This is a genomic window from Methylobacterium radiodurans (assembly GCF_003173735.1).
Classification (GTDB): domain Bacteria; phylum Pseudomonadota; class Alphaproteobacteria; order Rhizobiales; family Beijerinckiaceae; genus Methylobacterium; species Methylobacterium radiodurans.
Genome location: NZ_CP029551.1, coordinates 5,223,910 through 5,281,176, shown reverse-complemented (window position 1 = coordinate 5,281,176; position 57,267 = coordinate 5,223,910). Strand labels below are relative to the sequence as shown.

Here is a 57,267-nt window from a genome sequence, read left to right as displayed (position 1 = left end):
GGTAAACTTCGCGGCGTTGCTGAGCAGATTGATCAGGCATTGCCGGAGCTTCGTCACGTCCGTGTGGGCGCTGCCGAGGTCCGGGGCGAGGTCGAGAGCGAGGGTGTTGCCCTTCTTCGCGATCAGGCCCTCGACGGTCGAGGCGACCTCCTCGACCACCTGGGGGACCGAGAAAGTCTCTGCGTAGATCTCGACCCGGTCGGCCTCGATCTTCGAGATGTCGAGCACGTCGTTGATCAGGCCGAGCAGGTGGCGGGCGTTCGCCTCGATCTTGCGCATGTCGGCGATCAGGTCCGGCTCGCCGAGATCCTCCAGTTCCTCCTGCAGCATCTCGGAATAGCCGATGACCGCCGAGAGCGGCGTGCGCAGCTCGTGGCTCATGTTGGCCAGGAACTGGCTCTTGGCGCGGTTGGCCTCCTCGGCGGCCTCGCGGGCGGCGAGGATCGCGGCCTCGGCGGCCTTGGCCTCGGTGACGTCCGTGTGGGTGCCGACCCATTCGCGGATCGAGCCGTCCGCCTCCAGGATCGGCATCGCCCGCACGCTCATCGCCCGGTAGGCGCCGTCGCGTCGGCGGATGCGGTGCTCCACCTCGTAGGGCGCGAGCGTCGTGACGGCGCGGTTCCAGGCCGTGCGGGTGTGCTCGCGGTCCTCCGGATGGACCACGTCGAGGAAGCCGAGGCCCGCATAGGCTGCGTCGTCCTGGCCGGTGAAACGGGTCCACTCGGTCTGGCGCGGGTGCAGGCCGCCGCCGGGCGCCGCCGTCCAGACGATGGCGGCGCTCGCCTCGATCAGCGAGCGGAAGCGCTCCTCGCTCCGGCGCAGGCGCGCCTCGGCGAGGTGGCGCACCGTCTCATCTACCACCACGAGGCCGACGCCCTCGACCTGGGAGCCCTCGCCGCCGCTGCCGCGCAGGGGATAGAAGCTCATCGAGAAACGGCGCACGCCGCCCGGCGCGCTCGGCGTCGGCACGGCGACCGGCACGTCGGGCGTGACGAGGCCCTCGTCGAGCGCGGCGGCGAGCTTCGGAGCGAGTTCCTCCTGCAGGGTCGGCAGCATCGCCCAGATCGGCGCGCCGAGATCGGCGCCGAAGCCGCGCTCGCTCATCTGCGCCAGCGCCCGGTTCATGTGGCGGATCTTCAGGTCGCGGTCGAGGAAGCCGAGCCCGACGGGCGCGTTGGCCAGAACGCCGTCGAGCAGCGCCGACATGCGCAGCGACTCGCGGCGCCTCACCAGGGCGAGGCGGGCGAGCAGCGCGATGGCCGCCAGCGCGCAGATTCCGGAGAGCAGCGAGAGCAGGAGCGAGCGGCGGGATTCCTCGGCCCGCAGTTCCGCGAGCCGGCGCTCGGTCGCGGTCTCGATCCCGGTCACCTCGGCCCGGATCGCCTCCATCAGGGTGATGCCGTCGCCGGTGCGCACCAGCTCGGTGGCAGGCTCGAAGCCCTGCCCGCGACGCACCGCGATCACCCGGGCGGCGAAGTCGCGCTTGCGCGCGATCAGCTCCGCGAGCGAGGGGGCGCCGGCTCGCAAAGGATCCTGCGCCGTGCGGCCGAGCCCGGCCAGTCCCGTCTCGATCTCGGAGAGCGCCCGGTTGTAGGGGCCCATATGCTCGTCGCTGCCGACGAGGACGTAGCCGCGCTGGCTCGCCTCAAGATCCTTCACCGCGGAGAGCAGACGTTCCAGCTTGGCGATCGTGCCGGTGCCGCCCGCGGCCTCGGCCCGGTTCGCCTCGCCCGCGACGTAGTTCCAGCCGCCGGCGACGAAGGCCACGAACAGCAGCGCGAAGGCCGCGGGCGAGCCGAGCAGGGCGGCGAAGGGGCCGGCGCCGCGCCAGCGCGGGCGGCGCAGCCTGAAGATCGAAGCGGGCATGAATGGGCTGTCGCGTGGGGGATCGGCCGACGGGAGATAGATCGCGCGCCAGCGGAAGCGACTCCGCTACCCCCGTCGCGGCGCCTCAGGTCTCCACCAGGCCCGTGCTCGATCCGGAGGGCTCGGCCTTGCCGTGCGGCAGCGCGAGGTATTCCGAGGAACGCATCTCGATGAGGCGCGAGACCGTGCGGTCGAACTCGAAGGCCTCGCGGCCCTCGCGCGCGGTGTAGAGGTTCTGCGCCTCGGCCTCGGCGGAAGCCACGAGCTTCACCTGCGCGTCGTAGAGCGTGTCGATGAGCGTGATGAAGCGCTTGACCTCATTGCGCTGGTCCTCGCCCATCACCGGGATGTCCGAGACGATCAGCGTGTGGAAGCGGCGGGCCAGCGCCATGTAGTCCGAGGCGCCGAGCGGCTGGGCGCAGAGATCGCGGAAGCCGAACCGGGCGACGCCCGCGGCCTCCTCCGGCACCGGGACGTCGCGCCCCTGCACCCGCACGCTGCCCGGCTGCCCCTTCGCCTTGCCGGTCAGACTCCGGAATGCGGCGTCGAGCGCGGCAGCGGCCGCCTCGTCCGCCGGCACATGGTAGACCGGAGCGCCGCCGAGTTTCTCCAGGCGGAAATCGGTGCGGGCATCGAGGCGCATCACCGCGACTCGCTCTGTCAGCTCGGCGATGAAGGGCAGGAAGAGGGCCCGGTTCAGGCCGCCCTCGTAGAGCCGGTCGGGCTCGACGTTCGAGGTCGCCACCACGGTCACGCCGCGGGCGAACAGGGCCTTGAACAGGCGCCCCAGGATCATCGCGTCGGCGATGTCGGTGACCGTGAACTCGTCGAAGCAGAGCAGGCTGGCCTCGCCCGCGAGCGCGTCGGCGACCGGGCCGATCGGGTCGTCGCCCTTCACCTCGCCGCGCTTCAGCGCCTGCCGGTAGGCGTGGATGCGCTCGTGCGCGTCCGCCAGGAAGCCGTGGAAATGCACCCGTCGCTTCGGTCCGGGCGCTGCCTCGTGGAACAGGTCCATCAGCATGGTCTTGCCGCGCCCGACCGAACCCCAGACGTAGAGGCCGCGCGGTGGCGCGGCGGGCTCCTTGCGGCCGAAGAGCCAGCCCAGAGCGCTGCCCTTGCGGGCGCGCTGCCGGCGTGCGAGCGCCTGCAGAAGCTCGTCGAGGGCGCGCACCACCTGGACCTGGGCCGCGTCGCGCTCGATCGCGCCCGAGCGGACGAGGGCGTCGTAGCGCTGCTGCACGGGCCCCGATGGGGCGGCGCCGCTCCCGGGGCGGTGCTGCGGGCTCGAACTCGATGTCACGGTGCGGCCTCCGGGCCCGGTCTCGCACAACGTCCAGGCATTGGCGCTCAGGCATTGGCGCGGGCGCCGGTCTGCCCCGCAGGCCGTGGCCGATCAAGCCGGAGGGCGAGACGGTAGGGGCCGACCGTCTCACGCACAGGCAACCGGGCGCATGGCTCGGCTGTTCAACCGCGCAGTTTGCTGCATTGCACAACGCGGCATTCGGTGCCACATCTGCCTGGCTTTGGGAGGGACGTCCGATCCTGCGCGCCCGCCGCGCCGTCGACCGGAGACCCTGAATGGCACTGCCAGAACACGCGGCGCCCGGACACACGATCCGGCGCCTCTGGCCGGGCGACCGCCCGGCCGTCCTCGATTACTTCCTGCGGCTGGATCCCGAGACCCGGGCCAACCGCTTCATGGGCACCGTCGGCGAGGCCGGCGTGCGCGCCTACGCGGAGCGCGCCGTGACCGCCGAGGGCCTGGTCATCGGCGCCTTCGTGGACGGGGTGCTGCGCGGCCTCGGCGAATTGCGCCCGGCCGGGCCGCCGCGCGGCGGATTCATGCTCGGCGCCGAGGCCGAGGCCGCCTTCGCGGTCGAGCGCGCCTACCGGCGCCGGGGCATCGGCACGGCCCTCTTCGGCCGCATCGCCCGCGCGGCGCGCAACCGCGGCGTCGGCACCCTGCACGTGCGCTGCCTCGACCGGAACAAGCCGATGCTGCGGCTCGCGGCCAAGCTCGGCGCCGACCTGCACCGGGGCCCGTCCGAGACCCGGGGCGACCTGCGTCTCGTCCAGGCGACACCCTTCTCGCTCTGGTACGAGGGCATTGCGGAAGCCTACGACTTCACGCTCTCGGTGATCCAGCCGGCCCTGAGCGAGGAGGATGCGGCCTGAGGTCTGGAGCCGTTCCCGATCGCGTTGCGATCGAGAACGGCTCCAAGCTCTTGTCTTGGCGCGCTCTCTTGCGCCGAACCGGCGTCCACTTCGGCTGAGAGCGCTCTAACCCAGCGGTTCGGCTACCAGCGCGAAGGTGAGGAGATCGACAGCCGCCGCCCCGCCGCGGATCAGCGCCCGGGCGGCGGCGTTGGCGGTGGCGCCCGTGGTGGTGACGTCGTCCACGAGGAGCACCCGCCGGCCCTGCAGCGTCGCCCGGCGCTCCGGCGGCACCCGGAAGGCACCCTGGAGATTCTCGGCGCGACCCGCCCGACTCAGGCCGACCTGCGGGCGGGTCGCCCGGACCCGGGCGAGCAGCCGCGGCTCGAAGGGCAGTCCGGCGCCCCGCGCGACGGGCCGCGCCAGAAGCGCGGCCTGGTTGAAGCGGCGGCGCCACAGGCGCCAGCGGTGCAGCGGCACCGGCACCACGCAATCGGCCTCGGCCAGCAGCTCGCGCCCGCTCGCCGCCATCATGCGGGCCATCGCGACCGCCAGATCGAGCCGGTCCTCGTATTTCAGCCGGTGGACGAGTTGGCGCGCGGTGTCGTCGTAGAGCGCGACCGCCCGGGCGCGGTTGAAGACCGGCGGGTCCGCGATGGCGCGCGGCGAGAAGAGGGGGCCGATACCGGGGTCGAGGGCGAGCGGCGTGCCGTAGCGCGGACAGAGCGGCGCCTCGATCAGCCGCAGCGACGACCAGCAATCCGAGCAGAGCGCGCCCGGGTCCATCGTCGCGCCGCCGCAGCCGGCGCAGCTCGGCGGAAAGACGAGCGCCAGGACGGCGCGGGCGAGGCCGCGGAGGGCGGTGGTGGGCTGCATCGGGCATCCCCAGCGGCTTTGAGTCGCCGGGACCGATCATCGGCGAGATACGCCCGCCGTCCAATCCGATTTCCCGAACGAAGAACCCCGCGCCGAGAGGCGCGGGGCTCCGTTCGTCGGGGGCGAGGCCGCGCGGTGGCGGCCGCGACCGCTTACTCGGCCGGCTGAAGGGCCGGGGCCGGGGCCGGCTTGCCGGAGGCCTTGGAGCCGAGGGTGGCAGCGAGCGCTTCCTCGTCCACCTCGCCCTCCCAGCGGGCGACTACGATGCAGGCCACCGCGTTGCCGATGAAGTTCGTCAGCGCGCGGCACTCCGACATGAAGCGGTCGATGCCGAGGATGAGGGCCATGCCGACGACCGGCACCGAGGGGACCACCGCAAGGGTAGCGGCCAGGGTGATGAAGCCCGAGCCGGTCACGCCCGCCGCGCCCTTCGAGGAGAGCATGGCGACGAGAAGCAGCAGGCCCTGCTCGCCGAGCGTGAGAGGGGTGTCGGTGGCCTGGGCGATGAACAGCGCCGCCATCGTCATGTAGATGTTCGTGCCGTCGAGGTTGAACGAGTAGCCCGTGGGAACGACGAGGCCGACGACCGGCTTCGAGCAGCCCGCGCGCTCCATCTTCTCGAGCAGCGAGGGCAGGGCCGACTCGGAGGACGAGGTGCCCAGCACCAGGAGCAGCTCCTCCTTGATGTAGCGGATGAGCTTGATGATCGAGAAGCCGTTGTAGCGGGCGACCGCGCCGAGCACGAGGAAGACGAAGATCGCCGAAGTCAGGTAAAAGGCGCCGACGAGGTAGGCGAGGTTGGCGAGCGAGGAGATGCCGTACTTGCCGATAGTGAAGGCCATCGCGCCGAAGGCGCCGATGGGAGCGACCTTCATGATGATGTTGACGACGCCGAAGATCGCCTCGGACAGGATCTTGATGAAGTCGAGCACCGGCTTGCCGCGCTCGCCCAGGAAGGCGAGTCCGAAGCCGAACAGCACCGAGAAGAATAGGACCTGAAGGATCTCACCGCCCGAGAACGCGCCGACCGCGGTCGACGGGATGATGTTCATCAGGAAGTCGGTGATCGTCTGCGTCTTCGCCTTCTCGGCGTACATCGCGATCTGCTTCGGGTCGAGCGACTTCGGATCGATGTGCATCCCTGCGCCCGGCTGGACGAGGTTCGCCACGATCAGGCCGACGATCAGCGCCAGCGTCGAGAAGGTGATGAAGTAGACGAGCGCCTTGCCGCCGACGCGGCCGACCTTCTCGAGGTTGGTCATGCCGGCGATGCCGGAGACGACGGTGAGGAAGATCACCGGCGCGATGATCATCTTGACGAGCTTGATGAAGGCGTCGCCGAGCGGCTTCATGTCGGCGCCGAGCTGCGGGTAGAAGTGGCCGAGCGTGATGCCGAGCGCCACCGCGACCAGCACTTGGAAGTACAGGGTGCGGTAGATCGGCTTGGGCTTGGCCGGCGCGTGCGGCGCGGTGAGGGGGGAGGGTATGGCTGCCATCAGGGCATCTCCTCTGGATCCGGTTCGAGTGGTCGGGTTCGTCGGTTCCGGTCCCCGGCGCCATTGGCATCCGCGGGACCGCGCTCTTGCTTTTGGCCCGGAGGCTTGCAGTCATGCGTGGGTGGCAGGACTGCGTTACGCCGGGTGAATGGCAACGGGCGTGCCAGCGCCGGATCCGTGTGAAGATTTTGTTAAATCCCTGTCCTGGAAGCATTTTTCTGCATGGCACTTTTTCGCCCCCGCCCGGCCGTTCCGATCTCCCGCAATCGCACGCCCGCCGCGTTCCGGTTTTTCGCAACGGTCGGTGACGCGTGAGCACCGAGCCGGCCGCGCCGCCTCGAGCGTCCGATCCCGGGCGGCGCGGATCGCTCCGTCTGGGCCTCCTCGGCCTCTGCGTGCTGGCAATGGTTGCCGCCGCCTGGGCCGGAGGGCGCGTGGCCCAGCGCTGGGCCCTGGCCGACCTGCGCCGGACCGCGCGCACGACGCTGACGCTCCAGGCAGGCGCCCTGCACACCGAGATGCAGCGGCAGAGCGCGCTGCCGCTGGCGCTCGCGGCCGACCCCGAGATCGGTGCGGTCCTGCGCGCGGAAGGGTCGGGGGGCGGGGCGGCCGGCGGTCACCTCGCCGAGCGCCTGAGTGCCCGGCTCGCCGAGGTCGCCGCAGCGACGGGCGCGGCGGTCATCTACGTGATCCGGCCGGACGGGCTGACGGTCGCGGCGAGCAACGCCGCCAGCGGCCGCAGCTTCGTGGGCAACAACTACGCCTTCCGGCCCTATTTCCGCGGGGCGATGGCGGAAGAGTCCGGCTCGCAATTCGCGCTCGGCACGGTGAGCGGGCGCCCCGGCCTCTATCTCGCCCGGCGCGTCGGGGACGGTCTCGGCGTCGTTGTGGTGAAGGTGGAGTTCGAAGCCGCCGAGACGGCGTGGCGCGAGGTGCGCGAGCGCGTGTTCGTGACCGATGCCCGCGGCATCGTGCTGGTGGCCAGCGAGCCGGCTTGGCGCTTCCGCACGCTCGCGCCGCTCGATGCCGAGGCGCGCGACCGCAGCCGCGAGTCCCTGGAATTCGGCGACGCGCCGCTGGAACCGCTGCCTCTCCATCCGGCCGGGGAGGATCTGGTCCGCCTCGGTCGCGGCGCGGCCCCGGCCCAGCTCATGCTGATGCTCGACGCGCCCGTGCGCGACACCGACTGGCGCATCCACACCCTGACGCCGGTCGGCGCCGCGGTCGAGCGCGAGCGGACGCAGGGGCAGGTGATCGCGCTGCTTGCCACCGGCCTGTTCTGCCTCGGCCTCGGCACCCTGCTCGGCCGGCGGGCGCGTACGCAGGCCCGGCTGGCGGAGGCGGGTGCGCGCCGGGCCGAGCTCGAGGCGCGGGTCAGCGAGCGCACCGCCGAACTCAGCGCCGCCAACGATCGCCTGCGCGACGAGATCGCGGAGCGCGCCCGCTCCGAAGCCGAGCGCGAGCGCCTCGGCCGGGAACTCGCCCAGGCCGGGCGGCTGGCGGCGCTTGGCCAGTTCGCCGCCAGCATGGCGCACGAGATCAACCAGCCGCTCGCAGCGATCCGCTCCTACGCCGACAACACGGGCATCCTGGTCCGGCGCGGGCGCGTGGACGACGCGGCCGAGAACGTCGCGGCGATCGGCCGTCTCGTCGACCGGATCGGCGGACTGACGCGCCAGCTCAAGGGCTTCGCGCGCCGCGCCTCCGGTCGCCGCGAGCCGGTAGCGGTGGACGAGATCCTGCGCGGGAGCCTGGAGGTCGTGGCGCACCGCGCCGGCGCCGAGGGCACCGACCTCGTGATCCGGGCCGAGCCGGGCCTCGCGGTGATCGGGGAGGGGGCGCGGCTGGAGCAGGTCCTGGTCAACCTCCTGCAGAACGCCCTCGACGCGGTGGCCGGCCGGCCCAGCCGCCGGGTCGAGCTGCGGGTGACGGAGGCCGGCGAGCAGGTCTGCCTCGTGGTGCAGGATAACGGGCCCGGCATCTCCGAATCCGCGCGCGCCAAGATCTTCGACGCGTTCTTCACCACGAAGCCCGACGGCCTCGGCCTCGGGCTCGCCATCGCGCGCGGGATCGTGGAGGAGTGCGGCGGGACGCTCGGCGTGGAGGAGGCGGAGGGCGGCGGCACCGTGTTCCGCATCGCGCTGGTCCGGGCCGGGGCGCCGGCGCGGGAGCTTCAGGAGGAAACGCCGTGAGCGGGACGGAGCGGGAGGTCGAGACGGAAGCCGGCCGGTCCGAGCGGATCGTCTTCATCGACGACGAGGAGGACGTGCGCCGCGCCAACCGCCAGAGCCTGGAGCTCGACGGGTTCGCGGTCGAGGCCTTCGGGGCGGCCGAGCCGGCGCTGGCCTCGATCCTCGCCGAGCCGCCGGGCGTCGTCGTCACGGACGTGCGCCTGCCCGGAATCGACGGGCGCGCCCTGTTCGAGCGCCTGCATGCCGCCGACCCGGACCTGCCGGTGATCCTGATCACGGGGCACGGCGACATCTCGATGGCGGTGCGGGCCTTGCGCTCGGGGGCCTACGACTTCCTGGCCAAGCCCTATCCGGCCGAGGTGCTGATCGGCTCCGTCCGGCGCGCCCTGGAGCGGCGGCGCCTCGTCCTGGAGAACCGGCGCCTGCGCGCGCGCCTGGAGGCGGCGGTCGACGAGGATCCGGCCTTTCTTGGTGTCTCGCCCGCGATGGTGCGCCTGCGCCGCCTCGTGCGCGACGTGGCGCAGGCGGATGTCGGTGTGCTGGTCCTGGGCGAGACGGGCTCCGGCAAGGAGGTGGTGGCGAGCGCGCTGCACCGCTGGAGCCGGCGCGCGCCCAAGAACTTCGTGGCGATGAATTGCGGCGCGCTGCCCGAGACCGTGGTGGAGAGCGAGCTGTTCGGCCACGAGGCCGGCGCCTTCACGGGTGCGCTCAAGCGCCGCGTCGGGCGGATCGAGCACGCGCAGGGCGGCACGCTCTTCCTCGACGAGATCGAGAGCATGCCGATGGGGTTGCAGGTGAAGCTCCTGCGGGTTCTCCAGGAGCGCACGGTCGAGCCGCTCGGCACCAACGAGATCCGCCCGGTCGACATGCGGGTGGTGGCGGCCACCAAGGTCGATCTGGGCCAAGCCGCCGCCCAGGGCACGTTCCGCGACGACCTCTATCACCGGCTCAACGTCATCTCGGTGGCGATCCCACCCCTGCGCGAGCGGCGCGAGGACGTGGCGCTGCTGTTCCAGCACTTCCTGGGCCGGGCCGCCGAACGCTTCGGCAGGCCCGCGCCCCCGCTGACGAGCGCGATCCGCGACCATCTCCAGCGCCACGACTGGCCCGGCAACGTGCGCGAACTCGGCCATTTCGCCGAGCGCTGCGCCCTGGGCTTCGGCCCCGAGGCGGGGCAGGCCGAGACCGCTCCCGCGCCGGCCCTCACTCTCGCCGAGCAGGTCGATCGCTTCGAGCGCGGCGTGATCCGCGACGAGCTGATCGCGGCGGGCGGCGACGTGAAGCTGGCGGCCGAGTCGCTGGGGACGCCGCGCAAGACGCTCTACGACAAGATCGCCCGGCACGGGCTCAACGCGACGGATTATCGATAGCGCCGATGCGCGGCAGCCCTGTCGCGCTCGGGGGAAGCCGAACCGCCCTGTCGCGTTAGATCGGCAGGCGCGCCGCAGGGCGCGCTCCGATCGTATGCGAGGACCCGATGGAATACAGGCAGCTCGGCCGCTCCGGCCTCACCGTCCCGGTGCTCAGCTTCGGCACAGCCACCTTCGGCGGCACCAACGAATTCTTCCAGCGCTGGGGACAGACCGACGTTGCGGAGGCGACCCGGATGGTCGATCTCTGCCTGGATTCCGGCGTCAACTTCTTCGACACCGCCGACATCTACTCGCAGGGCGCCTCCGAGGAGGTGCTGGGGCAGGCCCTCAAGGGCAAGCGCGATCGGGTCCTGATCTCCACCAAGACCACCTTCCGCTTCAACGACGATCTCAACCAGGTCGGCTCCTCGCGCCACCACATCGTGCGCGCCTGCGAGGCGAGCCTGAGGCGGCTCGGCACCGACCACATCGACGTCTACTTCATGCACGGCTTCGACGCGCTCACTCCCGTCGAGGAGACCCTGCGGGCGCTGGACGATCTTACCCGGTCGGGCAAGATCGGCTATATCGGCGCCTCGAATTTCTCGGGCTGGCAGCTCATGAAGGCGCTCGCCACGTCCGAGCGCTACGGGCTCAACCGCTACGTCGCCTATCAGGGCTACTACTCGCTGATCGGCCGCCACTACGAGTGGGAGCTGATGCCGCTCGGGATCGACCAGGGCGTCGGGCTGATGGTGTGGAGCCCGCTCGGCTGGGGGCGCCTCACCGGCAAGATCCGGCGCGGCCAGGAGAACCGGAGCGGGCGCATCGCCGCGGGCGGGGCCGAGGGCGGGCCGCCGGTCTCGGACGACTACCTGTTCGGCGTGGTCGATGCCCTCGACGCGGTCGCCGAGGAGACGGGAAAAACCGTCCCGCAGGTAGCGCTCAACTGGCTGCTCACCCGGCCGACCGTGTGCAACATCGTCGTCGGCGCCCGCACAGAGGACCAGCTGAAGCAGAATCTCGGGGCGATCGGCTGGTCGCTGACACCGGAGCAGGTCGCCCGGCTCGACGCCGCGAGCCAGGAGACGCCCATCTACCCCTACTGGCACCAGAAGGGCTTCGACGAGCGCAACCCGAAGCCGACGACTTGGTGAGACCGCGCATCCGGGGGCGGCGCGCCGCCCCCGGACCCTTTGCTTCTGGACCCTTGCGCGGCGCAAACATTCCCACGACAACGGGTCCATGACCGCCGAGCCGCTCACCTACGCCGTCGGCGACATCCACGGCTGTGCCGACCTTCTCGACGCCCTGCTGGAGCGCATCGAGGCGCACGCCGCGGGCCGCCCGCGCAAGCTCGTCTTTCTCGGCGACTACATCGACCGTGGGCCCGACAGCGCCCGGGTCATCGAGATCCTGCGCCGGCTCCAGTGGCGGGAGCCCGAAGCGACCCTCTGCCTGATGGGCAACCACGAGGCGATGCTGCTGAAATGTCTGCGCGAGCCCGGCGCCGAGGATCACTGGTTGATGAACGGTGGCCTCGCCACCCTGCAATCCTTCGGCGTCGAGGAGGCGGCCGCCCTGCCGCAGGACGTGCTCGACTGGATCGAGGCGCTGCCGACCGTGCACGGGGATGCGGCGCGCTGGTACGTGCATGCGGGCTTCCATCCCTCCGCCCCGGCACCCGACCCGGAGGAGCACAACCGGCTCTGGATCCGCGAGCCCTTCCTCGGGGAGGACCACGATTTCGGCCGCCACGTCGTGCACGGCCACACGCCCCGCCAGGACGGCCGCCCCGAGACGCGCGCCAACCGCACCAACCTCGACACCGGCGCGGTCTACGGGGCCGCGCTCACCGCGGGCGTGTTCGACGCGGTCCAGGGGCCGGCACTGACATTCCTTCAGGTCCGGCCCGGCGGCGAGGCTTGAAGCGCGGCCGTCCTCCGACAGTTTAATCCTTGCCGCGGCGGGACGCCGCGGGGAGGATGTTCATGGACGCGCCCGCCAAGCCGCAGACCCGCACCGAGGAGGCGGCGCTAGCCCGCCTCGCGCTCAGCTTCACCGATTGGGCGGTGAAGTGGTTCCCCGACGCCTTCGTGTTCGTGGCGATCGCCGTGGTGATCGTGGCGGGCGCCGCGCTCGCGAACGGGGCGCCGGTTCAGGCGGTGACGAAGAGCTTCGGCGACGGCTTCTGGAGCCTCATCCCCTTCACGATGCAGATGGTCTTCGTGACCATCGGCGGCTACGTGGTCGCCACCTCCGCCCCGGTCCAGGCGCTGATCGACCGGATGGCCCTGGTGCCCAAGACCGGCCGCGGCGCCATCGGCTACGTGGCCTTGGCCACCATGCTCTCCTCCTTTCTGAGCTGGGGCCTCAGCCTGATCTTCGGCGGCCTGCTCGCCCGCGCCCTCGCACGCCGGACGGAGCTGCGCATGGATTACCGGGCGGCGGGGGCTGCCGCCTATCTCGGCCTCGGCGCCACCTGGGCGATGGGGCTCTCCTCCTCGGCCGCCCAGTTGCAGGCGAATCCGAAGAGCCTGCCGCCGGGCCTGCTCGCGATCACCGGCGTGATCCCCTTCACCGAGACCATCTTCCTCTGGCAGTCGCTGCTCATCGCGGCGGTGCTGGTGGTGGTCTCGGCGGTGATCGCGCTGCTGTCGGCGCCCGGCCCCGATACCGCGGTCACCGCCCAGGATCTCGGCGTCGACGTCGCGAAGGAGGAGGCCCGCACGCCCCCGCCGAGCCAGCCCGGCGAGTGGCTGGAGCACGCGCCCGTGCTGACGGTGCTGATCGGCCTGCTCGCACTCGGCTGGCTGATTCAGGAGTTTGCCCGCCAGGACTGGAAGATCGCGATCTCCAACCTCAACACCTACAACTTCCTGTTCCTGATGCTCGGCTTCGTCCTGCACTGGCGCCCGCGCAGCTTCCTAAACGCGCTCGCCAAGTCCGTGCCCGCGACCGCCGGCATCCTGATCCAGTTTCCGTTCTACGCCGCGATCGCCGCGATCCTCACGGGCGCGAAGAACGGCGCCGGCCTCAGCCTCTCGGACGTCATCTCCCACGCTTTCGTCGCGCTCAACACGCAGGGGAGCTTCCCGCTCGCGATGGGCGTCTACTCGGCGATTCTCGGCTTCTTCATCCCCTCGGGCGGCGGCAAGTGGCTTCTCGAGGCGCCCTACGTGATGCAGGCCGCCAACGAGCTGAAGGTGCATCTCGGCTGGGCCGTGCAGGTCTACAACGCGGCCGAGGCCCTGCCGAACCTGATCAATCCGTTCTTCATGCTGCCCCTGCTCGGCATCCTCGGCATCAAGGCGCGGGACATCGTCGGCTTCAGCTTCCTCCAGCTGATCGTACATCTGCCCGTCGTGCTGTTCCTGCTCTGGGCGCTCGCCTTCACGCTGGAATACCATCCGCCCGTGATGCCCTGATGCGGGGCAGGGCGCCGCGTTGACCCAGGTTTCGGCCCGTGCTGCCCTCCGGCCGAGGAAACGACCGGAGGAACCATGCGGGACGAACATTCGGACAAGGCGGCGCGGGCGGCGGGACTCTCCGGGCTGGTGACGGAGCCGTTCTCGCGGCGCGGCTTCGTGATGACCGGGCTGATGAGCGGGCTCACCCTCGCCACGACCCGGGTCGAGGCGCAGGTGATCCACACCGACAGCGCGGGAATCCAGGCCGGCGAGGTGCAGATTCCCGCGGCCGACGGGCCGATGCCGGGCTACCGCGCCGTCCCTGGGGGGCCAGGGCCCTTCCCCGTGGTGCTGGTGATCGAGGAGATCTTCGGCGTCCACGACTACATCAAGGATGTCTGCCGGCGCCTCGCCAAGGCCGGGTACTGCGCGGTGGCGCCCGAACTCTACGCCCGGCAGGGTGACCTCTCGACCATGACGGACGCCAAACAGATCGTGCGCGACGTCATATCCAAGACCCCCGACGCGCAGTGGATCGCCGACCTCGACGCGGCCGCCTCCTACGCGGGCTCGGCCGCCAAGGGCGATCTGGGTCGGCTCGGCGTGATGGGGTGGTGCCGGGGCGGGCGCGGCGCCTGGCTCTACGCGGCACACCGGCGCGACCTGAAGGCAGCGGTGGCGTGGTACGGACCGCTTCAGAGCGAGCGCACGGAGATCCAACCGCGGACGGCCGGCGACGTCGCCGCCGAGATCCACGCGCCTCTGCTCGCCCTCTACGGCGGGGCCGATACGGGCATCCCGGTGGCCACCGTCGAGGAAGCCCGCGATCGGGCGAAGGCCGCCGGCAAGTCCGTCGAGCTCGTGGTCTACCCGGACGCGCCCCACGGCTTCCACGCCGATTACCGCCCGAGCTACCGGAAGGAGCCGGCGGAGGATGGCTGGAAGCGCGCGCTCGCCTTCCTGAAGGCCAACGGCGTGGGGTGAAGATGAACGGGGCTGTGCCCTGGAGGACACGGCCCCCGACTTCGCTTTGTGCCAGGGTGTCGGCCGGCGGATCCGTGCCTGTTTGGGCGCGCGCCGTGCATGGGGCTCACCCGGCGCGGGTCGCGCGACCAGGTTGGAGGCCGGTCCGATGCGGATGCCGGCCCCGACGGCGACGACGATGCGTTGAACGAATGGACGGACGCACCGTTCAGCCCCTGTAGAGTGTCCCGGCCCATGAGCGACCCGACCACGCCAGGACAGAAGCCCGTGATCCTCGTCGTCGAGGACCAGCCCGACGAGCGCTTCCTCGCGGCCACTCTCCTGGAGGATACCGGCTTCAGCGTGATCGAGGCCGAGACGGCGGAGCGGGCGCTCGCCATCCTCAACGATCGGGCCGAGGATGTCAGCGTGGTCTTCTCCGACGTGCGCACGCCGGGTCCCATCGGCGGGTTCGAGCTCGCCCGCATCATCGGCGTGACCTGGCCGCGCGTCCGCGTGCTCCTCACCTCGGGCGATGCCGGTGACCAGCCGAGCGATCTGCGCGTCTCCGCGACCTTCATCCCGAAGCCCTGGCGGGCCGAGGACATCCTGGCCTGGGTCGAGCAGGCGGCGGGGCTGCCGCCGGGCGCCGGGTCCGGCCCCGGGGTGATCGGTCCGGGCGGCACAATTATCTCGGGACCGCGGGAAACCTGAGCGCGGTTCCTCGTTGAAAGGGTCCGACCGTGCCCTGGGCGCACGTTTTCTAGCGCCCGCACGGGGAGCCCGCCATGAAGCTCGTCAGCCAGAACCACGCCGCTCAGCTCACGCGCTTCGACGAGCTCGACTCCTCCGATCGCCTGATGCTCGACGCTATCGCGTGCGACCTGCGCAGCCTCTACGGCGAGACCGTCGCGGACCTGCCGGAGGATCTTCTCGCCCTGGCGGCGCGCCTGGAAGCACCGCGGACCGACGCGCGCGCGGCCTGAGGGGCGATCGGCGGATTCAGAGCCAACCTACGGGCGAAACGCTGCAATCTGGGTGGGATCGGGAGCACCGCACAGTCGCCAGTCGCCTCGAATCTGCTATGTAGCCGCCTCCGGCCCTGCCGGCTCATCTGCCTGATCGAGCCCTCCATGCGTCTGACAGCCCGCCGCGTTCTCCTTGCCGGCCTGCTCGCCTTCTCGGCCGGGCTTGCGTCCGCGCAGGCCGCCACGCCCCCGGGACAGCCCAAGGACGGCCCCGGCGGGGTGGGTGATACGCAGACCGGCATCGCCAAGCGCGCGCTCGGCCGCGGCACGAACGTCACCTTCGCCTTCCACGCCGCCGACGCCGCGCCGGCGCAGGGACGGCCGGTCGCCGTGTTCCTGCACGGCTGGGGCGCCGTGAACCCGCAGAGCTACGGCGCTTGGATCGACCATCTCGCCCGCAACGGCTGGCTCGTGTTGTTCCCCCGTTTCCAGGAGGTGAACCGCACACGCCCCGCCGACGCGACGGCCAATGCTGGGCGCCTGGTCAAGGCGGCGCTCGATGAGATCGCCGCCGATCCGCAGGCCAAGCCCGACCGCGCCCGCGTCGCGCTGATCGGGCATCTCGCCGGCGTGCCGATCGCCCTGAACCTCGCGGCCGAAGCCGCCACGCTCGGCCTGCCGGCGCCCAAGCTCGTCTTCGGCACGATGCCCGGCGGTATCGCCAGCGGCCCGAAGGCCCGGGGCATCGCGCTCGCAGACCTCTCGGCTGTTCCCGCCGAGACCCTGATCCTCACGGTGATCGGCGACCGCGACGCGCGGGCGGCCGACATCGCGGCCCGCCGCCTGCTGCGCGAAGCGGACGCAGTGCCGGTCGAGCGCAAGCTGTTCCTGCGCGCGCTCTCGGACGACCACGGTTTCCCGGCGCTCACCGCGACGCTCGCCGCTCCGGCCGCGGTCGATTCCGCCTACGACGCGGGCGCGATCAAGGTGCAGCCCGAAGCGAAGGATGTGAAGCCGCCGCCGTTCAAGTGGTCCCCCGACATGGCGCTGACCGGCGAGCAGCAGACCCTGGTGGCCCAGATCAACAATGCGCGGGCCGACACGCTCGACTATCTCGCCTTCTGGAAGACCTTCGATCTCGCGGCGGCGGCGGCCTTCTCGAACGGCAGCGCGGCGGCCCTGAAGCTGAACCCGCGCTTCGCCGACATGGAGCGCTGGAGCGACGGCTGGCCGGTGAAGCGCCTCGCGGTGGAGACGCCCAAGGCCGCGCCTGCCGCCCAGAACGCGCCCGCGGCCAGGCGCTGAGCGACATTTCCGCTCAAGCTGGGCTTTTCAGCGGCCCAGGGTTTGCTACGCTCCACTCCCGACAACGAGGGTGGATGCCATGCCGGATTTCGTCGCGACGCTCCTCTCCGCCGCCGCGTTCTGCCTCGCGCTCGTGGCGCTGAACGCGCTCACGCGACTGCTCGTGCAGTGGCAGCTCGCGCCCCACGAGATGGCACCGAACGGTTTCCTGCAGTTCGGCGGGGCCCTCGCGGTGGCCCGCGTCGCCTATCGCCGTACCCCGGTCCGCCGCCTGCCGCACTGAGGCACGGCATTCGGGAACGACGAAGGGGCGCGCCCGGCAGGCGCGCCCCTTCGCGAGTAGAGCTCTTGCGTCCTAGAAGTACGACTTCAGCGTGCCGCGGCGGCGCACGTCGAGCGTGGCGCAGTGGAACGAGCCGCCGAAGGGGCCGTAGGACAGGAACGGCGCCGGGATCGGGTCGAAGCCCCAGTCCTTCAGAGCCTTGATCAGGGTCGGCTGGCTCTGGTCGACGACGATCTTCTTCTCGTCGATGGCGAGCACGTTGATCGAGGTCCAGGGCGAGCACATCGAGATCTTGCTCATGAAGCCCTCGACGGGGTCGGGGCGCGGCGCGATCAGCACGTCCCACTTCTTGAGCACGGCCGGCAGCTTCTCGACGTCGATATAGTCCGGGTTCACCAGCACCTTGCCGGGCGCGAGCGGCATGAACGACGAGTCAATGTGCATCGGCTGCGGGCAGCGGCTCTCGATCTCGTGGATGCGGAAGCCGGGGCCGAGGTGGCGGCGCAGCCACTCGATGCCCATCAGGTTCGTCACGTTCGAGCGAGTCACGAACAGGTCGCGGCCGCAGCGCACGAAGTCGGCCGCGTCGAAGACCGGCTCGAACTCGTTGACGGTGAACTGCATGGGCTCGCCGGCCTTCAGGTTCGGTACCCGGTAATCGTAGTTGTAGAGGTCGTCCGTCAGCTGCGGGCGCGGGGCCGAGGTCCAGCGCGCGCCGGCGCGGAAGTATTCCTTGAACAGCGAGCGGTAGGCATCGCCCTCGAAGTAGCGCGAGCGCCAGCACATCGGGCTCTCGATGATCTCGTCGCCGATCACGAGGTACGGGTCGCGCGGGCAGGCGACGCAGAAGCCGCGCGACGACCAGCGCGGCGCCTTGAACTTCTTCGAGAAGTCGACCGAATCCGGACGGCGGACCTTCACGCCCTCGCCGGCGAGGATCGAGATGAAGTTGTCGAGCTCGGCTTGGGCGAGCTTCTTCATGAACTTCGGGTACTTCCAGCCGCTGGCGAAGCGGTAGAAGGGCTGCGCGGCGCGCGGCAGGTTGAAGATCACGGTGAGGTGGTGGGTCGGGATGGTCGCGCCGTCGAGCGAGCCGACGATGACCTCCTCCAGCGGGTCCCACTCGTTCCACGCCATCACAGGCGATTGCGGGGCGGGTGCGCCGGGGCCCTGACCGGCGCCGTACCCGGCGGCGTGGGCGTCGTCGAGCACGGCTTCCCCAGCCGTGATGGGTGATTCGCGGTCCATCATCTTCCCCTTGAGGCGGTCTTGCAGCGGTCGTTCTGCCGAGGGCGTGAGCGCCCGTGCCGCTTTGGTCCGCACTGTGTCAATCGGGTGATAGACATTGCCGACCGTTGCTGCAACTTGGGCTCACTCCCTTACCGCGGCGGTCTTTTTCGGTCGGAAACGCGGCGAGATTCCAGCATCAAGCCACCCCGAGCTTGAAAGTAGACCATGAAGCGTCTGACGACCCTCGCCCTGATCGTCGGTCTGTGCACGGTCGTCGGTCTGCTCTGGTCCTACGGGCCGGAGGACGTGGCCGCCGCCGTGGTCGCGGCCGGCTGGGGCGCGGCGCTCGTCGTGCTCGCGCGCGTCGTCGCGGTCGCCTGGGCCGGGCTCGGCTGGTACGCCGTGTTCCCGCGCGAGGGCCGTCCCGCCCTCCTCGCCTGCATCGACATCCGCTTCATCCGCGAGGGCATCAACACGCTGCTGCCGGTCGCGACCGTGGGCGGCGACTTCGTGGGCGCGCGCCTGCTGACCCGGCGCGGCGTCACGGGGGGCTTGGCCGGCGCCAGCATGTTCGTGGACCTGATGACCCAGGCCGCGACACAGTTCCTGTTCACCGTGATGGGGCTCGGCCTGCTGGTCTGGCTCGTCGGCGACGGGCCGGTCGCGCGCACCGTGGCGGGCGGCCTCGCGCTGGCCGCACCCGCGCTCGCCGCCTTCTACCTGATCCAGCGCCGGGCCGGGCACCGGGTCGTGCAGGGCCTGCTCACCCGCTTCGCCTCCGGCCGCGAGTGGCGGGCGCTCGGCGCCGTGGACGTGCTCTACGACAACCTGCGCCGACTCTACGCCGCCCCGCGCCGGGTCGGCGCCGGCCTCGCGGTGCACTTCGCCGGCTGGATCATCGGCTCGTTCGAGGTCTGGGTCTGCCTGCACTTCATGGGCTATCCGGTCAGCGTCGCCGAGGCGATCGTGATCGAGAGCCTCGCCCAGGCCGTGCGCGGCGCCGCCTTCGCGGTGCCCGGGGCGCTCGGCGCGCAGGAGGGCGGCCTGATCGCGCTCTGCGCCCTGTTCGGCATCCCGGCCGAGGCGGCGCTGGCGCTCTCGCTGATCAAGCGCGTCGCCGACCTGCTCTGCGGCGTGCCGGGCCTCGTCCAGTGGCACCGGGAGGAGCGCCGGTTCAACGCCGAGCCCACGGCCGAGGAGCGGCGCGGGCGCGAGCTCGGGCGCCGGCTCGGCCCCGTGCTGCAGCCGGCAACGCTCGGTCCCTTCTACAGCTACGCTCCGCCGCGCATGTCCTCCGCCCGGCTCTCCGAGACCGAGGGAGACCTGAAGCAGTGCGCCTGATCCGCTCCGCCCTGATCGCCCTTCTCATGGTGGCCGCGCCCGTCGCGCGGGCCGCGGACGATCCCGGCGTGGCGACCGTGAAGGCGCTCTACGAGAGCTTCGCCGCGGCGGTGAAGGATGGCGGCGGCACGCTGCAGCAGCGCGTCGAGGCTGTCGGCCCGACGATCGAGCGCAGCTTTGACTTCCCGCACATGCTTCGGCTCGCGGTGGGCCAGTCCTGGTCGGGCTTCACGCCCGAGCAGCAGGGCGCGCTCACCGAGGCTTTCCGGCGCAACTTCGTGACGACCTACGCGAACCGCCTGAAGCAGGCGGCCGGCGGCCGGTTCGAGGTGCTGGGCAGCGAGCGGCGCGAGTCGGGCAGCATCGTCCAGACCAAGGTCACTACCCCCGACAACGACGAGTCGCAGATCGACTTCGTCGCCAATTCCGAGGGCCGGGTGACCGACGTGTTGCTCAACGGCAACGTGAGCGAGGTCGCGACGCAGCGGACGGTCTTCAATCAGCCTCTGAAGGCTGGCGGCGCGGACGGTTTGCTGAAATTCCTGCGCCAGCGCACCGAAACCATGCTCTCGGCCAAACCGGCGCCTTGAACGGCGCGCACCGTCCAATCCCGCCGCGGACCAGGCGGCCGATTCCCGCGACAGAGCGCCCCTGATGGACCTGACCTGGCTCTCGCAGATCTTCCTGCTCCTCGCGGTCGTCGGCTGCGTCTACGGCCTGGTCTCCGCCTGGCTCGGCGGCCGCTTCGCGGCGAAGCCCGCGCCGCGCCTGCCCGAGGGCGAGCCGCGCGCGTCCGTCACGATCCTCAAGCCCCTCTGCGGCCTCGAGCCGAACCTCTACGAGAACCTCGCCACCTTCTGCCGCCAGGTTTATGCCGGTCCGGTGCAGATCGTCTTCGGTGTGCAGAACGCCGCGGATCCGGCGATCGGCGTGGTGGAACGGCTCAAGAGCGCCCATCCTGATCTGCGCATCGATCTCGTGATCGACGCGCGCCAGCACGGCTCGAACCGCAAGGTCTCGAACCTCATCAACATGTCCGAGCGCATCGCCCACGACGTGATCGTGCTGGCCGACAGCGACATGGTGGTGGCACCGGACTATCTGGAGCGCCTCGTCGCCGAGCTGTCCCAACCGGGCGTGACCGGCGTGACCTGCCTCTACCACGGCGTACCGGCCAACCGCGGCGTCTACGCCCACCTGTCCGCGCTCGCCATCGACGTTCAGTTCCTGCCCAACGTCCTGATGGGCACCGGGCTCGGGCTCGCAAAGCCCTGCTTCGGCTCGACCATCGCCTTCACGGCCGAATCGCTCGCGAAGATCGGCGGCTTCCAGCGCGTCCGGAACGATCTCGCCGACGACTACGAGCTGGGCGAGGCGCTGCGCGGCCTCGGCGGCCGAGTCGCCATCCCGAACTTCTCGATCGGGCATACCTGCGTCGATACCGAGATCACCGGCCTCTGGCGGCACGAGCTGCGCTGGAACCGCACCATCCGCAACGTCGATCCGGCGGGCTACGCGGGCTCGGTCGTGACCCACGCCTTCCCGCTGGCGCTGATCGGCGCCCTCCTGCCGGGCGCGGGCACCGGGGCGCTCGCTGTCGCGGCGCTGGCGCTCGCCTGCCGCATCCTGCTCTGCGTGCGCCTGGAGCGCGCCTTCGGCCTGGAGCCGCACCCCTACTGGCTGTTGCCGATCCGCGACATCCTCTCCTTCATGAACTTCTCCTGGAGCTTCGTCTCGGGGGCGGTGACATGGAAAGGTCACGATTATCGGGTGGTTGCGGACGGTACGCTGATCCCGGAAGCGCAACTCAGCAAGGATGCTGAGGCGCCGACCGCCTGATCTTTCCGCCGATCCTCGAAATCTCGTCATCCGGCACTGCACTGAGGCCTTGAACCCCATGCGCACGCTCTTTCTCCAGGCCCCCACCTTCGACGGTTTCGACGGCGGCGCCGGCTCCCGCTACCAGGCTAAGCGCGAGATCAAGTCGTTCTGGTACCCGACCTGGCTCGCCCAGCCGGCCGCCCTGGTGCCGAACTCCAAGCTGATCGACGCGCCCCCGCACAACATCAAGCTCGACGAGATCGTGGCCCAGGCCAACGACTTCGACCTCGTGGTGCTGCACACCTCGGTCCCGTCCTTCAAGTCGGACGTGAAGACCGTCGAGGCGCTGAAGGCCGCCAACCCGAAGCTGATCGCCGGCCTGATCGGCGCCAAGGTCGCGGTGGACGCCGCCGGCGCCATGGCCCAGGCCCCGTGCATCGATTTCTGCGCCCGCAACGAGTTCGACTTCACCGTCAAGGAAGTCGCCGACGGCGTGCCGCTGTCGGAGATCAAGGGGCTGTCCTACCGCAACGCCGACGGTGTCGTGATCCACAACGAGGATCGCGAGATCATGACGGACATGGACCAGCTGCCGTTCGTGACCTCCGTCTACAAGCGCGACCTTGAGATGGAGAAGTACTTCATCGGCTACCTGAAGCACCCCTACATCTCGTTCTATTCGGGTCGGGGCTGCAAGTCGCGCTGCACCTTCTGCCTCTGGCCGCAGACGGTCGGCGGCCACACCTACCGCACCCGCTCGGTCGCGCACGTGATCGAGGAGATCAAGTATTGCCTGAAGGAGTTCCCCCAGACCAAGGAGTTCTTCTTCGACGACGACACTTTCACCGACAACCTGCCGCGCGCCGAGGAGATCGCCCGCGAGCTCGGTAAGCTCGGCGTGACGTGGTCGTGCAACGCCAAGGCCAACGTGCCGCGCGAGACCCTGAAGGTGCTCAAGGACAACGGCCTGCGCCTGCTTCTGGTCGGCTACGAGTCCGGCAACCAGAAGATCCTGAACAACATCAAGAAGGGCATGCGGGTCGAGGTGGCCGAGCGCTTCACCAAGGACTGTCACGACCTCGGCATCGCCATCCACGGCACCTTCATCGTCGGCCTGCCCGGCGAGACCAAGGAGACGATCCAGGAGACGATCGCCTTCGCCAAGCGCATCAACCCGCACACCATCCAGGTCTCGCTGGCCGCGCCCTACCCGGGCACGTTCCTGTACAAGCAGGCGGTCGAGAACGGTTGGCTCGACGTCGAGAACGCCGAACTCGTCGACGAGAACGGCGTGCAGATCGCGCCGCTCCACTACCCGCACCTCTCGCACACCGAGATCTTCTCGGCGGTCGAGGAGTTCTACAAGAAGTTCTACTTCCGCGCCCCGAAGATCGCCTCGATCGTCAGCGAGATGGTCCGCTCGCCCGACATGATGAAGCGCCGCCTGCGCGAGGGCGTGGAGTTCTGGCACTTCCTTCGGGAGCGCAAGGCCGCCGCGTAACGTCGGCAGCCGAGCAAACGAGAGAGAGGCCGGGCGCGAGCCCGGCCTTTCCCGTTTCCAGGGCGCCGCCCTGGACCCGCGAGAGGGCGCGCCCTCACGACACCCCGGACGAGGAGCCCTCGTGAAGCGACTGGTCGTCACCGCCGACGATTTCGGCCTGAGCCTCGAAGTGAACGAGGCCGTCGAGCAGGCTCACCGGGACGGCATCCTCTCCGCGGCGAGCCTGATGGTCTCGGCGCCCGCCGCCGCGGACGCGCTCGTGCGCGCACGCCGCCTGCCCGGCCTGCGCGTCGGGCTGCATCTCGTTCTGGTCGAGGCGTGGCCGACGCTGCCGGCCGCCGAGTTGCCCGACCTCACGGACGCACGCGGGTTGATGCGGCGCGACATGGAGCGCTTCGGCCTGGACCTCGCCCTGAAGCCCGCCGCCCGCCGCCAGCTCGCGGCGGAGATCCGGGCGCAGTTCGAGGCGTTTCGCATCACCGGCCTGCCGCTCGACCACGTCAACGCCCACAAGCACTTCCACATCCACCCGCTGATCGCCGGCTTGGTGCTGCGGATCGGGCGCGATTACGGGATGCGGGCGATCCGCGTGCCGCGCGAGCCGCGCGAGATCCTGCGCCGCGCCGAGCCCGGCTTCCGGCCGCGCGCCGCGCTCGACACCGCCCCCTGGGCGGCGCTTCTCGCCGTTCGCGCCCGGCAGGCCGGCTTGGTGATCCCCGACCGGACGCTGGGCCTCGCATGGTCAGGGGCCATGACGCCGGACCGGGTGGCGGCTCTTCTGGATATCCTTCCGGACGGCCTGACCGAGCTCTACACGCACCCCGCGACCGCGGGCGGCTTCGAGGGCGAGGCGCCCGGCTACGCCTACGCCGCCGAGCGGGACGCGCTGGTCGACGCCCGGGTGCGTGCCGCCGTGCAGCGCGTCAGAGCGGTGCTCGGCGGCTTCTCGGACGTGACCCACTGAAGCAGGGCAGTGCGCGTGGAAGCTTTCCGAATCGTTGCCGCGCTCCGTGACGTCGCCCCCGGAGCCCGAACTCCTGTCGTCGGCTGGGATGCTTGAGCGTCAGTTTCGGCGAGGAGGCCGATGTTCGAGAAAAGGCGCCGCCTGGGGCATCTCGGCTCGGCCTATCTGCGCTACGATCACCTCGGCGCGATCCTCACACGATAGGGTGCGCTCGCGCCTTAAAAGATCGCGATCATCGATGGCTGGAGTCGATCCAAGACCGACTTCTAGAGCGTTTTCGGTTTAACCGAACTCGTATTTTGCGGCTGCCAAGCAGCTGGCGCGGAGCGCGAAGGCGACTGAAGAAGCGCGCCCCCGCTCCCTGTGGGTGACGTAGGGCGACGCCGGACCGCTTCGGCGGCGACCGTCCTACTTCGCCGGAACCGCCTCGGCTCTGCGTGCCACGAGCGGGTCCTTGACCGCGGCGTCGCCTTCGGGCCGGTCGGCGTCCGGCTGAGCCGGGGGCGGACCCAGGAAGGCCGGCACAACGAAGAAGGCCGCCACCAGGGTGAAGAACAGGGAGAGCGCAAGCAGCTTGCCCATGCTCGCCGTGCCCGGATGGCTCGACAGCACCAGCGAGCCGAAGGCCGTGCCGGTGGTCAGCGCAGAGAAGAAGATCGCCCGCGTCAGGCTGGAAGCCAGCATGTCGGTGACCCCCGCCCGCCACGCGATCACGTAGTAGATGTGGAAGGCGACGCCCACCGCGAGCATCAGAGGCAGCGCGATGATGTTGGCGAAGTTCAGCGGCATGCCTACGACGTAGAGTGCCATCAGGGTCCACAGGGTGGCGAGCACCAGCGGGCCGAGCGTCATGGCGACATCCCAGGGCTTCCGCAGCGCCACCGACAGGATGATGAAGATCAGCACGAAGGCGGTGACGCCCGCCTGCACGAAGGCGCCGAGGATCGTGTAGGTCGAGGCCGTGGTAGCGACCGGGGCGCCGGTGGCGTGCGGTGCCACGGTGCGCACCTCGTTGGCAAAGTTGCGCAGCACCGCGTCGTCGTTGGAGTTGCCTTTCGGGTGCAGTTCGATGCGCGCACGCCCATCAGCCGCGACCCACTCCGCCTTCAGCTGGGGCGGCAGGTTGTCGAGGGTGATCCGCTCGGGGTGGATCAGCGCGCGCAGGCGCGTCAGCAGCGGGTTGAGATTCGCCGTCAGCGCGACCGAGGCGGCTTCGCGCGTGGCGACCGGGGCCGCCGCGAGCTTGTCGAGGGTGGTGGCGAGCTGCCCCGCCGCCTTTCCGCCGGGCGAGTCGTTCGCGATGCCGTTGAGGGCGGCGGCCGCGTCCTTCAACGCCTTCACGTTGTCGGCATCGGTCGGCGGGGGCGGCCGGCGCGTCGGGTTGAGCACCGGATCCAGAAGCTCCGCCGTCTCCCGGATCGTGGCGAGCTTCCTGTCCTGATCGCGCGGCACGAAGGTGTCGATGCTGTTGGCGCTCGACACCGAGGCGAGGGCGGTCAGCTTCTTCGTCAGCTCCGGTACGGCGTCGACGCTCGGCGCCAGCACGTCGATCACGTTCGGGCTGGTGGCCGGGTCCTTGATCAGGTCGAGATACGTGGCGATCGACTCGACCTTCGGACTGCGCAGGTGCATCGGGTTCGAATCGAAGGGCAGCTTCCAGAGGAGCGGCGCCCCGGCCAGCGTGATCAGGCCGACAGCGATCAGGACGCCCTTGCGGTGCTCGATGATCCACGGATCGACGCCCGAGAGCCACGTGGTCTCGACGGCCTCCTTCTCGCCCCGCGGCTTGAACACCGCGATCAGCGCCGGCAGCACGGTCAGAGCGAACAGGTAGGCCACGATCATGCCGACGCCGGCGATCAGGCCGAGTTCCGACACGCCCCGGAAGGCGGTGGGCAGGAACGCGAAGAAGCCGGCGATCAGTGAGACGGCAGCCAGCGTCAGCGACCAGCCGACCCCGCGCGAGGCGGCGCGCAGCGCGGCATCGAGCGTCGGCTGCTCGTAGCGGTCGGCCCGGTAGCGCACCGCGAACTGGATGCCGAAATCGATGCCGAGGCCGACGAAGAGCGCCGCGAACGCGACCGAGATCGGGTTCAGCTCGCCGACCATCAGGAGGCCGAGCGCCGCGGTGACGATCAGACCCGCGAAGGTCGTGATCATCACCGCGACCACGAGCGGGGCCGAGCGCAGCGCCAGCCACAGGAAGAGGACGATTGCGCCCACCGTGACGGCGTTGTTCAGGAAGGCGTCGTCGGAGAGCGTCGCGAACTCGTCGTCGGCCACGGCCACCGGGCCAGTGAGCCGCATGGTCAGACCGTACTCGGGCGCGATCTTCAGATCCTTGGCGACGTTCCGGATCAGCTTGGTCGCGTGGTAGCCGGGCTGCAGCGCGTTGAAGTCCAGCACCGGCTGGATCATCACGAACTTGCGCAGGTCGGTGGTGCGGGTCTCACCGCCCGAGAGCAGCATCTGCCAGGAGAGGCGGGCGGGCTCGCCCTTCAGCACCCGCTGGAGCACCGAATCGATCTGCCCCATGGGCTTCTCGAGGTCCTCCAGTTTGGCGTCGCCGCTCTTCACGCCGCGGGCGCCCAGGGTGAGGACGCGCATCACGCCGCGCAGAGACGGGTCGGCGGCGAGCGGCCCCAGCAGGCCCTGCTGTTGGACCAGCTGCTCGGTGGTCTTCTCAAGCTCCTGCTGCGACATCAGCAGGAGGCCGTTCTTGTCGTAGAAGGGGCCGCCGTCCGGCCGGTACACGGTCTCGATCAGGTTCTTGTGGACGGCGAGAGCCTGGACCAGCGCGGTCGCGGCCTCCTCGGCCTGCTCCGGCGTCTGCCCGTCGATGACGGCGACAACCGTGTTGGTCCGCTGCGGGAAGGCCTTCTCGTAGGCGATCTCGTCCTGCCGCCAGGGCTCCTTCGGATCGATCAGCCGCTCGACGTCGGTGTTGATCCGGAACAGATGGGCGGACAATCCCGCGCTCGCCACGGTCAGGAGCGCAGCGAGGGCGAGGACGACCCAGCGGTGCCGGACGGAGGACGCGACGAGACGTTCGATCACGGGTATCCTACCTGCCTGGGACCCGTGCCGCGCCGGTCGCGCGGCCACGTCCCTCCACATGACGGGCAAGCCCGGCACGGCGCGTCACCGCCGGCCAGGCTGACAACTGCTACGGTTCGAGACGCCTGGACCGCGCCCGATGTTCCCAGACATCGCGGGCGACCCTGCGACGCGGCCGGGCTCGCGACGGCGCGCTCCGGACAGCTTGCGGCTGGAGCGAGCCTGCGCCACGATTGCAGGCTCAGTAATCGGCCCGCGCCCCGAATGCAAACCGCCGCGACAGCGGTTTGCACCCCCATGTCCATTCGTGCGATAGCGCACGGCGATGAGCGGAAACTGAGTTCACGAGCGATCGGCCGTCCTAATCCCGACGCATTCCCCGGTTCAGTCGGGACGGATCGCCGGGGCTGGACCGCGCCGCGGCAGGAGGCCGGCGACCCGGCAGCTGTGGCCGCTTTGCTTCAACCTCGAAAACATCGCCGCGGGGAGCGGCCGACAGGGTCTCTTTGAGATCCGTTCCAGGCTACATCACTGGAACTGAGGAATTTTTCGCGTTAAGAGCCCCCGACCCCGGGGCCAACGACACAGGAGCCGCATCTTGGGAATCCCCCTCCGGTACGTCGCGAAGATCGGCGGCTACATCCTCAAGCAGCACCTTACGGGCCGCAAGCGCTACCCGCTGGTGATGATGATGGAGCCCCTGTTCCGCTGCAATCTCGCCTGCGCCGGTTGCGGCAAGATCGATTACCCGGACGAGATCCTGAACAAGCGCCTGCCCGTCGATGAGGCGCTGGAATCCGTGCGCGAGTGCGGCGCGCCCGTCGTGGTGATCGCGGGCGGCGAGCCGCTTCTCCACAAGGATCTGCCGAAGATCGTCGAGGGCATCATCGCCCAGAAGAAGTTCGCCATCGTCTGCACGAACGCGCTGCTCCTCGAGAAGAAGATCAAGGAGTACAAGCCCTCCCCGTACTTCACCTGGTCGATCCATCTCGATGGCGACAAGGAGATGCACGACCAGTCGGTCTGCCAGCGCGGCGTCTACGACAAGGCGGTGGCGGCGATCGCGAAGGCCAAGGAGATGGGCTTCCGCGTCACCATCAACTGCACCTTCTTCAACAACTCTTCGGCCGACAAGATCGCCGACTTCTTCGATTCGGTGACCCGCATGGGCATCGACGGCATCACGGTCTCTCCGGGCTACGCCTACGAGCGCGCCCCCGACCAGAAGCACTTCCTCAACCGCAAGGCGACGAAGGATCTGTTCCGCGGCGTGTTCCGGCATGGCAAGGAGAAGGGCCGCGAGAAGTGGACCTTCCAGCAGTCGGGCCTGTTCCTCGACTTCCTGGCCGGCAACCAGACCTACCACTGCACCCCGTGGGGCAACCCGACCCGCACCGTGTTCGGCTGGCAGAAGCCCTGCTACCTGCTCGGCGAGGGCTACGCGGCGACCTTCAAGGAGCTGATGGAGGAGACCGACTGGGACGCCTACGGCACCGGCAACTACGAGAAGTGCGCCGACTGCATGGTGCACTCGGGCTACGAGGCCTCCTCGGTGGTCGATTCGGTGCGCAAGCCCTGGAAGCCGGTCCTGCACGCGATCCGCGGCATCCGGACCGAGGGCGAGATGGCTCCCGAGGTCAGCCTGGAGAACCAGCGCCCGGCCGAGTTCGTGTTCTCGCGCAACGTCGCCCAGAAGCTCTCCGAGATCAAAGCCTCGGGCGCCGACACGAAGCAGGAAGCCCGCAAGCGCAGCGCCGCCTGAGGCCTCGAAGCATCCATCGGACTTCGAGACCCGCGCGGCCCGGCCGTGCGGGTCTGCCCGTTCCAGCCCGAGCGTTGCCACGGCCATCCGGCGCTCATCCTGTGTCCGGGATGCCACGTCCGGGTGTGGACCTTTATTCCTTGCGGCCCGACCTCCAATCGTGACACGCAACCGTCATCGGCCCCCCGTAGCTGCGACCCATACGGCCAAGCTTTAGAGCCGGAGGGGGTTGGGGTGATGGTGAAACGATCGTCTGCGGTGCGCACCGCGGGATCTCTCGGCGTGCTCGTCGCCCTGACGGGTGCGGCAGCGGCGCAGTCGATCGTTGCGACGCGCCCGAACCTGCAGCCGGTCGACGGCCCGGTCTCGACGACGCTCAACGGAACCACGATCACGAACCAGGGCCTTCAAGGTGTCGGCCGCCTCTCGGCCTCCACCCGCGACTTCCTGGGCGATACGCTGGGGTCCTTCTCGTCGCTCGCCGTCGATCTCGCGAGTTGGCGCCGCAACGGCGACACCTATTCGGGCACGCTCTTCACCCTGCCGGATCGCGGCTACAACAATCCTGACGGCGGCATCTTCTCGGATTATGCCGGGCGACTGAACTGCTTCAGGCTGAGCTTCACGCCGGAGCCCAACGCCAACCTGCCGCAATCGACGGCCTCGCAGCGGCAGATCACCCTGACGCCCGATGGCGGCCTCGTCCTCACCGACGCGCTCGGGCGCCGGTTCAGCGGCTTCGATCCCGGCACCGGCACCACCACGCAGCTTGGCGCGATCCTGCCCGCGGCCACGACCGGCGCGAGTGCGGGCCGGATCAGCCTCGACGCGGAAGGTCTCGCCCGTCGCCTCGACGGATCGTTCTACGTCAGCGACGAGTACGGTGCGAACGTCTACTACTTCAACGCGAGCGGACAGCTCCAGGGCGTGCTCGGCGTGCCCGAGGCGCTGCGCCCGCGGACCGGCGGCCAGCTCAATTTCAACTCGATCAACCCGCCGGATACCGGACGGCGGAACAACCAGGGCTTCGAGGCGCTCGCGCTCACGCCCGATGGCCGCAGCCTCGTGACGATCCTGCAGAGCGCGGCCCTCCAGGACTCGACGGCGAACCAGCAGACGCGCCTCAATACCCGCATCCTGGTCTACGACATCGCGGCGAACCCGGTCCCGACCGCGCCGGTCCGGGAATACGTGCTGCAGCTGCCGGTCTACCGCGACAACGGCAACGGACAGGCGGCGAACAGGACGGCGGCGCAGAGCGAGATGCTCGCGCTCAACGACACGCAATTCCTGGTTCTCGCCCGCGACTCGAACGGCCAGGGCACCGGCAACACCACGCCGATCGTCTACAAGAGCGTGCTGCTCGTCGATATCGCGGGGGCGACGAACATCGCCGGCTCGACCTTCGACACCACCACGACGCCGATCGCGCCGGGCGGCACTCTGCGGCCGGATATCCGGCCGGTTCAGACCAGCGAGGCGGTCAACCTGCTGAACCCGGTGCAGCTCAACCGATTCGGCATGAACCTCGACACCAACCCCGCGACCCGGACCACGCTGTCGGAGAAGATCGAGGCGCTCGGCCTCGTGCCGGTGCTGAGCGAGCGCGCGCCGAACGACTATTTCCTCCTCGTCGGCAACGACAACGACTTCCTCACCCGCCAGGGCAGCATCAACGGCCAGAGCTACGATGCGGGTCTCGACAACGATTCGGTCCTGATGGCCTACCGGCTGACGCTGCCGACCTACGTCGATCCGCTCTCGCTCGCCGTGATGAAGCAGACGGCGCCGGTGGTGCTCCAGGGGCTCGGCAGCGCGACACTCGGCTTCGCCGCTTCCGCGACCCGCGGTGTGCAGGACCACCTCTCGGCCCTGCGCCGGGGTGCCGGCACGGCGACGCCCTGGGGCCAGGGCTGGGGCCTCTGGGTCGGCGGCGATTTCGTCTTCGCCGACCAGCCGCGCAACGGCGGCCTCGCCCTCGACCGGACGATCGCGCAGGGCACCGTCGGTCTCGACCTGCCGCTCGCCGGTCCCTGGCGCGCGGGCGTCGCGGTCGGCGGCGGCGCCGGCTCGCTGAGCCGCCCCGGCGGCTACCGTCAGGACCACAGCGCCTACACGTTCAGCGCCTATGGGGGCTATTACGGCCCGGACTTCTACGCCCAGGGCATCGTCGGCGGCGCGCCGGACGTGAGCCTCGACCGCATCCGCCGGCCGGGCGCCTACGGCCTGACGGCGACCGGGCGGACGGAGGGCAGTGCCCTTGCCCTCGACGGCGAGGTCGGCGTCCCGTTCCGGCTCGATCAGGTCCGCCTGACGCCGTTCGCCGGGATCACGCATCTCGTCGGCCGGGTCGACGGCTTCACCGAGACCGGGGCGGCCGGCAACAACGTCGCCTATCAGGCGCTCACGGTCCGGCAGACCGCCGCGCGCTTCGGCGCGGAGGCCGCCTTCTACGGCTTCGGCGCGCTGATCCCCTCGGTGCGGCTCGCCTACAACCTCGCCACCGGGCCGCAGAGCAGCCTCGCCTCGGTTCGCCTCGCCAGCGTCGAGAACAGCCTCGCGAGCGCCGCCGTGACGGTGCCGTTCCTGCGCGACGACTTCGTCACGGCGGGCGCCGGCCTGCAGGGCGCGATCAGCGAGCAGCTCGGCTGGCGCGTCGACTACCAGGCCGCGATCGGCCTGCGGTCGGGCACCGCCCACGGCGTGACTGCCGGCCTGCGCTACCAATGGTGAGCTGAAGGGACGGCATCGCCCAGCCGCGACGGCGTGGGCCGCCGCGGCCGGGCATCCGCCGTCAGGAGAGCCCGAGGCCGGGTCCGAGCCGGTCGCGGCAGCGCGTCAGGGATGCGAAGGCCACCGAGGAATCGCGGCCGAGCCGGATCAGGTCGCCGATCCGGGCCCGGCCGCTCAGAACGGCAGCGAGCACGGCCCGGATATCGGGCTCCCCCTCGGGGGTCAGCGCCGTCGCCGCGAAGGCCGGCAGTGCGCGCTCGGCCGGGTCGCAGACGACCCGGATTGCGCCGAAGGGCATGGCGTGTCGCTGGGCGAAGGCGGCCGCCACGTGCGATTCCATGTCGACCGCGAGCGCCCCGGTCCGGGCGTGGAGCGCCGCCTTGTCGGCTACCGCCATGACGGCGACGTCGGAGCCGGCGAGGCCGCCGGCGACCACCCGGCCCGGCAGGCCGCTCAGGCGCGCGTGCAGACGATGCGCGAGGTCGGGATCGGCAGGATGGCGCCCGTCCGCGTTCAGATGGGTGCAGACGACGACGTCGCCCGGCCGGAGCGTCGGGTCGAGGCCGCCTGCGATGCCGAAGCTGATCACCGCCCGGCAAGTCGGCGGCGCGCGACCGGACAGCAGGGCGCGCAGCCGGTCCGGGCTACCGCCGGCACCGATCGCCTCGACGCCCGCGCCCGCCGCGATCCGGCGCTCGCGGGCGAGCCCGGTGACGGCGAGCACCGGCGGGTTCTCGGGCTGGTTGCCCGGCGTCGCTTGCATGGCGGTCTCGAAAAGCGTGCGGCCCCCGCTCAGATGGAGCGGGGGCCGCAGGGATGGGGCTCGGTCTTGAGAGGCGGCCTCACATGCCGAACTGCACCTGCCGCGAGTTTCCGCGCTTCAGGTTGCGGTAGCGGGCCATGGCCCAGAGCGGGAAGAACTTCGGGTAGCCGTGGTAGCGCAGGTAGAACACCCGCGGGAAGCCGGTCGCCGTGTAGCGCTCCTCGTTCCAGAAGCCGTCCGCCCCTTGCGTCCGGGTCAGGAAGTTGATGCCGCGCGCGACCGCCGGATCCTCGCACTCGCCCGCCGCCATAAGGGCGAGCAGCGCCCAGGCGGTCTGCGAGGCGGTGGACGAGCCGGGCTCGAAGGCCGGGTCGATCTTGTAGCTCGACGCGTCCTCGCCCCAGCCGCCATCCGGGTTCTGGATGCGGATGAGCCAGCCGACCGCCTTGCGGATCTCGGCGGATTGCGGGTCGACCCCGGCCGCGTTCAGCGCGCAGAGCACCGACCACGTGCCGTAGATGAAGTTCATGCCCCAGCGGCCGTACCACGAGCCGTCGGCCTCTTGGTCGTTCAGGAGGTAGGTCACGCCGCGGTCGAGCGCCTTGGAGGTCTGGCGGGTCTCGCCGAGCTGCGAGAGCATCGAGACCACGCGCGCCGTCACGTCCGCGGTCGGCGGATCGAGCAGCGCGCCGTGGTCCGAGAACGGGATGTGGTTGAGGTACATGTGGTTGTTGTCGGCGTCGAAGGCCGCCCAGCCGCCGTCCTTCGACTGCAGCCCCTCGACCCACTCGCGGGCGCGGGCGATCGACGCCTTGTAGTCCGGCATGCCGGCGACCAGACCGTGCTGGCGCATGGCGCGGTCCATCGACATCACCACCACCGCGGTGTCGTCGAGGTCGGGATAGTGGGCGTTGCCGTACTGGAAGGCCCAGCCGCCCGGGCGCACGTCGGGCTTGGCCGCGGCCCAGTCGCCCTTGATGTCGAGGATCTGGCGGGGCTTGAGCCAGTCGAGGCCGGCCCGGGCCTGCGCCTCCGCCTCGGGCCCGCCGGCCTCGAGGAGCGCGTGGCTCGCGAGTGCGGTGTCCCACACCGGGGAAACGCAAGGCTGAACGTAGGCCTCGTGCGGCTTCTCGACGACGAGCTTCTCGATCGCGTCGCAGGCGATGCGGACCTGCGGGTGATCGGGGCCGTAGCCCATCACCTCGTACATCAGCACCGAGTTGACCATGGCGGGGAAGATCGCGCCGAGGCCGTCCTCGCCGTTGAGGCGCTCGCTCACCCAGGCGCGGGCCTTCTCCATGGCGCGCTTGCGCGGCCCCTTGGGGAAATGATTCTCGGTCTTCTGCAGGATGCGGTCGATGAAGCCGAAGATCGGGGTCCAGGGCCAGGTCGCGTGCGGGCTGCCCGGCCAGAAGCGGACCGATTCGGGCGGCGTGACGAACAGCTCCTGCACGCCGATGCCGCGCGGGTTGCGGGCGCGGGGCTTCGTGGCCTGGAGCACGAAGAGCGGCACCATCACGCAGCGGGCCCAGTAGCTCACCTTGTCGAGGTGGAAGGGGAACCACTTCGGCAGGAACATCACCTCGACCGGCATCGCCGGCACGGCGCGCCAGGGCACCTCGCCGTAGAGGGCGAGCATGAAGCGGGTGAAGACGTTGGCGTTGGCAGCCCCTCCGCGGGAGAGGATCGCCTCCCGGGCGCGGCGCATGTGCGGCGCCTCGATGTCCTCGCCGATCATCTTGAGCGCGAAGTAGGCCTTCACGCTCGCGCTCATGTCGAACGGGCCCTCGTGGACCAGCGCCCAGCCGCCGTGCGGCCCCTGCGTGCGCCGCAGGTAGTTGCCGATCTTCGCCTCCAGCCCGGGGCGGGGATTCGTGCCGCGGAACTGGTGGTAGAGGACGTACTCGGACGGGATGGTGGCGTCGGCCTCCAGCTCGAAGCAGATATGGCCGTCGTCGTGGGCGAGATCCGTGAGGGCGCGCGTCGCCTGCGCGATGCTCCGCTCGACGGCGTCGAGGGTAATCCCCTGCGTCTTCGGGCGCTGTAGCGCCTCGATCTTGCTCACGGCCTCTCTCATCGTCCTCGCCTCTTCGACGCCGGCGCCCCGGAGGGCCTGCCGCGCGCGTCGCGTGTCTGATCAACCGAGGCCGTAACGCGGAAGGACCGCGACCGGCTTCGGGACGCGGACCGGAATCCCGCGCCTGATTCCCAAGCCCTCGGCTTCTGCCTCAGGCCGCTCCGCGCGTGCGTGTTGCACCGCACGCAAGTGCTCGCGCCGCCGTGCGACCCGAGCGGATCGCGCCCTCGATGGTTGAGGGCAGGCCCGTCGCGGTCCAGTCGCCCGCCAGCACGAGGTTGTCGTAGGCCGTCTCGGCGCGCGCACGTCGAGCCGCCTCCGCGGGGGTGGCCGCGAAGGTGGCGCGCTTCTCTTTTACGATCTGCCAGCTGGGCAGTTCCCGCGCAAGATTACCGAGCTGGGCGATCTCCCCCCAGATCTCGCGGGCGAGATCTTCACGCGGCACGTCGAGGAGCCGGTCGGCCCCGCTGATCGTGACCGAATACCGGTCCGGATAGGCGAAGAGCCACTCGGTCAGCCCGTTCACCACGCCGAGAAAAAGCGGGCTGCCGGGCTTCGGCGCGAGCGCGAAGTGGGCGTTGACGATCGAGCGGTATTCCCGCGGCGTCGGCAGGTCGGGCAGCATCTCGGCCGCGACCCACGGGGGCAGGGCGAGCACGACCGAATCGTTCGGGCCGAGCGTGGTCGGGCCGTCCGAGAAGTCCAGGCGCTCGGCGCGCCCGCGTCCGAGGCCGAGCGCGCGCAGGCGGCGGCCGAAGCGGATCTCGCCGCCCCGACCCTCGATGAAGCGGATCGCCGGATCGACGAAGGCCGCCGAGAGTCCCTCGACGGCGACCAGCGGCCGGCAGGCCTGCCCGCCGGCGCCCAGCGTCTCGCGCAGGATCTTCGCGGCCAGGCCCACATCGCTCTCGCGCGGGTCGGTGTTGAGGGCGGCGAGCAGCACCGGGTGCCAGAGCCGCTCGTAGAGCGGGCCCTCGCAGCGCATATGGGCGCCGATCGTGCCGCCCTGGCCGTCCTTCTGCCCGGCGGCGGCCAACAGGATGCCGAGCGGCGCGAGGTAGTCGCGGGCGCGGGTGCCCGGCACGCGGCGGTCGGGGCTCAGCACCCACCAGGGCAGGCGGCCCCCATTCGGGCGCAGCTGCCAGCGCTCGCCGGACCGCAGGTCGGCGAAGTCGAACACCGCCTCGTCCGGCCCGGTGAGCGCGTCGGCGGGCGCGCCGACGACGCGCAGGAAATCGAGCGTGTCCGCGTTGCCGGAGAGCAGCAGGTGGTTGCCGTTGTCGATCGTCAGCCCGAGGGCCGGGTCGTAGTAGGAGCGGCAGCGCCCGCCCGCCTGCTTGGCGGCCTCGTGCAGGACGACGTGCTCGCCGCGCTGGACCAACGCGACGGCGGCGGAGAGCCCGGCGAGTCCCGAGCCGACGACGTGGACGGTGCCCATCAGACGATCCCGTGCCGCAGCGCCACGCCGATCAGGGCGAGCTTGGCCGGTTTCACGCGGGCGCGCGGAGCGGCCCAGCCGCGCCGGAGCAGGGCGACGAGGTAGAGTCGGTAGGCGGCGGCCATCAGGCGCGCGGCCTTGGTGGCGCGGCGCGGGTTGCGGCGGATGATCTCCCAGGTCGCCCGGTAATGCCCCTCCGCCTCCTTGGCGAGGGCGGCGCAGACCTCGCCGATGCGCGGATGGGCCATGGCGGCGGCCGGCGTCGGGTTGTCCAGCCCGATCGCGGCGAGCGGCTCGCGGGGCAGGTAGAGGCGGCCGCGCTCGGCGTCCTCGTCGATGTCGCGCAGGATGTTGGTGAGCTGGAGCGCGCGGCCCTGGTGCCAGGCGAGGCGGATCCCGTCCTCCTCCGGCATGCCGAAGATGCGCACCGAGAGGCGCCCGACCGCGCTGGCGACCCGGTCGCAGTAGAGGTCGAGGGTGGCGGCGTCCGGCGCGACGATGTCGGTGAAGGCGTCCATCGCCATGCCGTCGATCACGGCGTGGAAATCCTCGCGCTTCAGGTCGTACTCCTTCACCGGCCCGACGAGGTCGCGCACCCGCGCGGCCGGGCGGCCGGCGTAGAGGGCATCGATATCGGCGCGCCAGCGCTCCAGCTCGGCCGCGCGCAACTCGGCGGGACCGCCGTCGTCGGCGACATCGTCCACGGCACGACAGAAGGCGTAGACGGCGTACATCGCCTCGCGCCGCTCCTTCGGGAGGAGCCGCATGGCGGTGTAGAACGAGGAGCCGGCGGCCGGCAGGGCAGGGGCCTCGGCGGCGGGCTGGGCAGCGGTATCGACGGCGGCGGTCATGATCTCAGCTGTCTCTCAGGCCGCAGCGCGCGCGAGCCGGCCGCGGAAGGGCCGGCGGGCGAGCGCGCCCGCCGCGGCGCCGAGCGCGGTCAGCGCGAAGGCGGCCTTGCCGTGGTGGACCTTCTCGGAGAGCGGGTCGCGGGTGAGCAGGCCGCGCGTCAGCAGCACGGCGAGCCGGTGGATCGCGGCGATCTCCATGGAGAGGCGGGTGTCGTCGATGAGATCGGGCAGCGCGCGGCCCTCCTCCAGCAGGGCGAGCGTGCGCCCGGCCAACTCGCTGATCACGGCGCGCAGCTGCGGCGTGGCCGTCGGTTCGCCCAGCATGGCGACGGTGGCGCCGTGCTTCCGCAGCGTCTCCTCCGGGATGTAGACCCGGTCCATCTTGGCGAAGTCCTTGCCGCAATCCTGCAGGTGGTTGAGGATCTGGAGGGCGGCGCAGATCGCGTCGGACGCCTTGTAGACCCGGGCCGGGTCCTCGCCATGCACGTCGAGAACGTAGCGGCCCACCGGCATCGCCGAGTAGCGGCAATAGTGGATCAGCTCGTTCCAGTCGGCGTAGCGGTTCTTGCGCGCGTCCATGCGGAAGGCGTCGAGCAGTTCGAGCGCGTGCAGCGGCGGCAGGCCGCGGGCGGCAAGCTCCGCCTTCAGCGGCTCGGCCTCCGGGTCGGACGGGCCGGCGCCGGTGAGCGCGTCGGCGAGGCCGTCGAGCAGCGCGATCTTCTGCTCCGACGATAAGTCCGGATGATCTGCCACGTCGTCGCCCGCGCGCACGAAGTAGTAGAAGGCCAGGATCGGCGGCCGATTGCGCGGGTGGATCAGGTGCGAGGCGACCGGAAAGTTCTCGTCGCGGTGCCCCTTGCCAGAGCGCGTCGCGGTCGCGGTGTCGAGGGCGGCGCTCATCGCAGATACCCCGCGTTGCGGAACCAGCCGATCGCGTCCTCCAGGCCCTGTCGGTAGGGGCGGGCGGAGTAGCCGAGTTCGGCCCGCGCCTTGGCGTCGGAGAAGAACATCCGGTAGCGCGACATGCGGATGCCGTCGATCGTGGCGAAGGGCTGCTTGCCGGTGAAGCGGGCGGCCAATTCCGAGAAGAAGGCGACGGGATAGACCGCGCCACGCGGCAGGTTCACGGTCGGGGGCCTACGGCCAACGATGCGGGCGATGTCGGCGAGCATCTGCGACAGGAGCACGTTCTCGCCGCCCAGGATGTAGCGCTCGCCGATCCGGCCTTTCCGAAGCGCCAGCAAGTGGCCGGCCGCCACGTCGTCGACGTGCGCGAGGTTGAGGCCGGTATCGACGAAGGCCGGCATCTTGCCCATCGCCGCCTCCTGGATGATGCGCCCGGTGGGCGTCGGCTTCACGTCGCGAGGGCCGATCGGGGTCGAGGGGTTCACGATCACGGCCGGCAGGCCGTCGTTCTCCACCATCTCCTCGACCACGCGCTCCGCCACGACCTTGCTGCGCTTGTAGGCGCCGATCGCGGTCTCGGGCGTCAGCGGCATGGTCTCGTCGGAGGGCGTGACACCGTCCGCGGGCGGCCGGATCGTGGCGACGCTCGACGTGTAGACCACCCGCTCGACGCCAGCATTCAGGGCCGCCTGCATCATCACGCGGGTGCCGTCGCGGTTCGTCCGGACGATCTCCTCCATGTCGGGCGCCCAGAGCCGATAATCGGCGGCCGCGTGCACGAGATAGCGCTGGCCCCGCATCGCCTGCGCGACCGCGGCGGGATCCCGCATGTCACCCTCGGCGATCTCGACATCCGTCCAGGTGAGATTCTTGCGCGGGCTCGTGGCGCGCACGAGGATGCGCACGGGGAAGCCCGCCGCCCGGAACACGTCCACGAGGGCCGGGCCGAGAAAGCCGCTCGCGCCGGTGATCAGCACGGGGCCGGGTTCGGAGGGGCCGGTCTGGGTCGCCTCTGCCATCACGCTCGTATCGTCACGAAGACGCGGTGCGGGCGAATCGGCCCATCGTGCTGCACCGCGGTGCGGGGGCTTGTGTCACCGAACGCCGCGGGGAACAAGCGGGGCCGGCGGACCGGCCCCCTTGCGTGTCTCAGGCCAGCCGCAGGCGCGAGCGGCCGTCCTGGCGCTCGGGCAGGACCTCGTTGATCTTGGCGACGATGGCGGCGGCGTCGAGCCCGGCCTCGGCGTACATCCGGTCCGGCGTGTCGTGGTCCTGGTAGGCGTCCGGCAGCGTCATCGTGCGGACCCGGACCCGCATCGCGTCCAGCACGCCCCGCTCCGACAGGAGATGCAGCACCATCGCGCCGAAGCCGCCGCGCGAGCCCTCCTCCAGCGTGATCAGAACCTCGTGGCTCGCCGCCAGGTCCAGGATCATCCCCTCGTCCAGCGGCTTGGCAAAGCGCGCATCCGCCACCGTCACGGCGACGCCCGCCTCCTCCAGCTGGTCGGCCGCCTTCAGCGCCTCAGAGAGACGCGTGCCGAGCGACAAGAGCGCCACCCGCGCACCCTCGGGACGCCGCAGGATCCGCCCGCGCCCGATCGCCAGCGCCTCGCCCCGCTCGGGAAGCTCAACCCCCACGCCCTCGCCGCGCGGGTAGCGCAGCGCGATCGGCCCTGAGTCGTGCGCGTGACAGGTCGCCACCATGTGCACCAGCTCGGCCTCGTCGGCGGCCGCCATCACCGTCATGTTCGGCAGGCAGCAGAGGTAGGCGAGGTCGAAGGCGCCCGCGTGCGTGGCGCCATCCGCGCCCACCAGCCCCGCCCGGTCCAGGCAGAAGCGCACGGGCAGGTTCTGCAGGGCCACGTCGTGCACGACCTGATCGTAGGCGCGCTGCAGGAAGGTCGAGTAGATCGCAACGAACGGCCGGTAGCCCTCGGTGGCCAGGCCGCCCGCGAAGGTGACCGCGTGCTGCTCGGCGATGCCGACGTCGAAGGTGCGGCTCGGATGCGCCTTGCCGAACAGGTCGATGCCGGTGCCGCCCGGCATCGCCGCGGTGATCGCCACCACCTTCGGGTCGGCGTCGGCCGCCTTGATCAGGCTCTCGCCGAAGACGCGGGTGTAGGCCGGGGCGTTCGGCTTGGCCTTGGCCTGGACCCCTGAGACCACGTCGAACTTGACCACGCCGTGGTAGCGGTCGGCGCTGGCCTCGGCCGGCGCGTAGCCCTTGCCCTTCTGGGTGACGACGTGGAGCAGGATGGGCCCGTGCTCGGCGTCGCGCACGTTCTTGAGGATGGGCAGGAGGTGGTCGAGGTTGTGCCCGTCGACCGGTCCCACGTAGTGGAAGCCCATCTCCTCGAACATGGTGCCCCCGCCCACCACGAGCGAGCGGGCATACTCCTCGGCCGCCGCCGCGCGCTGGTAGATGGCCTTCGGCAGGAGCTGGCCGAGCTGCTTGGCGGTCTCGCGGAGCGAGCGGTAGGTGCCGCCGGAGGCCAGCCGGGCGAAGTAGGCCGACATGGCGCCGACAGGCGGCGCGATCGACATGTCGTTGTCGTTGAGGATGACGATGAGGCGCGAGTGCAGGGCGCCGGCATTGTTCATGGCCTCGTAGGCCATGCCGGCCGACATCGAGCCGTCGCCGATCACCGCGATGACGTTGCGGCGCTTCGGACTCTCGCGGCCGGCGGCCTTGGCCTCGGCCACGTCGAGGTCGCGGGCGACCGCCATGCCGAGGCCGGCGGAGATCGAGGTGGAGGAGTGGGCCGCGCCGAAGGGGTCGTAGACGCTCTCGCTCCGCTTGGTGAAGCCCGACAGGCCGCCGCCCTGGCGGAGCGTGCGGATGCGGTCGCGGCGTCCGGTGAGGATCTTGTGCGGGTAGGCCTGGTGGCCGACGTCCCAGATGATGCGGTCGTCGGGCGTGTCGAAGACGTGGTGCAGCGCGACCGTGAGCTCGACGACGCCGAGCCCGGAGCCGAGATGGCCGCCGGTGACGGAGACCGCGTCGATCATCTCGGCGCGCACGGCGTCGGCCACAGCCTGAAGGCGGCTCTCCGGCAGGCGGCGCAGGGCCGCCGGCTCCTCCAGACCCTCAAGGATCGACGTCACGCTCTCGTTCTCGGCCACGGCATCAATCCTCGTCCTGTCCGGGATGGGCGGACTACTCGACGTCCAGCGGCGCCACACCCTCGGCGCGGCCCTCGGGCCCGAGCGTGATCCGCTGGATGCGGGCCTCGGCCCGCTTGAGCAGCTGCTCGCAGTGCCGCTTCAGCATCTCGCCGCGCTCGTAGATCGCGACGGATTCGTCCAGCGGAACGTCCCCCCGCTCGAGGCGGCGCACGATCTCCTCGAGCTGCTCGAGAGCCTTCTCGAAGGGCAGGTCGGGCGCGGCGGGGGCGGTATCGGAGCGAGCTGCGGTCATCCCTGGATGTTTCCTTTGGACCGGTTCTAGGGCGGAGGACACGCCCGGGACAACCCGGGGGTAGGCGCCGGGCCTGTATGACCCACCGCTTTCGCGGCCCTGACGTGCCGGGGCAACACCCGCGGCGGTGGTACGGTACGGCCCGATACGCGACCGGTCGCGGCACCACGCCCCTACACCGCGAACTGGAACGGCGCGCCCTCGTAGGCGTCGGCGCCGCGGCCGATCGCCTGGATTGCCGCGACCATGCGCCCCTCGCGCCCGAGGATCCGGTCGGCCAGCGCCACGAAAAGCGGGTTCGGCGTGGCGGAGGGCGAGGCGGCGCGCAGCGCCCGCGCGACCTCGGCCTCGTCGCGCTCTGGCCGCAGGGCGCAGGCCGCAATGTAGGCCGCCGCGGTCGAGCGGCTGATCCCCGCCCAACAGTGGATGATCAGGGGGCGCTCGCGGGGCCAGGCCCGCACGAAGGCGATGATCCGCTCGACATGCGTGTCGTCTGCGAGCACGTGGCCGTCCGTCGCCGCCGCGATGTCGCTGACCGCGATCACCGCGCGGCAGTCCGGCGGCACCGTATCGGGCAGGTCGGGCGCGTTGCCGGAAGTGAGCAGGCTGAGGACGTGGCCCGCTCCCGTGGCCGCGACGGTCTCGGGCAGGCGCGCGAGGGAGCAGACGTGGAGGGTCGGCATCGGATCTATCCGGCGAGCGCTTCGAAGCGGGCGATGTAGCGGTCCTGCGCCCGGGCGGTCGGCCAGGGCTCGGCGAGCGCCAGGACCGTCTCGGGCAGGGGCTCGGCCCGGCCGAAATAGCGCGCCGCCTCGGCTTCCGTGAAGCCCGCGAGCCGCACGGCCTCGACATGGGCGGCGATCCGGTCGGCCCGCTTGACGAGGCGGGACAGGGCCGGGTCCGGCGCGTCGAGCCCGAAGCGGCGGCGGATCGCGGCGAGCAGGCGCCGCTCGACCCCCTTGTAGGCATCGCCGATCGCGGCCTTGAGCGGCGAGATGATGTCGCCGACCACGTATTCGGGCGCGTCGTGCAGCAGGAATTCGAGGCCCTGCGGCGCCGTGCAGTCCGGCCGCAGGTGCAGCCCGATCGCCTCGACCAGCAGGGAGTGCTGGGCCACCGAGAAGACGTGCTCGCCCGCGGTCTGACCGTTCCAGCGCGCGACCCGCGCGAGGCCGTGCGCGATGTCGGCGAGCTCGATGTCGAGGGGGGAGGGGTCGAGCAGGTCGAGGCGGCGGCCGGACAGCATGCGCTGCCACGCGCGCGGGGCAGGCGGGTTCACGCCCGCCCTCCGTACGCGGCGCAGGCCGCGTGCCGGTGGCAGCCGACGAGGTGGTCGTTCACGAGGCCGGTCGCCTGCATGAAGGCGTACACGATGGTCGGCCCGCAGAAGCCGAACCCTTGCGCCTTCAAGGCCTTGCTGACCTGCCGGGAGAGCGGCGTCTCCGGCACGATCTCGGCGCGGGTGCGCGCCGTGCCCTGGATCGGCTGCCCGTCCACGAAGTCCCAGAGGAAGCGCGAGAAGCCCGGCCCCCGCTCCTCGATGGCGAGCCACGCGCGGGCACCCCGGATCGTCGCCTCGATCTTGGCGCGGTTGCGGATGATGCGGGCGTCGCTCATCAGGCGCTCGACATCGGCATCCGTGAAGCGGGCGATCCGCTCCGGCTCGAACCCCGCGAAGGCCTCGCGGAAGCCTTCGCGGCGGCGCAGGATAGTGATCCAGGACAGGCCCGCCTGGAACCCGTCGAGGATCAGCTTCTCGTAGAGGGCGCGGCCGTCGCGCTCCGGAACGCCCCACTCGGTGTCGTGGTAGGCCATGTAGAACGGGTCGTGCCCCGGCCACCAGCAGCGGGCGCAGTCGTCGGGATGCTCGATGAGGCCGGTCTCGGACATGGGCCCGGTTTAGCGAGAACAAGAGCGGAACGCCATCGTCCTCAAGGCGTGCGCGCAGCGCATCCTCACCTCCGCGCAGACCACCAGCCGCGCTCAGGCGGCGGGCGCGCCCGCCGTCTCGGGCATCGCGAAGCCCGCATAGGCCGGGCGCTCCAGCGCGACGGCGCGGTCCCCGGCCCGCAGGGTCTCGCCCGCGGCGAGGGCGTCGCCGAGGCGGTCGAGCCGGACCGTGGCGAGGCCGCGGGAGCCCGCGACGCTGCTGGTCGTGCCCAGCACCTTGCCGCCCGCGGTGATCTCGGTGCCGGGTGCTGCGGCCTCGCCCGCGGGATAGTGCGCCGCGAGGATGCGGGTGCGCGCGGTGCCGCGGTGCTGCATGCGGGAGACCACCTCCTGGCCGACGTAGCAGCCCTTCCGGAAATCCACCCCGCCGAGCTGGTCCATCAGCGCCTCGTGCGGGAAGGCGTCGCCGAACGCGAAATCGCGCCCGCCTTCCGGCACCGCGAGCGCGACGCGGTGGACGTGGTAATCGTCCGGCGACGCGTCGGCCGAGAAGGCGCCCTCAGCCGCGTAGAGGCGGGCGCCGAGGCCCGGGGCGCGGGTATCCTCGACGCGCGCCACCTCGGCTGCGGTCGTCGCGCCGTCCCAGGTCGCGGCCACCGCCACGGTCGGGTCAGCGGCGATCTCGGCCTTCGCGCGCAGCTTGTAGAGGCTCAGACGCTTGGCGAGCGCGGGGGCCTGCTCGGTGGCCACGTCGAGGCGGAAGCCGTCGACCACGCGCGAGATCAGGAAGTCGAACAGGATCTTGCCCTGCGGCGTCAGCAGGGCACCGAGCCGGGCCGCGCCCTCGGGCAGGGTGGCGACGTTGCAGGTCAGCACACCCTGAAGCAGGTCCGTCGCGTCCGGGCCCGTCACGGTGACGAGGGCGCGGTCGGGGAGAAGCGCGATCGGCATGGGACCTCCGGCTGGGACCTCCAGCATTGCCGCGGGGGTGGCACGCGGCGCGCGCCTGACATAAGCCCCGCGGGAACGGGTCTCAACCGCCCCGCCGAAGCCCTGGAGAGTATGATGGAGCAGCCCTTCGACCTCGTCCTCGCCGGGGGCACCGTGGTCAACCACGACGGTGAGCACCGGGCCGATCTCGGCATCCGGGCGGGCCGCGTCGCCGAGATCGGCGATCTGGCCAACCGCGGTGCCGCCGAGCGGCAGGATTGCACCGGCCTGCATCTCCTGCCCGGCGTGATCGACAGCCAGGTGCACTTCCGCGAGCCCGGCCTCGATCACAAGGAAGATCTCGAATCGGGCTCGCGCGCCGCGGTGATGGGCGGCGTGACGGCGGTGTTCGAGATGCCGAACACCAACCCGCTCACCACGAGCCGGGAGACGCTGGCCGACAAGGTCGCGCGCGCGCATCACCGCATGCACTGCGACTTCGCCTTCTGGGTCGGCGGCACGCACGAGAACGCCGCCGAGGTGGCCGAGCTGGAGCGCCTCCCGGGGGCCGCCGGCATCAAGGTCTTCGTGGGTTCCTCCACCGGCGCGCTGCTGGTCGAGGACGACGCGGGCGTGCGCGCGATCCTCAGGAACATCCGCCGCCGCGCCGCCTTCCACGCCGAGGACGAGCCGATGCTGCGCGAGCGCAAGGGCTTGCGGGTGCCGAACGACCCGTCCTCGCACCCGGTCTGGCGCTCGCCCGAGGCCGCGCTCAAGGCGACGCAGCGCCTGGTGGCGCTGGCGCACGAGACCGGAGCACGCATCCACATCCTGCACATCTCCACCAAGGAGGAGATGGTCTTCCTCGCCGAGCACAAGGACGTGGCGAGCTGCGAGGTCACGCCCCACCACCTGACCCTCGACGGAACGGAGGCCTATGCCCGCCTCGGCACGCTGGTGCAGATGAACCCGCCGGTGCGCGATGCCGAGCACCGCGCCGGGATCTGGCGCGGTCTGTCCCAGGGCGTCGCCGACGTGCTGGGCTCCGACCACGCGCCGCACACCTTGGAAGAGAAGGCCAAGCCCTATCCGGACTCGCCCTCCGGCATGACCGGCGTCCAGACCCTCGTGCCGATGATGCTCGACCACGTCGCGGCTGGCCGGCTCTCGCTCGCCCGCTTCGTGGACCTGACCAGCGCCGGGCCGCAGCGGCTGTTCGGGATCGCCCGCAAGGGACGGCTCGCGGTCGGATACGATGCCGACGTGACGGTGGTGGACCTCAAGCGCCGCGAGACCATCCGCAACGGTTGGATCGCCTCGAAATGCGGCTGGACGCCCTACGACGGCGTCACGGTCACCGGCTGGCCCGTCGGCACGGTGGTGCGGGGCAACCGCGTGATGTGGGAGGGGCAGCTCACCGCGCCGTCGCGCGGCGAGGCGGTCCTGTTTGAGGAGGCTCTGGCTGCGGGCTGAAGTGCGCCGTCTCCCTCCCTGGAGGGGAGGGAGACAACGCGGGTCACGCCCGCTCGGCGTGCTCGCGCGTCACGAAGGCGATGCGCACGAGATTGGTGGCGCCCGGCGTCCCGAAGGGCACGCCCGCTACCACGATCACCCGGTCGCCCACATCGGCGAAGCGCTCGCGCACCGCGAACTTGCAGGCGCGCGAGGCCATGTCGTCCACGTCCGAGGCGTCCTTCGTCACGATCGGGTGCGTGCCCCAGGCCATGGCGAGCCGCCGCGCCGTCTCGCGCTTCGGGGTGAGGGCGATCACGGTTGCGTTCGGGCGCTCGCGCGAGAGGCGCAGAGCCGTCGAGCCCGAATGCGTCCAGGCCATGATCGCGCTGAGGTCGAGGGCGTCGACCATCTGGTGGGCGGCCGCCGCGATCGCGTCGGCGGCGGTGTGGTCCGGCGTCGAGGACTGCGCCCGGATGATCGACCAGTAGAGCACGTCGCGCTCCACCTGCTCGGCGATTCGGCTCATCGTGGTGATCGCCTCGACCGGGAAAGCGCCCGACGCGCTCTCGGCGGAGAGCATCACCGCGTCCGCGCCCTCGTAGACGGCGGTGGCCACGTCGGAGACCTCGGCGCGGGTCGGCACGGGGGCGGTGATCATCGATTCGAGCATCTGGGTGGCGACCACCACCGGCTTGCCCTGGCGGCGCGAGGCCCGGGTGATGCGCTTCTGCACGCCCGGCACCTGCTCCAGCGGCATCTCCACGCCGAGATCGCCGCGGGCCACCATCAGCCCGTCGGAGATCTCGATGATCTCCTCCAGGCGCGAGAGCGCCTGCGGCTTCTCGATCTTGGCCATCACCAGGGCGCGGCCGGCCGCGACCTTCTTCACCTCGGCCACGTCCTCGGGCCGCTGCACGAAGGAGACCGCGATCCAGTCGGCGCCCGCATTGAGGCCCGCCTCCAGATCCGAGCGGTCCTTGTCGGTCATCGCCGGCAGGGGGATCACCGTGTGGGGCAGGGACACGCCCTTGCGGTTCGAGATGCGCCCGCCGACCTCGACCCGTGTGACCGCCCGCATCTCGCCGACCTCGACCACGGAGAGTCGGAGCTTGCCGTCGTCGACCAGGATGGCGTGGCCGGGCTCCAGCGCCTGCAGGATCTCCGGATGGGGCAGGTGGACGCGCTGCGCGTCGCCCGGCGTCGGGTCGCCGTCGAGCACGAAGGTGGCGCCGTTCTCGATCATCGCGGCGCCCTCCGCGAAGGTGCCGAGCCGGAGCTTCGGGCCCTGGAGATCGACCAGGATCGCGATCGGGCGCTTGGCCTCGCGCTCCACGGCGCGGATCACCTCGACCTTCTCGGGCAGCTTCTCGCGGGGGAGGTGGCTCATGTTGAGCCGGAATACGTCGGCGCCCGCGTGGAAGAGCTTCGCGATCATCTCGGGCGTGTCGGAGGCCGGCCCGAGGGTGGCGACGATCTTCGTGCGGCGCGAACGTTTCAACGGGGCCTCCGGTCCTGAGCTGTCGGAGGGCCGCTCTCTCGATCCGGCGGCCTGATCCGGCGTCGCGGCCAATGACCCCGGCCCCGGCGCCGCGTCAAGGCTCGATGAAGCATTCGCGGATGTTTCGGGACTGCGTGCGGTCCGGCATCCCCGCCCTGGAGGGTCGAAGCCAAGTTCAGCCGACTGAGGAAACCGTAATCTACCGCGACGCGAAAAATGTTCGCGCAGGCGTTGCGCTGCAATATGGCGCTCAGTGCGGCGAGCGGGCGTCGGCGCCCGGGCGCCGCGGCGCGAAGCGCAGAAGCCTGGGAACCGGATAGTCGGAGAGGCCGAGCAGCATCCGAGCTCCGGCGATCGCCGCGAGCGTCTCCGGAGCCGCACCGTCCCAGCGCGCCGCGTATTCGAGCCGGTCGAGCCGTTCCGCGGCCCGCTCGGCCGCCGCGCGGTCCCGTCCGGGCGGTTCCTCGGCCAGCATAACGAGAAGAGTTTCGACGACGGAGCTGACCGGTTGGACGGACGGCATGGGGCCAATCTCCGCTGCGGCTCACAGTATGGTTAACGGACCGCTCAAGCGCGCGCCGCATCAAACGTTAAGCTCACGTGGCGCGGGACGGCCGCGGGGAAAGCGCGGCGCTACGCCCTATCTGCCCATCGAGAGGCTGGGGTCCGAGAACCTGGCCGAGAACGACGCGACCGGGAGGAACCGATGCCGCAGAATCCAATCGAGCCGCGCCCGCCCGAGCTGCCATCGCCCTGGCGCACGGAGCGGCGCGCGGCCCTCCAGGCGGAGGCGCGCGCCTTCGCCCGCGACGCGGTGCTGCCGCTCGCCGACGAGCTCGATCCGCGCAAAGGCGAGATGCCCCGTGCGCTCATCGACCAGATGGCGGAGCGGGGCTGGTTCGGCATCACGATCCCGGCCGAGCACGGCGGGTTGGGGCTCGGCGTGTTCGAGTACTGCCTCGTCTCGGAGGAACTCGCCCGCGCCTGGCTCTCGGTCGGCAGCATCCTGGCGCGGGGGCAGGGACTCGGAACACAGACGATCGACGACGCCCGCCGGCTGGACCTGCTCGCCAAGTCCGCGCGGGGGCGGTGGATCGGCAGCATCTCGCTCTCCGAGCCGACGGCGGGCTCGGATCTGGCCGGCGTGCAGACCCGGGCCGTGCGCGAGGGCGACACCTGGCTTCTCACCGGGACCAAGCGCTGGGCCGGCTTCGCGCTCGCGGCCGACTTCATCGAGGTCCTGGCCCGGACGCGCGACCCGGAGCCCGGCGAGCCGCGCTCGGCGGGGCTCGAACCCTTCCTAGTGGTGAAGCGGCCCGGCACCTTCCCGGAGGGCATGACGGGCCGGGCCATCGACAAGGTCGGCTATCACGGCTTCCAGACCTATCAGCTCGAACTCGACGGCGTGCGCGTTCCCGAGAGCGACCGGCTCACCGGGCTCTACGGCGATGTGGGCGCCGACGCCGATTCGGGCGGCTTCGCGGCCGTGCAGCGTGGCCTCAACATCGCCCGCGTCCACACGGCCGCCCGCGCGGTCGGGGTCGCCCGCGCGGCTTTGGAGGACACCCAGGCCTACCTGCAGGAGCGCGAGCAGTTCGGACACCCGATCGCCGAGTTCCAGGCGCTGCGCTTCACGCTCGCCGACATGGCGGCGGACGTGGCGCAGGCCCGCGCCTTCTGGTGGCAGGTCGCGCATCTCCTCGACCAGGGTGAGCCCGCCGAGAGCGAGTCGGCGATGGTGAAGCTGCTGGCCACCGAGATGGCGGTCCGGGTGACGAACCAGGCGATGCAGCTTCACGGCGGCAACGGCTACACCACCGAGCGCCGGGTCGAGCGCTACTGGCGCGATGCCCGGCTCACGACGATCTTCGAGGGCACGAGCGAGATCCAGCGTCGCATCATCAGCGACCGGCTGCTGCCGCGGGGTTGAGGGGCCCGTGACGGCGCGGGGCCGTTCGTCGTTCCGCCCCCTGCACGCGCCCTCAGGCCGCGCGCGCGCCGGGGTCTCGAAGCGCGTCGAGGAAGGCGCGCACCTGCTGCTCGATCGCCCGGCTCTGCTGCCCCAGGCTGTCCGAAACCGTGAGCATCGAGCCCGCAGCCCCCTGCGTCTCGTCCGCCGCCTGCGTCGCGAGGCGCATCGCGCGGGCCAGCGTGTCGGTGCCGCTGGCGGCCGAGCCGATGCTGCTCGCGATCTCGCGGGCGGCGGAATCCTGCTGGTCGATCGACCCCGCGACCGCGACGGTGACGCCGTCGATCTCGCGCATGACCCCGGTCAGTGCGTGGATGCCCTCGACAGCCGCGCGGGTCGAGGCCTGGATCTCGGCGACGTAGCCGACGATCTCCTCGGTCGCCTGCGCGGTCTGGTTGGCGAGTTCCTTCACCTCGGCGGCCACCACCGCGAAGCCGCGGCCGGCCTCGCCCGCCCGCGCCGCCTCAATGGTCGCGTTCAGCGCCAGCAGATTCGTCTGGCTGGCGATCGCCTGCACCGTCGCCACGACCGCCCCGATGCGGGCCGCCGACTGGCTCAGATGATCGACCTGCTCGGCCGAGCGCTCGCCCATCGCGGCCCCGCGGCGGACCACGCCGGTAGCGCCTTCGACCTGCCGGGCGATCTCCTGGATCGAGCTCGAGAGCTCTTCCGTGGCGCCGGCCACGGCCGTGACGTTATGGGCCGTCGAGATCGACGAGGCGGTGGCAGCCGAGGCCTCGGTGGCCGAGCGGGCGGCGATCCCCGAGAGGGTGCGGGCCGTCGCCTGCATGGTGTCGGTGTCGCGGGCAAGCCCCGCGAGCGAGCCCTGAACCGCCTCGCGGAAGGCGTCGATGCCGGCCTCCAGGCGCTGCCCATGATCGATCTGCGAACGCGCCTGATCCCGCGCCTGGGCCTCGAGCTCCGCCTTGCCGGCGGCTGCGTCGCGGACCACTTCGAGGGCGCGCGCCATGCTGCCGATCTCGTCCCCGCGGTCGCGGCCCGGAATCGCGGTGTGCTCGCCTCGGGCAACGCGCGCCATCGCCTCTGCGAGGCCCAGCACCGGCCGGGTCACGTTCCGCCCGATCACAGCCGCCACCAGCCCGACCAGGGCGAGAACCGCGAACAGGCCGCCGCCCAGCCGCAGCACGGTGTCGCGCAGGTAGGCCATCGTGTCGTCGGTGTAGACGCCCGCCCCGACGATCAGGCCCCAGGGCTGAAAGCCCGCAACGTACGAGATCTTGCCGACCGGCGCCTCGGCGCCGGGCTTCGGCCAGAGATAGGCGACGAAGCCGGCCCCGTTCCGGCGCACGGTCTCTCCCATCGCCTGGAAGAGCTTGTAGCCGTTCGGGTCGGCAAAGCCGGTCATGTCCTTGCCGTCGAGCGCCGGCTTGATCGGGTGCATGATCATCCGGAGCGCGTCGTCCACGACGAAGAAGTACTCGTCGCCGGCAAACCGCAGGGTCTTGACCGTGCCGAGCGCCGCCGCCCGGGCCGCGTCCTGCGTCAGGCGGCCAGCCCGCGCCTCGCCCTCGTAGTGGGCCAGGATGCCGCGGGCGAGCTCGACCGCCTGCCGCGTGCGGGTGGCCCGCGCCCCGTCGATCTCGCCGGAGAGGCCGTGCACCGCGAGCCCGATGACCACCAGCATGCCGGCCAGGGCCATCGCTGTCACGGCGTGGATCTTGAGACCGAGGCCGAGCTTCATCGATACAATCCTGAATGGCGCTTCAGGAATGCAGACAAGCGCAGGTGTTATTAAAAAAGCATCATCGCGCCGATACGGAACGATAATTTTGGCCCCGCGCTCGGCGTATCGTCAGGGCGCGGGCGGCTCCTGCAACTTTAGAGCCTTTCGTTCGCGCCAATATCCCTTTGCGCGGGAACTGACGTCGTACCCGCTCAGGTCCGGGCGAGGAGTGCCGCGAACCGCTCCACAAGCCGCCGGCCGACCTCGTCCTTGGCGAGCGTCGGCCAGGTCTCGAGCGCGCCGTCGCGTCCCAGCAGGTGGACGGTGTTCCGGGCGCCGCCCATCACGCCGCCCGCGGGCGAGACGTCGTTGGCCACCAGCAGGTCGCAGCCCTTTCGGGCGAGCTTGGCGCGGGCGTGATCGAGCACCCGGTCGGTCTCGGCCGCGAAGCCGACGACGAGGGTCGGCCGGCCCTCCGACATCTGAGAGACGGTGGCGAGGATATCGGGGTTCTCGACGAGCGCCAGCGGCGGGGGAGCGGCGCCGTCCTTCTTGATCTTGTGGCCCTGCTCGGCGGCCGGGCGCCAGTCGCCCACCGCCGCCGCGAAGACCGCGAGATCGGCGGGGAGCGCGGCGCGCACGGCCTCCAGCATCTCCCGCGCCGTCTCGACGCGCACCACCGGCACCCCCGCCGGATCGGGAATCGCCACCGGCCCGGAGATGAGCGTGACCTCGGCGCCGGCCTCGGCCGCGGCCGCCGCGATGGCGTGGCCCTGGCGGCCCGAGGAACGGTTGGCGAGGTAGCGCACCGGGTCGATCGGCTCGTGGGTGGGGCCGGAGGTCACCAGCACGCGCCGTCCGGCGAGCGGGCCCGGCGGGCGGGTGAGCATCGCCTCCACCGCGTCGGCGATCTCGTTGGGCTCGGCCATCCGGCCAGGGCCGGTCTCGTTCTCGGCCATGCGGCCGTCGTTGGGGCCGACGACCCGCACGCCGTCGGCGCGGAGCGTCGCGAGGTTCCGCTGCGTCGCCGGGTGCTGCCACATCCGCACGTTCATGGCGGGCGCGATCAGGATCGGCAGGGTCGTGGCGAGCAGCACCGTGCCGGCGAGGTCCGGCGTCTGACCGGTCGCCATCCGGGCCATCAGGTTGGCGGTGGCGGGCGCCACAACCACGGCGTCGGCCCGGCGGGCGAGCTTGATGTGGCCGATATCGGCCTCCTCCGCCCGGTCGAACAGATCGGTATGGGCCCGCTCGCCCGCGAGCGCGGCGGCGGCGAGCGGAGTCACGAATTCCTGCGCGCCGGCCGTCAGCACCGGACAGACGCTCGCGCCCCGCTCGCGCAGGCGCCGGATCAGGTCCAGCGTCTTGTAGGCCGCGATGCCCCCGCCGATGACGAGGAGGATGCGGCGGTCGGCGAGCGGCAGGGTCATGGAAGAGCCTTCTACCGGAAGGCCAGCACCAGCGCACCGATCGCGATGCCCCAGAGCGCCAGGGTCTGGAGGACCGCCCGGCGGCGCTCGTTGCGGGCGAAGCGCTCGACGCGCTGCGCGTCGCCGGTGCCCGACTCGTCGAGGCGGATGATCACCCGCTTCAGGCGCTGGGCGAGGTCGGGCATGTCGGCAACGACATCCGCGATGGTGCGCAGCGCCTCCGTCCCCTGTTCGAGCCGACCCACCGGCCCGAGATTGCGCCCGATCCAGGCGCGCACCACCGGCTCGGCGGTGGTCCACATATCGAGGCGCGGGTCCAGCGAGCGGGCGACACCCTCGACCACCACCATGGTCTTCTGCAGCATCACCAATTCGGTCCGCGTGCTCATGTCGAAGAGCGCGGTGACATCGAAGAGGAGCGTCAGCACCTTCGCCATCGAGATCTCGTCGGCTCGGCGCTGATGGATCGGCTCGCCGATCGCCCGGATCGCCTGCGCGAAATCCTCCACCGAGTGGTGCGCCGGCACGTAGCCGGCCTCGAAATGCACCTGCGCCACCCGGCGGTAGTCGCGCATGATGAAGCCGAGCAGGATCTCGGCGAGGAAGCGCCGCTCGTTGCGTCCGAGCCGGCCCATGATGCCGAAATCGACCGCGACGAGCTTGCCAGACGCGTCCACGAACAGGTTTCCCTGGTGCATGTCGGCGTGGAAGAAGCCGTCGCGGATGGCGTGGCGCAGGAAGCTCTGGATCACCGCGCGGCCGACCGCCTCCGGGTCGAGCCCGGCCGCCACGATCTCCGCCTTGCTGTGGAGCTTCGTCCCGTCGATCCACTCGGAGGAGAGCACGTCGCGCGCCGTCAGCTCCCATTCAGGTCGCGGCACACGGAAATCGGGATCGTCCTTCGTGTTCTCGGCGAGTTCCGAGGCCGCCGCCGCTTCGAGGCGGAAATCCATCTCCATCATCACGGAGCGGGCGAGGATCTCCACCACCTCCCGCGGGCGCAGGCGCTCGGCCTGGGGCGAGAGCGCGTGAACCACGCGGGCGATGAAGCGCATCACCTGCAGGTCGCGCTGGAATCGCTCGCGCACGCCCGGCCGCATGATCTTCACGGCGAGCGCGCGCTGCGTGCCGTCGGCATCCTGCACCACCGCCTTGTGCACCTGGGCGATCGAGGCCGCGGCGATCGGCTCGCTGAAGGAGACGAACAGCGTGCCGACCGGCTTGCCGAAGGCCGCCTCCACAACCCGGATCGCGGTGCCCTGCGGGAAGGGCGGCACTCGGTCCTGCAGCTTCTCCAGGTCGCGGGCCGCCTTCATGCCCACGATGTCGGGGCGCGTCGCCAGGAACTGGCCGAACTTGACGTAGCTCGGCCCGAGCCGGGTCATCGCCGCCGAGAGCCGGGCCGCGCCGTCGCCGAGGCCGGGCCGCTCCAGCGAGCGGCCGAGCTTCAGCGCGAGCCGCAGGTGCGGCGGCAGCTCGGCGGGGTCGACGAAGGACAGCGCCCCCTCGCGCGCCAGCACGAAGCCGACATGGGCGCCGCGCGCCAGGTGGAAGATCGCGCCGAGCACCGGATCAGCCCTCTCGGTCGCGCCGCGGCGCGCTCACGAGACCTTCCAGCCGGAATGGATGGCGACGATCCCGCCGGAGAGCGGGCGGTCGGTGACGTGGCGGAAGCCCGCCTGCTCGATCAGTCCCGCGAAGGCGCCCCGCGTCGGGAACTTGCGGATCGATTCCACGAGGTAGCGGTAGGATTCGGCGTCGCCCGCCACCCGCGCGCCGATGCGCGGGATCACGTGGAAGGAGTAGGCGTCGTAGATCCTGTCGAGCACAGGCAGATCGACCTGCGAGAATTCGAGGCAGAGGAAGCGCCCGCCGGGCTTCAGCACGCGGCGCGCCTCGGCGAGCGCGAGGTCGATGCGCGGCACGTTCCGGATGCCGAAGGCGATGGTGTAGGCGTCGAAGGTGGCGTCGGGCAGCGGCAGGCTCTCGGCGTTGCCAGTGACGAAATCGATCCGCCCGGCGAAGCGCTCGGGCACCCGCTCGGCGCCGACGCGCAACATCGACTCGTTGATGTCGAGCACCGTGACGGCGGTGCGCGGGCCTCCCGCGTCGAGCACCCGGAAGGCGACGTCGCCGGTGCCGCCCGCCACGTCGAGGTGGCGGTGGGGCCGGCCCTTTGACGGGCGCAGCATCGAGACGAGCTGCGCCTTCCAGGCCCGGTGGAGCCCCGCCGACATCAGGTCGTTCATTAGGTCGTAGCGGCGGGCGACCGAGTGGAACACCGCATCCACGCGACCCTGCTTCTGTCCCAGCGCCACGCGCTCGTAGCCGAAATCGGTGGTCTCGTCGGCAGCTGTCCCGCCCCGCGCCCGATCCTCGCCCGTCATGCTCCACCCGTGCTCGCCTGAACGCGCCTCATAGCGAAGGTGGGCGCGATCCGCCATGCGTCGAAAACCCGGGTCCACCGGTCGCGGGGGCCCGGCATTGTGCGCGGGGCGCCGTGGACCGATATCCGCGGCCGATTCCACAGACGTCATCCGAAGAGACGATGCCCGAACTTCCCGAGGTCGAGACCGTGCGCCGGGGCCTCGCGCCGGCCCTCGTCGGCGCCCGCTTCGCCCGCGTGACCCTGCGGCGGCCGAACCTGCGCTTTCCCTTCCCCGAGCGCTTCGCCGAGCGGCTGGAGGGGCGCACCGTCACCGACCTTGCGCGCCGCGCGAAGTACCTGACCGCCCATCTCGATTCGGGCGAGACGCTGGTGATGCATCTCGGCATGAGCGGGCGCTTCGACGTGGCGATGCCGGACGGGCGCAACCTCTCGCCGGGCGACTTCTACCTCGAGGGCGCGCAGGGCGTGCCCAAGCACGACCACGTCGTGATGGCGATGGCGACGGGGGCCACCGTCACCTACAACGACGTGCGCCGCTTCGGCTTCATGGATCTGGTGCCGACGGCGGATCTCGCCGCCTCGCGCCACTTCGCCGGCATGGGCATCGAGCCGCTGGAGCCGGGGCTGAACGGGGCAGCGATCGCGCGGCTGTTCCGCAACAAGTTCACGCCCCTGAAGGCGGCGCTCCTCGACCAGCGCCTGATCGCGGGCCTGGGCAACATCTATGTCTGCGAGGCGCTGCACCGGGCCGGGCTCCACCCGGAGACGCCGGCCGGGCTCCTGGCGAAGGCTGATGGCAAGCCGACGCCGAAGGCGACGTTGCTGGCGCGGACCATCCGGGAGGTACTGACCGAGGCGGTGGCGGCCGGCGGCTCCACCTTGCGCGATTACGCCCACACCGACGGCAGCGCGGGCGCCTTTCAGCACGCCTTCCGGGTCTACGACCGCGTGAGCGAGCCCTGCCGGACGCCCGGCTGCGGCGGCACGATCACGCGCATCGTGCAGTCCGGCCGCTCCACCTTCTTCTGTGCGACCTGCCAGCCGGTGATGAGGGGGTGAGCGCGGGTCCCTAGTTGAACAGCGAGCCCACGCCGCCCTGCACGCGGGCGAGGCCCTGCTTGGCGACCGGGTTGTTCGGGTCGATGCCGGAGGCGCGCTGGTAGTTCTCCATCGCCTCCTTGCGGCGGTTCGACTTCTCGTAGGCGAGGCCCCGGTAGGCCCAGGAGGTCGCGTCCTTGTTGTTGACGTTGAGCGCCGCGTTGTAGTCCTCGATCGCCTTGTCGAACTGGTTCGTGGCGATCAGGCTCTGGCCGCGGGCGGCGTAGGGTGCCGAGACGAAGGGGTTGCGGTCGATGGCCGCGTCGAAATCGGCGATGGCCTGGGTGTTCTGCCCCTGCTTCTGCCGCACGAGCCCGCGGGCGTGGTAGGCCTCGGCGGATTCCGGCATCAGGCGGATCGCCACGTTGAGGTCGGCGAGCGCGCCGTCGAGGTCGCCTTGCGCGCGCAGCACGTTGGCGCGGCCAATATAAGCGGGGCCGTAGTTCGGATCGGCGGTGATCGCCTTGCCGAAATCCTGGAGCGCGGCGTCGTTGCGGCCGGTCTGGCGCAGCGCCAGCGCCCGGTTGTTGTAGGCCGAGCCGGAATTCGGATCGATCTGCACCGCCTTGGTGAAGTCGGCGATGGCCTCGCTGAACTGGCCCGCGCGGGCATAGGCCGCGCCGCGGGTGTTGTAGGCCGCCGCGTCGTTGGGGTTGCGCTGCACCACCTCGGTCAGCGAGGCGATGTTGGTGGTGGTCGCGCCCGTGGTGTCGGTCTCCAGCACCGCGAACTGGCGCGGGGCGGTCGCCACGCTGCCCATGGTCTCGCAACCCGCGAGCGCGACGGTCGCCGCCAGGGCCGACCCGACCAGCGCCGTCCGCGACGCCCGCACGCTCTTCACCCTCATCACCCGCTCCCCTCGGGGCACGATCCGCACTCGTCCCCTCAAAACCCTGTCCGCCGCGCCGATACGCCGACGCCCGCTCCGGTCTGCAATCCCGCTGGACCGGACGGACGGCGGGACAATCGCGCGGCGCGGTGAACGCGCGCTTAAGACCGGGCGACGATGTCCCTGGAAGCGATCGGATGTGGCGAAGGTATGGCCCGGCCACCCGCGACCGGGCCGGGGGCGCTCCGAGCCGGGACGTCGGGGAGGGGGTGTGTTCCGGAGGACTCAGTCCGTGCGGTGCAGGAGCCGCGTGACGTGGCCCATCTTGCGGCCCGGCCGCGCCTCGCCCTTGCCGTAGAGATGCAGGTGCGCGCCGGGCTCTGCCAGGATCGCCCGCCAGTCGCCCGCCTCCGGGCCGATCAGGTTGCGCATCTCGACCGTGAGGCCGCCGGTGCGGTCAGCCTCGCCCAGCGGCCAGCCGCAGACCGCCCGCACGTGCTGGGCGAACTGCGAGGTCAGCGCGCCCTCGATCGTCCAGTGTCCGGAATTGTGCACCCGCGGCGCGATCTCGTTGACGATCAGGCGCTCGCCCGATTCATCGCGCACCAGGAACATCTCGACCGCCAGCACGCCGACGTAGTCGAGGGCTTCCGCGATACGCCGGGCGATCTCGTAGGCGCCCTCGGCCGTCTCGGGCGCGAGGCCCGGCACCGGCACCTGGGTGAGCGCCAGGATGTGGTCGCGATGCTCGTTCTGGCAGAGGTCGAAGGCCGCGAAGCCCCCGTCCTGCCCGCGGGCGGCCACCACCGAGACCTCGCGCTCGAAGGGTACGAACCCTTCGAGGATCAGGGGCGCGCCGCCGAACTCGGCGAAGATCGCGTTGCGGTCGCCCTCGGCCGCCGTGCGGATGATGCGCTGGCCCTTGCCGTCGTAGCCGAAGCGGCGGGTCTTCAGCACCGCCGGCAGGCCGATGGCGTCGAGCGCTCGGGCGAGGTCGTCGGGGGTGTCGACCTGCCGGAAGGGCGCGGTCGGGATGCCGAGCCCGTTGATGAAGCTCTTCTCCGAGAGCCGGTCCTGTGTGGTCGAGAGCGCGTCGGCGCTGGGATGGAGCGGTGCGTGCCGCGCCAGAAGATCCGCGGTCTCGCGCGGGATGTTCTCGAACTCGTAGGTGATCGCCTCGACGCTCTGGGCAAAGCGGGTCAGCGCCTCGGCGTCGTCGTAGGCGGCGCAGGTGGTCAGGGCCGCCACGTCGAAGGCCGGGCTGTCGGCGTCGGGCGCGTAGACGTGGACCTTGAGGCCGTAGTTGGCCGCCGCGAGCGCGATCATGCGCCCGAGCTGGCCGCCGCCGACGATGCCGAGGGTGGAACC

47 protein-coding genes (2 of these 47 cut by a window edge) are annotated in these 57,267 nt (G+C 71.0%); 21 read left to right on the top strand and 26 right to left on the bottom strand.

What is annotated here, in order from left to right; all coding sequences use genetic code 11:
* Positions 1–1,866, bottom strand: the 5' portion of a protein-coding gene (locus tag DK427_RS24760) for a response regulator (RefSeq protein WP_109953706.1). The gene continues 1,068 nt to the left of window position 1, outside the view; only the first 1,866 of its 2,934 coding nucleotides appear in the window; the start codon lies at positions 1,864–1,866; its stop codon lies off the left edge, out of view.
* An 85-nt stretch (positions 1,867–1,951) separates the two neighbouring features.
* Positions 1,952–3,166 (bottom strand): cell division protein ZapE, encoded by a 1,215-nt coding sequence (zapE, locus tag DK427_RS24755; protein ID WP_109953705.1) that lies wholly within the window; start codon positions 3,164–3,166, stop codon positions 1,952–1,954.
* Between the two features lie 278 nt (positions 3,167–3,444).
* Here zapE and DK427_RS24750 point away from each other — a divergent pair, with 278 nt between their 5' ends.
* A complete protein-coding gene (locus DK427_RS24750; RefSeq protein ID WP_109953704.1) occupies positions 3,445–4,041 on the top strand; it encodes a GNAT family N-acetyltransferase in 597 nt (198 codons plus the stop codon).
* Positions 4,042–4,146: 105 nt separating this feature from the next.
* Here DK427_RS24750 and DK427_RS24745 read toward each other — a convergent pair whose 3' ends face one another.
* A complete protein-coding gene (locus tag DK427_RS24745) occupies positions 4,147–4,896 on the bottom strand; it encodes a ComF family protein (RefSeq protein ID WP_109953703.1) in 750 nt (249 codons plus the stop codon).
* 152 nt (positions 4,897–5,048) lie between these two features.
* The gene (locus DK427_RS24740; RefSeq protein ID WP_109953702.1) at positions 5,049–6,392 is read right to left on the bottom strand and encodes a dicarboxylate/amino acid:cation symporter; all 1,344 of its coding nucleotides are present in this window, start codon (positions 6,390–6,392) and stop codon (positions 5,049–5,051) included.
* 404 nt (positions 6,393–6,796) lie between these two features.
* Here DK427_RS24740 and DK427_RS24735 point away from each other — a divergent pair, with 404 nt between their 5' ends.
* From DK427_RS24735 to DK427_RS24690, 10 genes are all read left to right on the top strand, one after another.
* Positions 6,797–8,584, top strand: coding sequence for an ATP-binding protein (locus DK427_RS24735; RefSeq protein WP_109954374.1), 1,788 nt, complete (start codon positions 6,797–6,799; stop codon positions 8,582–8,584).
* Positions 8,581–9,954 (top strand): sigma-54-dependent transcriptional regulator, encoded by a 1,374-nt coding sequence (locus DK427_RS24730; RefSeq protein ID WP_109953701.1) that lies wholly within the window; start codon positions 8,581–8,583, stop codon positions 9,952–9,954. Before DK427_RS24735 ends, DK427_RS24730 begins: the two co-directional genes overlap by 4 nt.
* A 107-nt stretch (positions 9,955–10,061) precedes the next feature.
* The gene (locus DK427_RS24725) at positions 10,062–11,093 is read left to right on the top strand and encodes an aldo/keto reductase (protein WP_109953700.1); all 1,032 of its coding nucleotides are present in this window, start codon (positions 10,062–10,064) and stop codon (positions 11,091–11,093) included.
* An 88-nt stretch (positions 11,094–11,181) separates the two neighbouring features.
* The gene (locus DK427_RS24720; RefSeq protein WP_109953699.1) at positions 11,182–11,865 is read left to right on the top strand and encodes a metallophosphoesterase family protein; all 684 of its coding nucleotides are present in this window, start codon (positions 11,182–11,184) and stop codon (positions 11,863–11,865) included.
* 62 nt (positions 11,866–11,927) lie between these two features.
* Positions 11,928–13,364 (top strand): short-chain fatty acid transporter, encoded by a 1,437-nt coding sequence (locus DK427_RS24715; RefSeq protein WP_109953698.1) that lies wholly within the window; start codon positions 11,928–11,930, stop codon positions 13,362–13,364.
* Between the two features lie 75 nt (positions 13,365–13,439).
* On the top strand, positions 13,440–14,330 hold the full coding sequence (locus DK427_RS24710; RefSeq protein ID WP_109953697.1) for a dienelactone hydrolase family protein: 891 nt from the start codon (positions 13,440–13,442) through the stop codon (positions 14,328–14,330).
* A gap of 234 nt (positions 14,331–14,564) precedes the next feature.
* Positions 14,565–15,023, top strand: a complete 459-nt coding sequence (locus tag DK427_RS24705) for a response regulator (protein WP_109953696.1) — start codon at positions 14,565–14,567, stop codon at positions 15,021–15,023.
* Between the two features lie 74 nt (positions 15,024–15,097).
* On the top strand, positions 15,098–15,295 hold the full coding sequence (locus DK427_RS24700) for a hypothetical protein (RefSeq protein WP_109953695.1): 198 nt from the start codon (positions 15,098–15,100) through the stop codon (positions 15,293–15,295).
* A gap of 147 nt (positions 15,296–15,442) precedes the next feature.
* Positions 15,443–16,582, top strand: coding sequence for an alpha/beta hydrolase (locus tag DK427_RS24695; protein WP_109953694.1), 1,140 nt, complete (start codon positions 15,443–15,445; stop codon positions 16,580–16,582).
* A gap of 79 nt (positions 16,583–16,661) precedes the next feature.
* Entirely contained in the window at positions 16,662–16,865 is a 204-nt protein-coding gene (locus DK427_RS24690; RefSeq protein WP_109953693.1) for a hypothetical protein, read from the top strand.
* Between the two features lie 72 nt (positions 16,866–16,937).
* Here the strand turns inward: DK427_RS24690 and DK427_RS24685 are convergent, their stop codons facing one another.
* Positions 16,938–18,113: an amidinotransferase gene (locus DK427_RS24685; protein WP_109953692.1), complete on the bottom strand. Its 1,176-nt coding sequence runs from the start codon at positions 18,111–18,113 to the stop codon at positions 16,938–16,940.
* Positions 18,114–18,320: 207 nt separating this feature from the next.
* Here DK427_RS24685 and DK427_RS24680 point away from each other — a divergent pair, with 207 nt between their 5' ends.
* From DK427_RS24680 to hpnK, 5 genes are all read left to right on the top strand, one after another.
* Positions 18,321–19,436, top strand: coding sequence for a flippase-like domain-containing protein (locus DK427_RS24680; protein ID WP_109953691.1), 1,116 nt, complete (start codon positions 18,321–18,323; stop codon positions 19,434–19,436).
* Positions 19,427–20,026 (top strand): MlaC/ttg2D family ABC transporter substrate-binding protein, encoded by a 600-nt coding sequence (locus tag DK427_RS24675; RefSeq protein ID WP_109953690.1) that lies wholly within the window; start codon positions 19,427–19,429, stop codon positions 20,024–20,026. The genes DK427_RS24680 and DK427_RS24675 overlap by 10 nt, the downstream gene beginning before the upstream one ends.
* Before the next feature lie 64 nt (positions 20,027–20,090).
* Positions 20,091–21,275 carry a bacteriohopanetetrol glucosamine biosynthesis glycosyltransferase HpnI gene (hpnI, locus tag DK427_RS24670; RefSeq protein ID WP_109953689.1) on the top strand — a complete coding sequence of 395 codons (1,185 nt, stop codon included), beginning with the start codon at positions 20,091–20,093 and terminating at the stop codon, positions 21,273–21,275.
* 58 nt (positions 21,276–21,333) lie between these two features.
* A complete protein-coding gene (hpnJ, locus tag DK427_RS24665; protein WP_109953688.1) occupies positions 21,334–22,758 on the top strand; it encodes a hopanoid biosynthesis associated radical SAM protein HpnJ in 1,425 nt (474 codons plus the stop codon).
* 121 nt (positions 22,759–22,879) lie between these two features.
* Positions 22,880–23,722, top strand: coding sequence for a hopanoid biosynthesis-associated protein HpnK (gene hpnK / locus DK427_RS24660; RefSeq protein ID WP_109953687.1), 843 nt, complete (start codon positions 22,880–22,882; stop codon positions 23,720–23,722).
* A 408-nt stretch (positions 23,723–24,130) separates the two neighbouring features.
* On the opposite strand, the gene DK427_RS24655 is transcribed toward hpnK, so the two are convergent.
* Complete coding sequence (locus DK427_RS24655) at positions 24,131–26,779, bottom strand: MMPL family transporter (RefSeq protein WP_109953686.1); 2,649 nt, start codon at positions 26,777–26,779, stop codon at positions 24,131–24,133.
* A gap of 598 nt (positions 26,780–27,377) precedes the next feature.
* On the opposite strand from DK427_RS24655, the gene hpnH reads away from it, so the two are divergent.
* Positions 27,378–28,541 carry an adenosyl-hopene transferase HpnH gene (hpnH, locus tag DK427_RS24650; protein ID WP_109953685.1) on the top strand — a complete coding sequence of 388 codons (1,164 nt, stop codon included), beginning with the start codon at positions 27,378–27,380 and terminating at the stop codon, positions 28,539–28,541.
* 282 nt (positions 28,542–28,823) lie between these two features.
* Positions 28,824–31,274, top strand: a complete 2,451-nt coding sequence (locus DK427_RS24645) for an esterase-like activity of phytase family protein (RefSeq protein WP_245930705.1) — start codon at positions 28,824–28,826, stop codon at positions 31,272–31,274.
* A gap of 61 nt (positions 31,275–31,335) precedes the next feature.
* Here DK427_RS24645 and DK427_RS24640 read toward each other — a convergent pair whose 3' ends face one another.
* The 12 genes from DK427_RS24640 to ygfZ form a co-directional block, all read right to left on the bottom strand.
* On the bottom strand, positions 31,336–32,037 hold the full coding sequence (locus DK427_RS24640) for a phosphorylase (protein WP_109953683.1): 702 nt from the start codon (positions 32,035–32,037) through the stop codon (positions 31,336–31,338).
* 79 nt (positions 32,038–32,116) lie between these two features.
* Positions 32,117–34,114 carry a squalene--hopene cyclase gene (gene shc / locus DK427_RS24635; protein WP_109953682.1) on the bottom strand — a complete coding sequence of 666 codons (1,998 nt, stop codon included), beginning with the start codon at positions 34,112–34,114 and terminating at the stop codon, positions 32,117–32,119.
* Positions 34,115–34,265: 151 nt separating this feature from the next.
* Positions 34,266–35,555, bottom strand: a complete 1,290-nt coding sequence (gene hpnE / locus DK427_RS24630; protein ID WP_109953681.1) for a hydroxysqualene dehydroxylase HpnE — start codon at positions 35,553–35,555, stop codon at positions 34,266–34,268.
* Complete coding sequence (gene hpnD / locus DK427_RS24625; protein ID WP_109953680.1) at positions 35,552–36,403, bottom strand: presqualene diphosphate synthase HpnD; 852 nt, start codon at positions 36,401–36,403, stop codon at positions 35,552–35,554. The genes hpnE and hpnD overlap by 4 nt, the downstream gene beginning before the upstream one ends.
* Positions 36,404–36,418: 15 nt before the next feature.
* Positions 36,419–37,303, bottom strand: a complete 885-nt coding sequence (gene hpnC / locus DK427_RS24620; RefSeq protein WP_109953679.1) for a squalene synthase HpnC — start codon at positions 37,301–37,303, stop codon at positions 36,419–36,421.
* Positions 37,300–38,328, bottom strand: a complete 1,029-nt coding sequence (hpnA, locus tag DK427_RS24615; RefSeq protein WP_109953678.1) for a hopanoid-associated sugar epimerase — start codon at positions 38,326–38,328, stop codon at positions 37,300–37,302. Before hpnA ends, hpnC begins: the two co-directional genes overlap by 4 nt.
* A 130-nt stretch (positions 38,329–38,458) precedes the next feature.
* Positions 38,459–40,432: a 1-deoxy-D-xylulose-5-phosphate synthase gene (gene dxs, locus DK427_RS24610; protein WP_425452507.1), complete on the bottom strand. Its 1,974-nt coding sequence runs from the start codon at positions 40,430–40,432 to the stop codon at positions 38,459–38,461.
* 34 nt (positions 40,433–40,466) lie between these two features.
* Complete coding sequence (locus DK427_RS24605) at positions 40,467–40,727, bottom strand: exodeoxyribonuclease VII small subunit (RefSeq protein WP_109953677.1); 261 nt, start codon at positions 40,725–40,727, stop codon at positions 40,467–40,469.
* 173 nt (positions 40,728–40,900) lie between these two features.
* Positions 40,901–41,410: a tyrosine phosphatase family protein gene (locus DK427_RS24600; protein WP_109953676.1), complete on the bottom strand. Its 510-nt coding sequence runs from the start codon at positions 41,408–41,410 to the stop codon at positions 40,901–40,903.
* Positions 41,411–41,415: 5 nt separating this feature from the next.
* A complete protein-coding gene (locus DK427_RS24595; protein ID WP_109953675.1) occupies positions 41,416–41,973 on the bottom strand; it encodes an HD domain-containing protein in 558 nt (185 codons plus the stop codon).
* A gap of 29 nt (positions 41,974–42,002) precedes the next feature.
* Positions 42,003–42,617: a DNA-3-methyladenine glycosylase I gene (locus tag DK427_RS24590; RefSeq protein WP_109953674.1), complete on the bottom strand. Its 615-nt coding sequence runs from the start codon at positions 42,615–42,617 to the stop codon at positions 42,003–42,005.
* Positions 42,618–42,710: 93 nt separating this feature from the next.
* Positions 42,711–43,568: a CAF17-like 4Fe-4S cluster assembly/insertion protein YgfZ gene (ygfZ, locus tag DK427_RS24585; protein WP_109953673.1), complete on the bottom strand. Its 858-nt coding sequence runs from the start codon at positions 43,566–43,568 to the stop codon at positions 42,711–42,713.
* A 114-nt stretch (positions 43,569–43,682) separates the two neighbouring features.
* Here ygfZ and DK427_RS24580 point away from each other — a divergent pair, with 114 nt between their 5' ends.
* Complete coding sequence (locus DK427_RS24580) at positions 43,683–45,020, top strand: dihydroorotase (RefSeq protein WP_109953672.1); 1,338 nt, start codon at positions 43,683–43,685, stop codon at positions 45,018–45,020.
* Positions 45,021–45,063: 43 nt separating this feature from the next.
* Here the strand turns inward: DK427_RS24580 and pyk are convergent, their stop codons facing one another.
* Positions 45,064–46,500 (bottom strand): pyruvate kinase, encoded by a 1,437-nt coding sequence (gene pyk / locus DK427_RS24575; protein ID WP_109953671.1) that lies wholly within the window; start codon positions 46,498–46,500, stop codon positions 45,064–45,066.
* Between the two features lie 250 nt (positions 46,501–46,750).
* Positions 46,751–47,023, bottom strand: coding sequence for a hypothetical protein (locus tag DK427_RS24570; protein ID WP_162559888.1), 273 nt, complete (start codon positions 47,021–47,023; stop codon positions 46,751–46,753).
* Between the two features lie 183 nt (positions 47,024–47,206).
* Here DK427_RS24570 and DK427_RS24565 point away from each other — a divergent pair, with 183 nt between their 5' ends.
* Positions 47,207–48,430: an acyl-CoA dehydrogenase family protein gene (locus DK427_RS24565; RefSeq protein WP_109953669.1), complete on the top strand. Its 1,224-nt coding sequence runs from the start codon at positions 47,207–47,209 to the stop codon at positions 48,428–48,430.
* A 52-nt stretch (positions 48,431–48,482) separates the two neighbouring features.
* On the opposite strand, the gene DK427_RS24560 is transcribed toward DK427_RS24565, so the two are convergent.
* From DK427_RS24560 to ubiE, 4 genes are all read right to left on the bottom strand, one after another.
* Entirely contained in the window at positions 48,483–50,171 is a 1,689-nt protein-coding gene (locus DK427_RS24560) for a methyl-accepting chemotaxis protein (RefSeq protein WP_109953668.1), read from the bottom strand.
* A 194-nt stretch (positions 50,172–50,365) separates the two neighbouring features.
* Positions 50,366–51,583: a bifunctional phosphopantothenoylcysteine decarboxylase/phosphopantothenate--cysteine ligase CoaBC gene (coaBC, locus tag DK427_RS24555; RefSeq protein WP_109953667.1), complete on the bottom strand. Its 1,218-nt coding sequence runs from the start codon at positions 51,581–51,583 to the stop codon at positions 50,366–50,368.
* 11 nt (positions 51,584–51,594) lie between these two features.
* Positions 51,595–53,151: a 2-polyprenylphenol 6-hydroxylase gene (ubiB, locus tag DK427_RS24550; protein WP_109953666.1), complete on the bottom strand. Its 1,557-nt coding sequence runs from the start codon at positions 53,149–53,151 to the stop codon at positions 51,595–51,597.
* Positions 53,152–53,184: 33 nt separating this feature from the next.
* Positions 53,185–53,970 carry a bifunctional demethylmenaquinone methyltransferase/2-methoxy-6-polyprenyl-1,4-benzoquinol methylase UbiE gene (gene ubiE, locus DK427_RS24545; RefSeq protein WP_109953665.1) on the bottom strand — a complete coding sequence of 262 codons (786 nt, stop codon included), beginning with the start codon at positions 53,968–53,970 and terminating at the stop codon, positions 53,185–53,187.
* Between the two features lie 161 nt (positions 53,971–54,131).
* Here ubiE and mutM point away from each other — a divergent pair, with 161 nt between their 5' ends.
* Complete coding sequence (gene mutM / locus DK427_RS24540; RefSeq protein ID WP_109953664.1) at positions 54,132–55,031, top strand: bifunctional DNA-formamidopyrimidine glycosylase/DNA-(apurinic or apyrimidinic site) lyase; 900 nt, start codon at positions 54,132–54,134, stop codon at positions 55,029–55,031.
* A gap of 10 nt (positions 55,032–55,041) precedes the next feature.
* Here the strand turns inward: mutM and DK427_RS24535 are convergent, their stop codons facing one another.
* Both DK427_RS24535 and DK427_RS24530 read right to left on the bottom strand, forming a co-directional pair.
* Positions 55,042–55,917: a tetratricopeptide repeat protein gene (locus DK427_RS24535; RefSeq protein WP_109953663.1), complete on the bottom strand. Its 876-nt coding sequence runs from the start codon at positions 55,915–55,917 to the stop codon at positions 55,042–55,044.
* A 267-nt stretch (positions 55,918–56,184) separates the two neighbouring features.
* Positions 56,185–57,267: the 3' portion of a 5-(carboxyamino)imidazole ribonucleotide synthase gene (locus tag DK427_RS24530; protein WP_109953662.1), read on the bottom strand. The gene runs 24 nt beyond the window's last position; only the last 1,083 of its 1,107 coding nucleotides appear in the window; its start codon lies beyond the right edge, outside the window — the gene reads right to left on this strand; the stop codon is at positions 56,185–56,187.

Bases quoted from the DNA above. Each gene is read 5' to 3' on its own strand.
- DK427_RS24750 (WP_109953704.1), top strand. From the start codon at position 3,445: ATGGCACTGCCAGAACACGCGGCGCCCGGACACACGATCCGGCGCCTC.
- DK427_RS24745 (WP_109953703.1), bottom strand. From the start codon at position 4,896: ATGCAGCCCACCACCGCCCTCCGCGGCCTCGCCCGCGCCGTCCTGGCG.
- DK427_RS24740 (WP_109953702.1), bottom strand. From the start codon at position 6,392: ATGGCAGCCATACCCTCCCCCCTCACCGCGCCGCACGCGCCGGCCAAG.
- DK427_RS24735 (WP_109954374.1), top strand. From the start codon at position 6,797: ATGGTTGCCGCCGCCTGGGCCGGAGGGCGCGTGGCCCAGCGCTGGGCC.
- DK427_RS24725 (WP_109953700.1), top strand. From the start codon at position 10,062: ATGGAATACAGGCAGCTCGGCCGCTCCGGCCTCACCGTCCCGGTGCTC.
- DK427_RS24720 (WP_109953699.1), top strand. From the start codon at position 11,182: ATGACCGCCGAGCCGCTCACCTACGCCGTCGGCGACATCCACGGCTGT.
- DK427_RS24715 (WP_109953698.1), top strand. From the start codon at position 11,928: ATGGACGCGCCCGCCAAGCCGCAGACCCGCACCGAGGAGGCGGCGCTA.
- DK427_RS24710 (WP_109953697.1), top strand. From the start codon at position 13,440: ATGCGGGACGAACATTCGGACAAGGCGGCGCGGGCGGCGGGACTCTCC.
- DK427_RS24705 (WP_109953696.1), top strand. From the start codon at position 14,565: ATGAGCGACCCGACCACGCCAGGACAGAAGCCCGTGATCCTCGTCGTC.
- DK427_RS24700 (WP_109953695.1), top strand. From the start codon at position 15,098: ATGAAGCTCGTCAGCCAGAACCACGCCGCTCAGCTCACGCGCTTCGAC.
- DK427_RS24695 (WP_109953694.1), top strand. From the start codon at position 15,443: ATGCGTCTGACAGCCCGCCGCGTTCTCCTTGCCGGCCTGCTCGCCTTC.
- DK427_RS24690 (WP_109953693.1), top strand. From the start codon at position 16,662: ATGCCGGATTTCGTCGCGACGCTCCTCTCCGCCGCCGCGTTCTGCCTC.
- DK427_RS24685 (WP_109953692.1), bottom strand. From the start codon at position 18,113: ATGGACCGCGAATCACCCATCACGGCTGGGGAAGCCGTGCTCGACGAC.
- DK427_RS24680 (WP_109953691.1), top strand. From the start codon at position 18,321: ATGAAGCGTCTGACGACCCTCGCCCTGATCGTCGGTCTGTGCACGGTC.
- hpnI (WP_109953689.1), top strand. From the start codon at position 20,091: ATGGACCTGACCTGGCTCTCGCAGATCTTCCTGCTCCTCGCGGTCGTC.
- hpnJ (WP_109953688.1), top strand. From the start codon at position 21,334: ATGCGCACGCTCTTTCTCCAGGCCCCCACCTTCGACGGTTTCGACGGC.
- DK427_RS24640 (WP_109953683.1), bottom strand. From the start codon at position 32,037: ATGCAAGCGACGCCGGGCAACCAGCCCGAGAACCCGCCGGTGCTCGCC.
- shc (WP_109953682.1), bottom strand. From the start codon at position 34,114: ATGAGAGAGGCCGTGAGCAAGATCGAGGCGCTACAGCGCCCGAAGACG.
- hpnD (WP_109953680.1), bottom strand. From the start codon at position 36,403: ATGACCGCCGCCGTCGATACCGCTGCCCAGCCCGCCGCCGAGGCCCCT.
- hpnC (WP_109953679.1), bottom strand. From the start codon at position 37,303: ATGAGCGCCGCCCTCGACACCGCGACCGCGACGCGCTCTGGCAAGGGG.
- hpnA (WP_109953678.1), bottom strand. From the start codon at position 38,328: ATGGCAGAGGCGACCCAGACCGGCCCCTCCGAACCCGGCCCCGTGCTG.
- DK427_RS24605 (WP_109953677.1), bottom strand. From the start codon at position 40,727: ATGACCGCAGCTCGCTCCGATACCGCCCCCGCCGCGCCCGACCTGCCC.
- DK427_RS24600 (WP_109953676.1), bottom strand. From the start codon at position 41,410: ATGCCGACCCTCCACGTCTGCTCCCTCGCGCGCCTGCCCGAGACCGTC.
- DK427_RS24595 (WP_109953675.1), bottom strand. From the start codon at position 41,973: ATGCTGTCCGGCCGCCGCCTCGACCTGCTCGACCCCTCCCCCCTCGAC.
- DK427_RS24590 (WP_109953674.1), bottom strand. From the start codon at position 42,617: ATGTCCGAGACCGGCCTCATCGAGCATCCCGACGACTGCGCCCGCTGC.
- ygfZ (WP_109953673.1), bottom strand. From the start codon at position 43,568: ATGCCGATCGCGCTTCTCCCCGACCGCGCCCTCGTCACCGTGACGGGC.
- DK427_RS24580 (WP_109953672.1), top strand. From the start codon at position 43,683: ATGGAGCAGCCCTTCGACCTCGTCCTCGCCGGGGGCACCGTGGTCAAC.
- DK427_RS24570 (WP_162559888.1), bottom strand. From the start codon at position 47,023: ATGCCGTCCGTCCAACCGGTCAGCTCCGTCGTCGAAACTCTTCTCGTT.
- DK427_RS24565 (WP_109953669.1), top strand. From the start codon at position 47,207: ATGCCGCAGAATCCAATCGAGCCGCGCCCGCCCGAGCTGCCATCGCCC.
- DK427_RS24560 (WP_109953668.1), bottom strand. From the start codon at position 50,171: ATGAAGCTCGGCCTCGGTCTCAAGATCCACGCCGTGACAGCGATGGCC.
- coaBC (WP_109953667.1), bottom strand. From the start codon at position 51,583: ATGACCCTGCCGCTCGCCGACCGCCGCATCCTCCTCGTCATCGGCGGG.
- ubiE (WP_109953665.1), bottom strand. From the start codon at position 53,970: ATGACGGGCGAGGATCGGGCGCGGGGCGGGACAGCTGCCGACGAGACC.
- mutM (WP_109953664.1), top strand. From the start codon at position 54,132: ATGCCCGAACTTCCCGAGGTCGAGACCGTGCGCCGGGGCCTCGCGCCG.
- DK427_RS24535 (WP_109953663.1), bottom strand. From the start codon at position 55,917: ATGAGGGTGAAGAGCGTGCGGGCGTCGCGGACGGCGCTGGTCGGGTCG.